Source organism: Corynebacterium sp. HMSC066C02 (genome assembly GCF_001814945.1).
GTDB classification, from domain to species: Bacteria; Actinomycetota; Actinomycetes; order Mycobacteriales; family Mycobacteriaceae; genus Corynebacterium; species Corynebacterium aurimucosum.
In genome coordinates this window covers 57,672-112,061 of sequence record NZ_KV818447.1, presented here as the reverse complement: position 1 = coordinate 112,061, position 54,390 = coordinate 57,672, and the positions used below count along the sequence as shown (strand labels likewise).

54 protein-coding genes are annotated in these 54,390 nt (G+C 61.3%); 16 read left to right on the top strand and 38 right to left on the bottom strand.

What is annotated here, in order from left to right; all coding sequences use genetic code 11:
- Nucleotides 1-103: 103 nt before the first annotated feature.
- The gene (gene gatA, locus HMPREF2996_RS05305; protein ID WP_070447757.1) at nt 104-1,588 is read right to left on the bottom strand and encodes an Asp-tRNA(Asn)/Glu-tRNA(Gln) amidotransferase subunit GatA; all 1,485 of its coding nucleotides are present in this window, start codon (nt 1,586-1,588) and stop codon (nt 104-106) included.
- A gap of 2 nt (nt 1,589-1,590) precedes the next feature.
- Entirely contained in the window at nt 1,591-1,893 is a 303-nt protein-coding gene (gatC, locus tag HMPREF2996_RS05300) for an Asp-tRNA(Asn)/Glu-tRNA(Gln) amidotransferase subunit GatC (protein WP_070447754.1), read from the bottom strand.
- Nucleotides 1,894-2,100: 207 nt separating this feature from the next.
- Between gatC and HMPREF2996_RS05295 the strand changes: the two genes are divergently transcribed.
- Complete coding sequence (locus HMPREF2996_RS05295; protein WP_070447752.1) at nt 2,101-2,760, top strand: ACT domain-containing protein; 660 nt, start codon at nt 2,101-2,103, stop codon at nt 2,758-2,760.
- A 6-nt stretch (nt 2,761-2,766) separates the two neighbouring features.
- Here the strand turns inward: HMPREF2996_RS05295 and HMPREF2996_RS05290 are convergent, their stop codons facing one another.
- Genes HMPREF2996_RS05290 through ligA form a run of 3 tightly spaced genes read right to left on the bottom strand, consistent with a single transcriptional unit; the run spans nt 2,767 to nt 6,313 of the window.
- Nucleotides 2,767-3,525, bottom strand: coding sequence for an HAD family hydrolase (locus HMPREF2996_RS05290; RefSeq protein ID WP_070447749.1), 759 nt, complete (start codon nt 3,523-3,525; stop codon nt 2,767-2,769).
- Nucleotides 3,522-4,292, bottom strand: coding sequence for an HAD family hydrolase (locus HMPREF2996_RS05285; RefSeq protein ID WP_070447746.1), 771 nt, complete (start codon nt 4,290-4,292; stop codon nt 3,522-3,524). Before HMPREF2996_RS05285 ends, HMPREF2996_RS05290 begins: the two co-directional genes overlap by 4 nt.
- The gene (gene ligA / locus HMPREF2996_RS05280) at nt 4,289-6,313 is read right to left on the bottom strand and encodes an NAD-dependent DNA ligase LigA (protein ID WP_070447743.1); all 2,025 of its coding nucleotides are present in this window, start codon (nt 6,311-6,313) and stop codon (nt 4,289-4,291) included. The genes HMPREF2996_RS05285 and ligA overlap by 4 nt, the downstream gene beginning before the upstream one ends.
- A 127-nt stretch (nt 6,314-6,440) precedes the next feature.
- On the opposite strand from ligA, the gene HMPREF2996_RS05275 reads away from it, so the two are divergent.
- The 6 genes from HMPREF2996_RS05275 (at nt 6,441) to HMPREF2996_RS05250 (ending at nt 10,470) form a co-directional block, all read left to right on the top strand.
- Nucleotides 6,441-7,112: a 3'-5' exonuclease gene (locus HMPREF2996_RS05275; protein ID WP_070447763.1), complete on the top strand. Its 672-nt coding sequence runs from the start codon at nt 6,441-6,443 to the stop codon at nt 7,110-7,112.
- Between the two features lie 46 nt (nt 7,113-7,158).
- Entirely contained in the window at nt 7,159-7,671 is a 513-nt protein-coding gene (locus tag HMPREF2996_RS05270; protein WP_070447741.1) for an ArsR/SmtB family transcription factor, read from the top strand.
- On the top strand, nt 7,671-8,669 hold the full coding sequence (locus tag HMPREF2996_RS05265; protein ID WP_070447739.1) for a serine hydrolase domain-containing protein: 999 nt from the start codon (nt 7,671-7,673) through the stop codon (nt 8,667-8,669). The genes HMPREF2996_RS05270 and HMPREF2996_RS05265 overlap by 1 nt, the downstream gene beginning before the upstream one ends.
- 9 nt (nt 8,670-8,678) lie before the next feature.
- Nucleotides 8,679-8,963, top strand: a complete 285-nt coding sequence (locus tag HMPREF2996_RS05260) for a hypothetical protein (protein ID WP_070447736.1) — start codon at nt 8,679-8,681, stop codon at nt 8,961-8,963.
- 4 nt (nt 8,964-8,967) lie between these two features.
- Nucleotides 8,968-9,231 (top strand): FitA-like ribbon-helix-helix domain-containing protein, encoded by a 264-nt coding sequence (locus HMPREF2996_RS05255; protein WP_070447732.1) that lies wholly within the window; start codon nt 8,968-8,970, stop codon nt 9,229-9,231.
- A gap of 108 nt (nt 9,232-9,339) precedes the next feature.
- Nucleotides 9,340-10,470 carry an ATP-binding protein gene (locus tag HMPREF2996_RS05250; protein WP_070447729.1) on the top strand — a complete coding sequence of 377 codons (1,131 nt, stop codon included), beginning with the start codon at nt 9,340-9,342 and terminating at the stop codon, nt 10,468-10,470.
- An 8-nt stretch (nt 10,471-10,478) separates the two neighbouring features.
- On the opposite strand, the gene HMPREF2996_RS05245 is transcribed toward HMPREF2996_RS05250, so the two are convergent.
- Nucleotides 10,479-11,387: a uroporphyrinogen decarboxylase/cobalamine-independent methonine synthase family protein gene (locus tag HMPREF2996_RS05245; protein ID WP_070447726.1), complete on the bottom strand. Its 909-nt coding sequence runs from the start codon at nt 11,385-11,387 to the stop codon at nt 10,479-10,481.
- A 110-nt stretch (nt 11,388-11,497) separates the two neighbouring features.
- Here HMPREF2996_RS05245 and HMPREF2996_RS05240 point away from each other — a divergent pair, with 110 nt between their 5' ends.
- Nucleotides 11,498-11,866, top strand: a complete 369-nt coding sequence (locus HMPREF2996_RS05240) for a PH domain-containing protein (RefSeq protein WP_046649328.1) — start codon at nt 11,498-11,500, stop codon at nt 11,864-11,866.
- 2 nt (nt 11,867-11,868) lie between these two features.
- Here HMPREF2996_RS05240 and mnmA read toward each other — a convergent pair whose 3' ends face one another.
- The gene (gene mnmA / locus HMPREF2996_RS05235) at nt 11,869-12,954 is read right to left on the bottom strand and encodes a tRNA 2-thiouridine(34) synthase MnmA (RefSeq protein WP_070447724.1); all 1,086 of its coding nucleotides are present in this window, start codon (nt 12,952-12,954) and stop codon (nt 11,869-11,871) included.
- A gap of 104 nt (nt 12,955-13,058) precedes the next feature.
- On the opposite strand from mnmA, the gene HMPREF2996_RS05230 reads away from it, so the two are divergent.
- Nucleotides 13,059-13,901, top strand: a complete 843-nt coding sequence (locus HMPREF2996_RS05230) for a spermidine synthase (protein ID WP_070717947.1) — start codon at nt 13,059-13,061, stop codon at nt 13,899-13,901.
- Nucleotides 13,902-13,924: 23 nt separating this feature from the next.
- Here HMPREF2996_RS05230 and HMPREF2996_RS05225 read toward each other — a convergent pair whose 3' ends face one another.
- From HMPREF2996_RS05225 to HMPREF2996_RS05190, 8 genes are all read right to left on the bottom strand, one after another.
- Entirely contained in the window at nt 13,925-15,079 is a 1,155-nt protein-coding gene (locus tag HMPREF2996_RS05225; RefSeq protein ID WP_070717950.1) for a glycoside hydrolase family 25 protein, read from the bottom strand.
- Nucleotides 15,080-15,461: 382 nt separating this feature from the next.
- Nucleotides 15,462-16,007, bottom strand: a complete 546-nt coding sequence (locus tag HMPREF2996_RS05220; RefSeq protein ID WP_070717953.1) for a hypothetical protein — start codon at nt 16,005-16,007, stop codon at nt 15,462-15,464.
- Between the two features lie 403 nt (nt 16,008-16,410).
- Complete coding sequence (locus HMPREF2996_RS05215; RefSeq protein WP_070717956.1) at nt 16,411-17,565, bottom strand: cysteine desulfurase family protein; 1,155 nt, start codon at nt 17,563-17,565, stop codon at nt 16,411-16,413.
- Nucleotides 17,565-18,524, bottom strand: coding sequence for an electron transfer flavoprotein subunit alpha/FixB family protein (locus HMPREF2996_RS05210; RefSeq protein ID WP_070717957.1), 960 nt, complete (start codon nt 18,522-18,524; stop codon nt 17,565-17,567). The genes HMPREF2996_RS05215 and HMPREF2996_RS05210 overlap by 1 nt, the downstream gene beginning before the upstream one ends.
- Nucleotides 18,525-18,535: 11 nt before the next feature.
- Complete coding sequence (locus tag HMPREF2996_RS05205) at nt 18,536-19,336, bottom strand: electron transfer flavoprotein subunit beta/FixA family protein (RefSeq protein WP_070717960.1); 801 nt, start codon at nt 19,334-19,336, stop codon at nt 18,536-18,538.
- A gap of 34 nt (nt 19,337-19,370) precedes the next feature.
- On the bottom strand, nt 19,371-20,522 hold the full coding sequence (locus tag HMPREF2996_RS05200) for a THUMP-like domain-containing protein (RefSeq protein ID WP_070730437.1): 1,152 nt from the start codon (nt 20,520-20,522) through the stop codon (nt 19,371-19,373).
- Nucleotides 20,523-20,563: 41 nt separating this feature from the next.
- The gene (locus tag HMPREF2996_RS05195) at nt 20,564-21,391 is read right to left on the bottom strand and encodes an NUDIX hydrolase (RefSeq protein WP_070447702.1); all 828 of its coding nucleotides are present in this window, start codon (nt 21,389-21,391) and stop codon (nt 20,564-20,566) included.
- 95 nt (nt 21,392-21,486) lie between these two features.
- On the bottom strand, nt 21,487-22,335 hold the full coding sequence (locus HMPREF2996_RS05190; RefSeq protein ID WP_070447698.1) for an ABC transporter ATP-binding protein: 849 nt from the start codon (nt 22,333-22,335) through the stop codon (nt 21,487-21,489).
- Between the two features lie 57 nt (nt 22,336-22,392).
- Between HMPREF2996_RS05190 and HMPREF2996_RS05185 the strand changes: the two genes are divergently transcribed.
- Nucleotides 22,393-24,399 carry a maltotransferase domain-containing protein gene (locus HMPREF2996_RS05185; protein ID WP_070730438.1) on the top strand — a complete coding sequence of 669 codons (2,007 nt, stop codon included), beginning with the start codon at nt 22,393-22,395 and terminating at the stop codon, nt 24,397-24,399.
- Nucleotides 24,400-24,505: 106 nt separating this feature from the next.
- A complete protein-coding gene (gene glgB / locus HMPREF2996_RS05180) occupies nt 24,506-26,626 on the top strand; it encodes a 1,4-alpha-glucan branching protein GlgB (protein ID WP_070730435.1) in 2,121 nt (706 codons plus the stop codon).
- Between the two features lie 149 nt (nt 26,627-26,775).
- Here the strand turns inward: glgB and HMPREF2996_RS05175 are convergent, their stop codons facing one another.
- The 21 genes from HMPREF2996_RS05175 to rho form a co-directional block, all read right to left on the bottom strand.
- Complete coding sequence (locus HMPREF2996_RS05175; protein WP_070710986.1) at nt 26,776-27,174, bottom strand: arsenate-mycothiol transferase ArsC; 399 nt, start codon at nt 27,172-27,174, stop codon at nt 26,776-26,778.
- A gap of 49 nt (nt 27,175-27,223) precedes the next feature.
- The gene (locus tag HMPREF2996_RS05170; protein WP_070710985.1) at nt 27,224-28,801 is read right to left on the bottom strand and encodes a peptide ABC transporter substrate-binding protein; all 1,578 of its coding nucleotides are present in this window, start codon (nt 28,799-28,801) and stop codon (nt 27,224-27,226) included.
- A 205-nt stretch (nt 28,802-29,006) separates the two neighbouring features.
- Nucleotides 29,007-29,930, bottom strand: a complete 924-nt coding sequence (locus tag HMPREF2996_RS05165) for a tetratricopeptide repeat protein (protein ID WP_070730433.1) — start codon at nt 29,928-29,930, stop codon at nt 29,007-29,009.
- Nucleotides 29,927-30,235 carry an MTH1187 family thiamine-binding protein gene (locus tag HMPREF2996_RS05160; RefSeq protein ID WP_070443826.1) on the bottom strand — a complete coding sequence of 103 codons (309 nt, stop codon included), beginning with the start codon at nt 30,233-30,235 and terminating at the stop codon, nt 29,927-29,929. The genes HMPREF2996_RS05165 and HMPREF2996_RS05160 overlap by 4 nt, the downstream gene beginning before the upstream one ends.
- 10 nt (nt 30,236-30,245) lie before the next feature.
- Nucleotides 30,246-30,530: a hypothetical protein gene (locus HMPREF2996_RS12965; protein WP_083313787.1), complete on the bottom strand. Its 285-nt coding sequence runs from the start codon at nt 30,528-30,530 to the stop codon at nt 30,246-30,248.
- Nucleotides 30,530-31,222: an endonuclease NucS gene (nucS, locus tag HMPREF2996_RS05155; protein ID WP_070730431.1), complete on the bottom strand. Its 693-nt coding sequence runs from the start codon at nt 31,220-31,222 to the stop codon at nt 30,530-30,532. The genes HMPREF2996_RS12965 and nucS overlap by 1 nt, the downstream gene beginning before the upstream one ends.
- 23 nt (nt 31,223-31,245) lie before the next feature.
- Entirely contained in the window at nt 31,246-31,731 is a 486-nt protein-coding gene (locus tag HMPREF2996_RS05150) for a DUF2550 domain-containing protein (RefSeq protein WP_070645973.1), read from the bottom strand.
- A 186-nt stretch (nt 31,732-31,917) separates the two neighbouring features.
- Complete coding sequence (locus HMPREF2996_RS05145; protein ID WP_070443818.1) at nt 31,918-32,286, bottom strand: F0F1 ATP synthase subunit epsilon; 369 nt, start codon at nt 32,284-32,286, stop codon at nt 31,918-31,920.
- Between the two features lie 10 nt (nt 32,287-32,296).
- A complete protein-coding gene (gene atpD, locus HMPREF2996_RS05140) occupies nt 32,297-33,745 on the bottom strand; it encodes a F0F1 ATP synthase subunit beta (protein WP_010187062.1) in 1,449 nt (482 codons plus the stop codon).
- A 3-nt stretch (nt 33,746-33,748) separates the two neighbouring features.
- Nucleotides 33,749-34,732, bottom strand: coding sequence for a F0F1 ATP synthase subunit gamma (locus tag HMPREF2996_RS05135; RefSeq protein ID WP_070443815.1), 984 nt, complete (start codon nt 34,730-34,732; stop codon nt 33,749-33,751).
- A gap of 56 nt (nt 34,733-34,788) precedes the next feature.
- Nucleotides 34,789-36,429 carry a F0F1 ATP synthase subunit alpha gene (gene atpA / locus HMPREF2996_RS05130; protein WP_070443812.1) on the bottom strand — a complete coding sequence of 547 codons (1,641 nt, stop codon included), beginning with the start codon at nt 36,427-36,429 and terminating at the stop codon, nt 34,789-34,791.
- A gap of 60 nt (nt 36,430-36,489) precedes the next feature.
- A complete protein-coding gene (locus HMPREF2996_RS05125; protein WP_070443809.1) occupies nt 36,490-37,305 on the bottom strand; it encodes a F0F1 ATP synthase subunit delta in 816 nt (271 codons plus the stop codon).
- A gap of 6 nt (nt 37,306-37,311) precedes the next feature.
- On the bottom strand, nt 37,312-37,884 hold the full coding sequence (locus tag HMPREF2996_RS05120; protein WP_070645975.1) for a F0F1 ATP synthase subunit B: 573 nt from the start codon (nt 37,882-37,884) through the stop codon (nt 37,312-37,314).
- Between the two features lie 45 nt (nt 37,885-37,929).
- Nucleotides 37,930-38,172: an ATP synthase F0 subunit C gene (locus HMPREF2996_RS05115; RefSeq protein WP_010187073.1), complete on the bottom strand. Its 243-nt coding sequence runs from the start codon at nt 38,170-38,172 to the stop codon at nt 37,930-37,932.
- Nucleotides 38,173-38,270: 98 nt separating this feature from the next.
- A complete protein-coding gene (gene atpB / locus HMPREF2996_RS05110; protein ID WP_070645977.1) occupies nt 38,271-39,083 on the bottom strand; it encodes a F0F1 ATP synthase subunit A in 813 nt (270 codons plus the stop codon).
- A gap of 445 nt (nt 39,084-39,528) precedes the next feature.
- The gene (locus tag HMPREF2996_RS05105; RefSeq protein WP_070710982.1) at nt 39,529-39,963 is read right to left on the bottom strand and encodes a Cg1360 family ATP-synthase-associated protein; all 435 of its coding nucleotides are present in this window, start codon (nt 39,961-39,963) and stop codon (nt 39,529-39,531) included.
- Between the two features lie 16 nt (nt 39,964-39,979).
- On the bottom strand, nt 39,980-41,155 hold the full coding sequence (locus HMPREF2996_RS05100; protein WP_070443800.1) for an MraY family glycosyltransferase: 1,176 nt from the start codon (nt 41,153-41,155) through the stop codon (nt 39,980-39,982).
- 10 nt (nt 41,156-41,165) lie between these two features.
- The gene (locus HMPREF2996_RS05095; RefSeq protein ID WP_070443797.1) at nt 41,166-41,843 is read right to left on the bottom strand and encodes an L-threonylcarbamoyladenylate synthase; all 678 of its coding nucleotides are present in this window, start codon (nt 41,841-41,843) and stop codon (nt 41,166-41,168) included.
- Nucleotides 41,844-41,897: 54 nt separating this feature from the next.
- Entirely contained in the window at nt 41,898-42,827 is a 930-nt protein-coding gene (prmC, locus tag HMPREF2996_RS05090; protein WP_070730428.1) for a peptide chain release factor N(5)-glutamine methyltransferase, read from the bottom strand.
- Nucleotides 42,828-42,851: 24 nt separating this feature from the next.
- Entirely contained in the window at nt 42,852-43,928 is a 1,077-nt protein-coding gene (gene prfA / locus HMPREF2996_RS05085; RefSeq protein WP_070443792.1) for a peptide chain release factor 1, read from the bottom strand.
- A complete protein-coding gene (rho, locus tag HMPREF2996_RS05080) occupies nt 43,928-45,847 on the bottom strand; it encodes a transcription termination factor Rho (RefSeq protein ID WP_070730426.1) in 1,920 nt (639 codons plus the stop codon). Before rho ends, prfA begins: the two co-directional genes overlap by 1 nt.
- Nucleotides 45,848-46,314: 467 nt before the next feature.
- Between rho and HMPREF2996_RS05075 the strand changes: the two genes are divergently transcribed.
- From HMPREF2996_RS05075 to HMPREF2996_RS05055, 5 genes are all read left to right on the top strand, one after another.
- Complete coding sequence (locus HMPREF2996_RS05075; RefSeq protein WP_070730424.1) at nt 46,315-48,069, top strand: long-chain fatty-acid--CoA ligase; 1,755 nt, start codon at nt 46,315-46,317, stop codon at nt 48,067-48,069.
- A gap of 45 nt (nt 48,070-48,114) precedes the next feature.
- Complete coding sequence (gene moaA, locus HMPREF2996_RS05070) at nt 48,115-49,254, top strand: GTP 3',8-cyclase MoaA (protein WP_070730422.1); 1,140 nt, start codon at nt 48,115-48,117, stop codon at nt 49,252-49,254.
- Between the two features lie 10 nt (nt 49,255-49,264).
- Nucleotides 49,265-50,482, top strand: a complete 1,218-nt coding sequence (locus HMPREF2996_RS05065) for a molybdopterin molybdotransferase MoeA (RefSeq protein ID WP_070730420.1) — start codon at nt 49,265-49,267, stop codon at nt 50,480-50,482.
- Nucleotides 50,483-50,610: 128 nt separating this feature from the next.
- Complete coding sequence (gene moaC / locus HMPREF2996_RS05060) at nt 50,611-51,096, top strand: cyclic pyranopterin monophosphate synthase MoaC (protein WP_070730418.1); 486 nt, start codon at nt 50,611-50,613, stop codon at nt 51,094-51,096.
- A 6-nt stretch (nt 51,097-51,102) separates the two neighbouring features.
- Nucleotides 51,103-51,660: a molybdenum cofactor guanylyltransferase gene (locus tag HMPREF2996_RS05055; RefSeq protein ID WP_070730416.1), complete on the top strand. Its 558-nt coding sequence runs from the start codon at nt 51,103-51,105 to the stop codon at nt 51,658-51,660.
- Here HMPREF2996_RS05055 and HMPREF2996_RS05050 read toward each other — a convergent pair.
- Both HMPREF2996_RS05050 and HMPREF2996_RS05045 read right to left on the bottom strand, forming a co-directional pair.
- The gene (locus HMPREF2996_RS05050) at nt 51,647-53,026 is read right to left on the bottom strand and encodes a multicopper oxidase domain-containing protein (RefSeq protein WP_070730414.1); all 1,380 of its coding nucleotides are present in this window, start codon (nt 53,024-53,026) and stop codon (nt 51,647-51,649) included. The two genes, HMPREF2996_RS05055 and HMPREF2996_RS05050, sit on opposite strands and share 14 nt — an antisense overlap.
- Complete coding sequence (locus HMPREF2996_RS05045) at nt 53,007-54,206, bottom strand: beta-carotene 15,15'-monooxygenase (protein WP_070711002.1); 1,200 nt, start codon at nt 54,204-54,206, stop codon at nt 53,007-53,009. The genes HMPREF2996_RS05050 and HMPREF2996_RS05045 overlap by 20 nt, the downstream gene beginning before the upstream one ends.
- Nucleotides 54,207-54,390: the final 184 nt, after the last annotated feature.

Sequence of the window (54,390 nt, the reverse complement as noted above, 5' to 3'; positions counted from 1 at the left end):
CTTCTAAACCTCACCGTCGAATAAAACGACGAGGGCCGGTGGCCTCCCACGTTTCCGTGAAAAGTCACCGGCTCAGATTTACTACCGAATACGGTTCTGCGGGCTACTTGCGTCCTGCCTCGTAGGCGGCGCCGACCTTGTACAGGCGGTCGTCCTGGAATGCGGGGGCCATGATCTGCAGGCCGGTCGGCAAGTTGGTGTCGGAGGCCATGCCGGAAGGGACAGACATGCCACACACGCCAGCGAGGTTCAGCGGCAGGGTGCACAGGTCAAAGTTGTACATCTCCATCGGATCCTCAACCTTCTCCCCCAGCTTGAAGGCCGTGGTCGGGGTGGTCGGGGATACGAGGACATCGACCTGCTCGAAAGCACGCTCAAAGTCCTGGGCGATGAGGGTACGCACGCGCTGTGCCTGCAAATAGTAGGCGTCGTAGTAGCCGACGGACAGCGCGTAGGTACCCAGCATGATGCGGCGTTTAACCTCGGGGCCGAAACCAGCCGCGCGGGACAGGGACATAACCTCTTCCGCAGAGTGGGTTCCATCATCGCCGACACGCAGACCGTAGCGCATGCCGTCGAAGCGGGCCAGGTTGGAGGAGACCTCACACGGCATGATGAGGTAGTACGCCGCGAGAGCATCGTCGAAGTGCGGGCAGTCAACCTCGACGATCTCTGCGCCCTGAGACTTCAGCTGCTCAACCGCGGCGTGGTAGGCCTCCATCACGCCCGGCTGCCAGCCGTCGCGCTCGAATTGCTTGATCAGGCCGACCTTGACGCCGGAAAGATCTCCATTGGCGCCTTCCTTGGCGGCCGCGACTACCGGCGCGACCGGCTTATCCACTGAGGTGGCGTCGAAGGAGTCGTGGCCGGCAATGATTTCGTGCAGCAACGCGGTATCTAGGACCGTGCGCGCGGTCGGGCCTGCCTGGTCCAAAGAGCTTGCAGCAGCGATGAGGCCATAGCGAGAAACGGTGCCGTACGTCGGCTTCACGCCCACGGTGTTGGTCAAAGCGGCAGGCTGGCGAATGGAGCCGCCGGTGTCAGTACCGATACCCAGCGGGGCTTGACCGGAGGCAAGAGCCGCAGCGGTACCACCACCGGAACCACCCGGGGTGCGCTCGGTGTCATACGGATTGTGAGCCGGACCGTAGGCAGAATTCTCGTTAGAGGAGCCCATCGCAAACTCATCGAGGTTCGTCTTACCCAAGATCGGAATGCCGGCCTCGCGCAGCTTGGTCACCAGCGTAGCGTCATAAGGTGACACCCAACCCTCCAGCATCTTGGAGGCGGCGGTCGTGGGGGCGTCGGTAGTCACCAGCAGATCCTTGAGGGCTAGCGGCACACCGGCCAACGCGGAAGCGGGCGCTTCGCCAGCGTCGAGGGACTTATCGACGGCGTCGGCAGCCGCCAGTGCTTCCTCAGCACCAACATGCAGGAAGGCGTTGAGTTCGCCGTTGGTCTCCGCGATGCGGTCCAGGAAGGCCTGAGTAACTTCGCGGGAGGTGAGCTCGCGAGAGTGAATCTTCTCAGCCAGCTCGGCGGCGGTCAGCGCGGTAATGCCCTCGGTGGGCGCAATGAATTGTGCCATTCTTATTCGTCTCCTCCACCCAGAATCTGCGGAACCATGAAGCGATCTTCATCAGCTGCGGGGGCCTGGTCCAAGGCCTGCTCAGCAGTGAGGGTTCGCACGACAACGTCCTCACGCATGGGGGCGTTAACGGAGTGCGGGTGCGACATCGGCTCCACACCTTCAGCCTCGACCTTGCCAACCGCGGACACGGAATCCACGATTTCGTCGATCTGCGCGGCGAACTGTTTCAGTTCTTCCTCGCTCAGGGCCAATCGCGACAGCTTTGCCAAGTGCGCGACCTCGTCACGCGAAATATCAGACACGCGAACTCCATCCTTTTATTCATTGAGACGGTTGATAGCTAAGCACCCATGGTACTGCACGGCTGATGCCACGCCACCACCGCTCCTCCCCTAAACGCAACACGAGCTATTGAATAGTATTCGATACGTTGGGTACCATCGATCAAGTTCTATAAACTTTTCATATCAAGAATTCCCTACCTAGTCATCTTCCCCAGAAAGAACGATATGTCGTACCTCGTCCGTGTCCTCCTCCCTGACACTCCCGGCAGCCTTGGCCTCCTCGCCAACGCGATGGGCAACATCGAGGCCGATATTCGCTCCGTCGACATCGTAGAAAACTTCCCTGACGGGACGGTCATGGATGACATCGTGCTCGATCTCCCCCAGTCCACCATGGCAGATGAGATCATCACGGCAGCCCAGGCCGTGGAAGGCGTAGAAATTGATTCCATCCGTCCGTTCAGCGGCCGCGTTGACCGCCGCGGGCAGATCCATGTACTGGCGAAGGTTGCCTCGCAGCGCAACGTAACCGCCGCGATGAAGGAAGTCTGCGCGGCAATTCCCAAGGCACTGACCTCCAATTGGGCCATCGTCATTGCGAACGATGAGAAGATCAGCCGCATTGCCGCCTCTGACGCCGCACCTGCCGACGACGGCTCGATCCCCACCGACCTCAACATCACCTCCGCCCGCGTGCTCAATCCGGAGAAGGACACGTGGATCCCGGAATCGTGGACCCTCATCGAATCCGCACTGGCGGCCGCTCCCCTCGTAGGCACGAACTATGTCGTGGTGATGGGCCGCGTTGGCGGGCCCGATTATCTCGCTTCCGAGGTCGAGCACCTGGGTGACTTGGGCGCCATCCTGGGCGCCTTCCTCACCTAGTTCGACCTAGCGGTCGAGCAATATGCTGAGGCCCGCGGCGACGTCAGGAACCACGTGGTCTACCTCGTCGGTGATGTGTGTTCCCGGGAACGTGAAGGACTCGGTGGCGATGGAATGCATCGAGAGATCGTTGAAGCTATCGCCGAAGGTGTAGAGTTCAGCCTCTTCGTGGCCGAGGTGACCAAGCAGTCGTGTCAAGCCCTCGCCCTTGTTGTGTCCGGGTGGCATGATGTCGTAGAAATCGCAGTTGAACGAGGACTCAACATCGCAATTCGCACGCACCCACTCGTCGACTTCGCGGCGTAGCTCGGCGTCGCCCGGAATCCACAGGGACATGAGAACGGTGCTGCGCTTGGCGACGTCCCCCAGATCCACCACTTCCGTATTCGCCACCATCGAAGATTCACGGCCAGCCAGGCCGTCCCACGCCACTTGGTCAGCCCCAGTCAAGCCCGTCAGGTAGATATTTAATGGCAGCCCAGTGAAACGGTCGATGACGGCTTGGACGACATCACTAGGCAAGTGCTCCTCGTGCAGGATGGAGAAATCGCCGTCCGTGATGACGGTGCCGTTGTAGAGCACGTGATAATCCAACTCCACCCCGAATGGCTCGAGTGTGTTCCGGGCGTTGGCAATGGACTTGCCCGTCGCAGAGATAGCGAGGTTGCCAGCGGCCCGCCATGCGGCGATGGCTTCCTTTACTGCCTCAGTTATGTCTTCGTTGACGTAAACAGTGCCATCCATGTCCAAAGCCGCAATCTTCATGAGCCGTAGTCTATTAGGCCTTTCACGGCCGAGTCCACCACCGCGGTGCACGCCTCTTGGATTTCGGGTTGCGCCCAGGGGAAGGTAAGGGAGATATCGGCAAGCGCGTGCATGGGCAGGTCATTATGTCCGTCGCCTAAGGTGATCAGCTCAATCTCGGAACGCTTGACTCCCAAGTGACGTAGCAGCCAGGTCAAGGCACAGCCCTTGTCGTGGCCAGGTGGAGTGATGTCGAAGAAGTTGCGGTTCATCGCGGTGCCGACGGGAAAGCGCTCAGTAACCCATTGCGCGATCTCTTTCTGCAGGCTTGGATCGTCCGGCGTCCAGGCGGCGACGAGAGGGAAGACTTCTTCCTCGATGCGCTCGGGCGCGACCGGTACAGGCTCGCTGATGATGGGGTTGTGCACCCCGGCCACGTTGCGGACGAGGTGCCCGTCCGGACCTTCCAGGCGCGTGCAATACAGGTCGAGCTTCGGGATATCACGAACCCGCTCATACACAGCGCGGACTACCCCGGGCGGCACATGGCTTTCATAGAGCAGCTCATAGGAACTATTCATGATGAGGGTGCCGTTGCAGAGCAGGTAATAGTCGAATTCGACGCCAAAGGGCTCAAGAGCACGCCGCGCCGAGTGCGGCGACTTACCGGTGGCCACAACGGCGAGGTTGCCCGCAGCACGCCACCGGGCAATCGCCTCCGGTACCTCGTCGGGCATATGCCCGTCAAAGTAGATGGTGCCGTCTAAGTCGAAAGCGGCTAGCTTCATGCCTCGCCCGTTTCAAGAAGCCGGTTAAAGCCCTCCTCATCCAAGATGGTCAGCCCCAGATCGCGGGCCTTCTGTTCCTTCGAGCCAGCATTCTCTCCAACTACGACGTAATTCGTTTTCTTCGATACAGAGCCGGATGCTTTTCCACCACGGGTGATGATGGCCTCCTTGGCGGAATCGCGGGTGAAGTTCTCCAAGGTTCCGGTCACCACGACGGTGATGCCTTCAAGTGTCTGCGCCGGCTTGTCGCTGGCTTCTTCCTCCATCGTGACCCCAGCAGCGGCCCACTTCTGCACGATATTGTCGTGCCATTCCACCTCGAACCACTGCTTGAAGGATTCCGCGATGATGCTGCCCACACCATCGGTATCCGCTAGCTCCTCCACCGAGGCCGCGCGCAGCGTCTCCATGGAACCAAAGCGGGTGGCTAGCGCACGCGCCGCGATGGGGCCAACGTGGCGGATAGACAGCGCTACCAGCACTCGCCAGAATTCAGCCTGACGGGCCGTCTTGAGGTTCTCCAGCAGCTTCTTACCGGAGGCATTGAGCGCACCCTTCTGGGTAGTATAAACCGAGGACTTGAGGAGTGCTTCTTCATCAAGATCGAAGAGGTCCGCCTCATCCTTGAGCACTCCGGAGGAAATCAGATCTGCGGCCGCCTTCTCCCCCAGCTCGCCAATGTCGAGCGCCTTGCGGGAGGCCAAGTACTCTAGGCGCGCTGCCAGTTGCGCGGGGCAGCTGCGTGTATTCGGGCAGCGCCAGTCTTGGTCGCCTTCTTTCTGTGGCGCCAGCTTCGTACCGCAGGCAGGGCAATTCTCCGGGAAGACCCACTCGGTCTCGCTGCCATCACGTTTATCCAAAACGGGGCCGAGGACCTCGGGGATGATCTCTCCGGCCTTGCGGATGATGATGGTATCGCCGATAAGGACGTTCTTGTTCTTGACCTCGAATTGGTTGTGCAAGGTTGCCATGGACACCGTCGAACCAGAAACGAAGACCGGTTCCATAATGGCGAAAGGCGTCACGCGCCCTGTGCGCCCTACACCTACCTCGATGTTGAGGAGCTTGGTGGTGACCTCTTCCGGCGGGTACTTGTAGGCAATAGCCCAGCGAGGCGCGCGGGAGGTCGCGCCCAACGCGCGCTGGCTGGCCAGGTCATCGACCTTGATGACGAGCCCATCCATCTCAAAGTAGGCATCGTGGCGGTGCTCCTCCCAGTACCTCACCCGCTCTTGAACCTCCGTGGCGGTGGTCACGCGCTGGGTATAAGGAGAGACCGGGAATCCCCAAGACTCCAGGGCCTTGTAGGCATCGTGCTGCGAAGTGGGCTGGAAACCCTCGCGTGCGCCAATGCCGTGGCAAACCATGTGGAGCCGACGCTTCTTGACGTCCTCCGGGTCCTTCATGCGCAGCCCACCTGCCGCCGCGTTGCGGGGGTTGGCAAAAGTGGGCTTGCCGTCCTCACGTCGCGCTGCGTTGATCTCCTCGAACTCATCCGGGCGCATGTACACCTCGCCGCGGATCTCCACCAGGGAGGGAACCGGATACTCATCCGTGCCAGTGAGCTCGTGCGGAATGTCCGGGATAACGCGCGCATTGGCAGTAATGTCCTCTCCCACACGACCATCACCACGCGTGGCGGCCGTGGCAAGCTTGCCGTCGCGGTAGACCAAGTCAATGGACAGGCCATCAATCTTCAGCTCGGTCAAATAAGCCTCAGCCGGCGTGCGGTCCAGCCAGTCCTGCAGCTCATCCGCACTGAAGACGTTGTCCAAGCTGTACAGGCGCTCCAGGTGCTCGATATCTACAGCACCTTCCGGAGCAGCACCTACCTGCTGGGTAGGCGAATCCGGAGTCTGCAGCTCCGGGTGCTCTGCCTCCAGCGCTAACAAACGCTGGAAGAGCGCGTCAAAGTCCGCATCCGGAATCGACGGGTCACCGTTGTAGTACAACTCGCGGTGCTTGCGCACTTCCTGGGCAAGCTCGGACCATTCGCGTTGGATATCTACTGCATCACTCACGAGTCACTAGTGTAGCGGGACTGCCGGACATGCCTGTGACCTGCGGATGGTCATTCTGCAAAGGTTCGTCCGTCATTCTGCAGTACTTCCACAGTGCATGTCCGAGCCGGGCGCTAGAGTGTTGTCCATGAACTTCGACGCCACCCGCATGCTCTCCTTCGACCTTGAGACCACCTCCGTAAAGCCCAAAGAAGCCCGTATCGTCACCTCCGCCCTGGTGCGTATCGACGGGCGCGAAGTGGACAAGCGGGAAATGCTCGCTGACCCCGGCGTGGAAATCCCCGAGGAAGCCGCCAAGATCCACGGAATCACTACCGAGAAGGCCCGCGCGGAGGGTCGCCCGCACGAGGAGGTGCTCAAGGAAACGGTCGATTCCATCTATCAGGCCTGGGAGGAGGGGCTCACGCTCATTGTCTACAACGCCGCCTACGACCTATCCGTGCTACGCGCGCTGACCGGGGACTTCACGGTCAACGGTCCGGTGTTCGATCCTTTCGTCATCGATCGTGTTAAGGACAAGTGGCGCAAGGGAAAGCGCACCTTGGAAGAGGTCTCCGCCCACTACGGCGTGGAGTTGAGCAACGCGCATGAGGCGACTGCCGACGCTTTGGCGGCCGCCCGCGTGGCCTGGAAGCAGGTGCGCCAGCACTTCCCCGAGCTAGCACAGATGGATACCAACGAGCTCATGGAATACCAGGCCGTCGAGTGGTACAAGGACCGCGAATCCTTCAAGAAGTATCTGGAAGGCCGCGGGCGCGATGCCTCCGATGTCTCCACCGCATGGCCGATGATTTCTTAAGCCTGCCCCCTTGCCAGTTTTCTAGAGTTCTGGAATTCTAGAAAACATGAAAACGACAGTCGAAGCACGCCTCGCCGAACTTGAAACGCGCGTCGCCGCGCTTGAGGGGCGCACCACACCCACTGACGCCGACCCCGCATCCGCCACTGGAGAAAGCTCGGCCTACTGGCTGGTCGACGCCCTCGCACCCAACGAGCAGCTTCCCGACGGCTCCGTCATCTTTGGCGGCAACATAAACGTCGGCAAGCGCACCTATGCCTATCAATGGCAGCGCCCCACCAACTTCATCACTGACGAGGATTGGACAGAAAACCTCGAGCGCCTATCCGCGCTCGCACATCCGGTCCGCGGTGAAATCCTGCGCCGCCTCCTCGCCGCGCCCGCGACAGCCGCTGAGCTCGTCGAAGAGGACATCGTCTCCTCCACAGGCACCGCCTATCACCACTTGAGCGCACTGACCCATGCCAGTTGGACCACAAAGTCCGGTGGCGAATATGCCATCCGCCCCGCCCGAGTTATCCCCCTGCTGACCATCATCACTGCAAGCGAGGACCACTAATGCGTAGAATTTCCCTAGCCGTCATCGCTGCCATTGCCGTTGCAGCCATCCTGCTCATCACGGGGCCGCAAAGAATTGCTCTGGCAAAAGACAAAACTGGCGACGAAGCCTTAGCTGCCCAGTTGGAAGAGCACTCAGAGTCCGGCTTCCACAACATCACCGCTTTTACCCTCCAGGACGGCAAGGTCACCTTTGCAGGGCTGGGCAGCGACGAGCACACGGAGGTCGAAATCGGCTCCGTGACCAAGATGTTCACCGGCGAACTGGCCCACCAGCTCGTCGAAGAGGGAAAGCTGAGAACTGACACCACTGTGGGCGAGGTCCTCAATGTCGGCGATGCGCCCGTCGCTGACGTCACCGTAAGGGAGCTGCTCGACCACACCTCTGGACTACCCGCCGTCGCCAAAGCGAACGTCCTCAGCTTTTTCGCTTCAACGATCACCGGTTCGAATCCCTATGAAGGTGAGACCGTAGAGGACATCGTGGACGCTGCCACGAAGGCCGAGCTAAAGGACCGCGGCGAAGAATCCTATTCCAACCTTGGCTACGGGCTCTTGGGTCATATTGTAGAGACCGCCGCCGGGCAGCCCTATGAGCAGATGCTCAAAGAACGCATCTTTGAGCCAGCCGGCATGACCGAAACCTATCTCATGACGCCGGGCTCTGTGCCTGACGACGCCCCACGGGGACTTACCAATACCGGCCGCCACGCCGAGCCCTGGGAGATGGAAGGTTCCGCACCCGCGGGAGCGATCCGCTCCACGGCGAGTGACATGGCCAAGTTCGCCGAGTGGTTTATGGACAACGGCGATACCGACTACGGCTGGCAGCCTCCCAGCAAGGACAATGCTGGGTACTGGCACAACGGCGGCACCTACGGTTACTCCACCATGCTCATCATCGAACCAGAGACCAAGCGCGCCGCCTTCGCCAACAACGATTCCCTCGCCGGCACCGAAGACCTCGCCCAAGCTCTATTCGACGAGCTCGCATCTTAAGGAGTAAGCATGTTCCTCACCGTAGCGCTCGCCGTCATCACCGCTTCGGAGCTCTGGGCCGCATGGAAGGCTCTGCGAAAACCCCTTTCCACGGCAAATCACCTCGTCACCGCGGCGATTACGATTCTCGCCATACTCTTCATCGGCTACGCCATGTCGTGGCACACCTCAGTGTATTTTGGCTGGTGGTACGCTCTTGTGGCAGCCTGCTCGCTGCACATCGGCGCGGTAGCTTGGCAGGCCTTGCAGCCTTCTAGCGGCACAGACGCTGGTCAAGAAGCTCCCGTACGATAGCACTATGAGCTCCTCTCCTACCTGCACCGTTGAAATCCAAGACGTAGACAGTACAACCATCGCAACTCTTCAGCACCGCGCCGCTACCGCTGGTGTTTCCTTCGAAGACTACGTGCGCAACATCCTCACTATCGCCGCGTCATCCCCATCCACTGCCAACAGAAAGTCCATCGAAGCAAAGGCGGCCGAACTCTCCCGTCGTGCACCTATCGATATGAAGGGAGACTTCGACGTCGTCGCCGCAATCCGCGCCGGACGAGACGCATAGAGGACTAGGGAGATTATTGGTCTCCCTAGTCGACGTCCTCATAAAAGTCTCCCAAATCTCCACATTCTTAAAAGTCTCCCAAATCTCCCAATGCTCTAAGATGAGGCTATGTCCCCGCACGAGAATCCCTTCCGACCCACCTTCGGCGTTCCACCACTGTTCTGGGTCGGCCGCACAGCAGTCCTCGATACCTTCCGAGCTGCGCTTGACTCCCAGCCGGGTAGCCCGGGCCGCTCGCTCATCATTAGCGGCGCCCGCGGTATCGGCAAGACGGTCCTGCTCAACGAGATAGAAGATATCGCCTCGAGCCGCGGGTGGATTACCCTGCGAGCCTCGGGACGCAGCTCCATGGTTGACGAGCTCGTTGACACCACCATCCCGCGCATCATGGACAAGCTGGCCCCGGCGGACAAGCACAAGGTCAACCGCGTCGGCATTGGTGGTGTGGCAACCATTGGCATCCAGCACAACACTGAGGAAGCCTACAAACCCACGTTGAACACTCGCCTGCGCGAGCTTTTAGGCATGCTCAAAGGCACTGGCGTGCTGCTGACCATCGACGAGGTACAGGACGCCGACGCGGAGGATCTCACCTCCCTCGCCGTGACATATCAAGACCTAGTGCGCGATGAGCTCGACGTCGCCATTGTCGCCGCAGGACTTCCACAGGGAGTCAACCGCCTGCTAGACCTGCCTGGTGTAACCTTCCTGCGCCGCGCGCAGAAGTTCGTTCTGGGCCCGCTCTCCCCCGCAAACGCCGAGGTGGCCTTCACCGAAACCGCCTCACAGTCCGGGCTCGAGTTCACCGATGATGCGGTTGCGGCAGCGGTGAGGCTGTCGCGCGGCTACCCCTACATGGTGCAGCTGGTGGGCTCACTGGCTTGGGGGAAGGCGCAGCGTGATGGTGGAAGCAGTATCGAGGTGAGTGACGTCGCAGCAGTGTCGGCCGAGGCTATCTCAGTGCTGGGCGCCCAGGTCCACCAGCCCGCTACCCTGAAGCTTCCGCCGGCGCAGCGTCTCTTCCTCGAAGCGATGAGCGCGGTCATGGAGGACGGTACGGCAGAAATCAAGAACATCGCCGCGCACCAGGACCGGACGGTGCGCTCACTGTCGGCCACGCGCCAGCGGCTTATCGACGCCGACCTCATCGAACCCACCGCCCATGGCCAACTCCAGTTCGTCATCCCGTATATGGAGTCTTATTTCACCGCGACGGATAGCCTGGGGCGGGTTGATTAGAGGGTGAGCTAAAGGTCACCAGCATCGCGGGTGAGGATGCCGGCGGTCTCGGTTACCGAGCGCAGTGAACGAGCGGAGGCCTTGACTGGGTAGACGTCGAAATGATCGATGAGCAGCTCGCGTGGCATGCCGATGCGGTCAAGGTGACGGGCCAGCGTGATGGCCTCCGCGCGGGCATCGGAGCCTTCGATGCCCAGACCGATGCAGTGACCCGCACTCAAGTGCTCACCCAGGCCGTCGAGGTGACGCGGGGTGTCTAGGCCGCGGAAAGTCGTGAGCAAAGTTTTGGCAGCAGGTGCTATCGACCACAGCGGCGGGGCGTGCAGGTAATCTGCGTCGAAGGACTGCAGGAGATCGAGCGCGACCTCATCCGGGACCGCCGGGATGGTATCGAAATCTGTGGTGCCGGGGACGCGGCCGGCGATGATATCGGCAAGCAGGGGCTCGTCGAGCTGGACGACGACCTCCCCGTGGAAGCGACTAGCGACGTCCTGAGCGTGGGCGTGAAGGCCGTGGCGGAGGGCGTCGGCAAGCTCGTTAAAGGCGCTGCGGTCTGTGAGGACGCGGTGGCCATCGGAAAGCTCGATACTCGCCGCAAGCGACCAGGGGCCAAGTGCTTGCACCTTGACGTGCGGCACGCTCTCGCCCCAGACCTCTTGGACCTCGTCGAGGTCACGCTCCAAGCGGTCCCACGTGCGGCGGGTCAGCAGCTGCGGGCGCGCCGTCATGCGCCACGAGCGCGGGCCGCGGTCGATGGAGATAGCCTCCAGCATGCTGGCCGTGCGGCCCACCGCATCCGACCCCAGCCCACGCTCGGGCAGCTGCGGGATGGCAGGAAGTTCGGTCTCCCCCATGATGATGTCCGCGGCCTCCGCCATGGACGTGCCGGGCATGGGGCCAAGAGCGAATCCCGTCATCTCATCTCCTTCCGAATTCTTTTTCTTTTAATACCGAATCAAAGACAGTGCTGCGGCATCTATAATGCAATTCACAAACCACTAAGTCGCAGATAGTAAAGGATACTCCCGTGGCACTTGAACAGTTTTCTGGCTGGACCTTCTATTCTCCTTGCGAGATTCCGAGTGACATTCCGTCAATTCTCGCTGCCAACGAAAAGCCCATCTGCGCCTTCAAAACTGTCCGAGACGCAGCGGTCTTCACTAGCCACCGATTAATTATCCGAGATTCTCAAGGTCTCACTGGAAAGAAAGTCGAAATCTATTCGCTCCCTTATTCCTCCATTAACATGTGGTCGACGGAGAATGCCGGAAAGCTCCTAGACGTAAATGCTGAACTGGAGCTCTGGACACGGGCTGGCCACTTCAAAATCAACATCGGACCCAAAGTCGATATTCGGGCACTCGACCGACTCATCGCTGACTGCGTGCTTCGCTAAAGCTACTCAGTCCCGCAAATCGTGCCAGAGCCGAGCACAATATCACCCAGCTCATCCGGGCTCGGCAAGTAGAGCACCGCGGCCTGGCCGCGGGCTACACCGGAGAGTGGCTCGTTAAGCTCGAGCGTCATGCGGTCAGCCTCGCGGTCCACGTGGGCGCGGCAGGCAACGACGGAGCCGTGGGCACGTACCTGTACCTCGCAGTCGAAATCACCGTCCATCGCCGGGTGCAGATACTTTAGGCGATCGGCCTCAATGCGGGTCACGGCCAAGTCGGCGCGCGATCCCACGGTGACGGTACCGGTGGCCGCGTCGATATCGGTGACGTAGCGCGGGGAGCCGTCGGCAGTCGGCGTCTTGATGTCTAGGCCCTTGCGCTGGCCGATGGTGTAGTTCCACGCGCCATCGTGTTCCTTGAGCTCATTGCCCTCGGTATCCACGATCATTCCCGGACGCAGCCCGATGGAACGGCCCAGGAAGGCCTGGGTATTGCCGTCCGGGATGAAACAAATGTCATAAGAATCAGGCTTGGACGCCGTGGAGAATCCATGGCGCTTGGCCTCCTCGCGGATCTGCGGCTTCGGGGTATCGCCAATCGGGAAGAAACAGTGGTCCAGCTCCTCCTTGGTGATGACACCCAGCACATAGGACTGGTCCTTGTTCTCATCCAGGGAGCGGCGCATGTAGCCATCAGAGTCGATGGTGGCGTAGTGACCTGTGGCGACTGCATCGAAGCCCAGCGCCATGCCCTTGCGCAGCAAGGCTGCGAACTTGATCTTCTCATTACAGCGCAAGCACGGATTCGGGGTCTCACCGCGGGCATAGGAGTCCACGAAATCCCCGATGACGGCTTCCTTGAACTCCTCGGAGAAGTCCCATACATAGAAGGGAATGCCGAGTTTATCGCAGATGCGGCGGGCGTCGGCGGAATCCTCTAGGGAGCAGCATCCGCGTGCCTTCTCACGGGTCTGTTGCGCATCCTTGTGCAGGGCCAAGTGCACGCCAATGACGTCATGGCCTGCTTCCACTGCGCGTGCTGCAGCCACCGAGGAATCGACGCCGCCGGACATGGCTACCAATACTCGCATGCTCTCCCCTTCTCGTTGCTTTGTTGTCCACCAAGGCTAGTCGCGGTGTACCTCATACCCCAACACGCGAACCACGCAGCCTATTCCCTAAGCTAAGAGGCACTATGGGCAGAAAGCGCAACACCACCAACTCCATCGCGGGAACCTATGAGATATCCACTGGCGAGCTCGTCATCGAGCCGGATCCTTTCCGCGACGGCGCATTCATCCTCAACGTCAACGGCGTGCCCTCCTCACACCTCATCCCCGATGAGCCACGCACCCTGGAATTCGAGTACATGCGCTGGATCGCCGCCGCGGTAGAGAATCTCGCACCCGGCAAACGCCTACTCCACCTAGGCGGCGGTGGTTGCTCGCTACCACGCTACTTCGCTGACCTGTGGCCGGATTCCCACAACACTGTGGTCGAACTCGACGCGAAGCTTACCGAGCTCGTCCGTGAGCTGGCCGATATCCCGGCAGCACCCCGCGTGAAAATCCGTGCCGGCGAGGCACGCGCAGTCACTGAGGGCTTCCCGCCGAACCGCTTCGACGTCATCATCCGAGACGTCTTCGCCGGTGATACGACGCCGAAGCCACTGACCACCGTTGAATTTTTCCAACACACCCATGCAACGCTATGCCCCGGTGGCCTCTACGTGGCCAACTGCGGTGACCACTCCGATCTCCAGGGCGCAAAGGCGGAGCTGGCAGGGATGGCAGAAGTCTTCGCACACGTCGCGGTTATCGCCGATCCTCCCATGCTTAAAGGCCGGCGCTACGGCAACATCATCCTCATCGGCTCAGACACCGAGCTGCCAGTCGACGGCTCCCCCGAAGCCGCCGCCCTTGCTAAACCGTTACTCTCCGGTGCGGTGCCCGCACACTTCCGCGACGAGTCTTGGACCCGCCGCTTCTTTACCGGCGTGAGCCCACGCCACGACGCCCTAGACGACGCGGAGAGTTAAGGACACTCAAGCCCTAAAGAGACTTAGCGGAGGCTCTTGAGCAGGTCCGCCACCTGCTTGGAATCAAATGCCGGGATCTCCACACCCGCGGCGTGACCAGCACTGCGCGCGGCACGGCTGACATTCTCCACGTCCTGCTCGCTGACGTTGTTGGCATCAAAGTCCTGCAGGTGCTGTGCGTTATCCAAGAAGATGGCCAAGTCACCGATGCTGGCGTCGTTATTGGACATGTCCTTGAGGTCGTCGGTGCTAATAGCGCCAGTGTTGAGCAGCTTCTCCGCCTGCTTGATAAGCCCGGTCGGATCCACGTCCAAGCCCGCATCCTTCGCAGCATCCGCTACGGCAGGAACGGCTACCGCGCCCGCCGCTAGGGCCAGGATTCCGGCAATCAGCACGCCGGCGTCATCACCAAGGTCCACGCCTGGGATAACCAGGTCATTCAAGATGCCACCGAAGTCAATGTAGTTGCCTCCGGAGAAAGAGTGCAGCTGGGCTTCAGTTCCGTTGAAGAGGTTCATGTCGACATCGGTCTCAATACCGGCCACGCGACCAGAACCCGAGCGCTGCCAGAAGGCCAGCTTGTCCCAGCCACCGACGGGATCCGGTGCGGTGTCCTGGTAGGCAGCCAGCCACAGCGGGTACTCGCTGAAGCGAGTGGTGTTGCCCATCTGGCCCATCCAGAAGTACTTGTAGGTGTACAGCATCGGCGTGCGCCCGGTCAGGGACTTCACCTCCTTCATGAAGGTGTCAATCCACTCCTCAAGCTGCGCAGCACTCAGGCCCTCATCAACCTCGATGTCGAGCACCGGCGGCAGGGTCTGCGTCGGCACCAGCGCGATTTGGGAGGCAAAGCTGGCTGCCTGCTGCTTGGCATCGCCAGCCGGGCGCGCGTAGTGGTAAGCGCCGACCTTCAAGCCAGCCGCTGCAGCAGCATTGGCATCGCGTACGAAGTGGTTGTTAACAAACCCAACGCCCTCGGTGGCTTTGACAAAGGCATAGGACTGGCCGTCGGACTTCACGGCGTCCCAATCGATCCCACGCAGGGACATGTGGTTATTGCCGGAGACATCCACACCAGAAGGTGCGGTGGACGGGATAGCAACGGCGGTGGATACGGACAGTGCCACGGCCGCTACTGCGGTAACGGCGGCGGTAACAAGGCGACGTGCATGGCTCATGCGCGCCACACTACCGTTTCAACAACATCAGTCACAGATGCAACACGCGCAACATTCAACTCGTTTGTCACATTTCTTACGCAACGTGCCCTCACCGACACCACCACACCCACTTCCCAGGCAGGGGCCACTGGCTTGCGTTGTCGCGTGCTACAACTGCTAGTACTTGAGCAGTGCTTGGCGACGCCCCCACCGCTACTCTTTCGAGCTCACCCCCGACGACGTGTGGTCGCTCATTTCGCTTGACGCGTGACAAGAGGTGCTCGAGCGCAAGATCGGGTTCCCGCACTGGAACCATATGTTCGATGTCGGGTGAGGCAATAATTTCTTACGCTCTCGCTCGTCTCCACGAAGCGGGGCGCGGATCTGGAGAAAGGCGAGCCTAGAAGTACTGGTTCATGTAGTCGCGAGAACCCAGGCCGATCGCGTCAAAGCACTCTGCCATCTTGGCTTCTTCTTCAAAGTACTCGAGTTCGTCACCCTCGGCGCCCCCAGCTCGCTCTTCCTCGAGTTCCTCGAGAGCATCGGCAAGCGCGTACGGTTGCCATACGCTAAGCCCCAGTTTCTCGAAAGCATAAGACTCTGGAGCTTGATCATCGTCAAGCCGAGCCCCGTCGTTGAGCCTCTTCAACAGCTCGGCGCACTCGATCGCGTTCATGTGGGAAAGGTTATGGCCTTCCCATTCCACCGTGACACCGTCTTTTTCAGGGTTGGTTGCGAACTCAATGAACTCGACACCGTTGTCACCGATGTGAACCTGAATATTTGCTTGGGAGTAGTACAAGGGGCTTTCACTCGGGTGATTCTCCGGTTCCCCAAGGACCGCTACCACCTGCTCGGCACTGTCACCGAAACGAACGGTACCTTCGCCAAATGGTGAAGCGAACTGAGCACCTTCATACGAGGTCAACGTTATTGAGGAAGTCATCAGTATCTCCAGTAATTGCTGACTAGGCTCCGCGAGTCTGAACCAATCGTTGCGCCCAGAATAAGACGGGTTGCGTGAAAGCACAACAGGTAGTTTTCAACCAGCGTCGAATCGGAGTACGTCGCCCGAGCGTCGGGTACAACTTAGGCATGCTTATCGACGCCCCGCCGCGACCATGCCCTCCAAGCTGTAGGGCGACGGCCACGAGTCCACCGGATTCCTCCGCAAGAGATCGCGGTCGGTAGCGACGTCGGACAACGCTTTCGTACCGGATTAACCATCGACGAGGAGGAAGAAACCTGACGGCCTATTCACTCCGTGGCACAACGTCGAAGATTGCGAAATGTGCCTGTTCGCTTCGTGGTTGGTGATCGTTTTTTCCTAGGCCCAGACCTGTTGTGTCCTAGACCGAGCGTGCTCGGCGGATGATTTCAGGAAGCTCTGCCAACACGGCGTCAATGTCCTCGTCGGTGGTGAGGCGCCCCAGGCTGAAGCGCAGGCTGCCGCGGCCGTGTTTCTCGTCGATGCCCATGGCTTCTAACACGTGGGACATGCGGTTGACACCAGCGTGGCAGGCGGAGCCGGCGGAGGCTTCGATGCCGGCGGCGTCAAGAAGCATGATGAGGCTGTCGCCGTCCGTGCCTGGGAAAGACACGTGGAGGTGAGAGGCCAAGGTGGGCTCGGCGGAGTTGATGATGACGTTGTCGATGCTCGACTCGATGCCGGCCTTGAGCTTGTCGCGAAGTGCAGTCAGGCGGGTATCCTCCTGCTCCATTTCCGCGACGGATTCACACAGAGCTGCGGCGAGTGCGCTGGCGCTGGCCACGTCCACGGTACCGGGACGAATGCCGCGTTCTTGGCCGCCGCCGAAGGCGATGGGTTGGGGTGCCGGGGTGCGGCGTGCGAGCAGCAGGCCAATGCCGCGGGGCCCGCCGAACTTGTGGGCGCTGGCCGCCAATGTGGTGGCACCCAGCTCATGGAAGTTGATGGGCAGCTTGCCGGCGACCTGTACGGCATCGATGTGCACTGGGGTGTTCTGCGCGGCGGCGCGCTGGATAATGTCGTCGACCGGCTGGATGGCGCCAGTCTCGTTGTTGGCCCACATGCAGGTGGCCACCGCGGCCGGGGTATCCAGGGCGCTTAAAACGCTGACGTGGCCGGTGGAATCAACCGGGAGAAGCTCCACAGTGGCGCCGTGCTCAGCGTGGAGCTTCTCTACGGTTTCGAGCACGGCAGGGTGCTCGATGGGGGTCGAAACGATGCGTTTCGACGGTTCATCTGCTGCGCTCCCGCTGCGCGCTGCGTTCTGTGCTGCACGGAAGAGGCCCTGAATGGCGATGTTGTCCGCCTCCGTGCCGGAGGAGGTGAAGATGACCTCGATAGGTTCGCAGCCGAGCAGCTCGGCAACGGTCTCGCGGGCGTCATCCAGCACGGAGCGTGCCTTGCGCCCGGAGGCATAGGACGCGCCCGGGTTGAGGGAACTGGCTGCCTGTGTCCATGCGTCGATAGCGCACTGGCGCATGGGCTGGGTGGCTGCGTAATCGAGGTAGAGCGGCATTAGTTGCCAGCCTCCTTGCGCTTGGTCAGCTCCGCGGCAAGTGCCGGGGCGATCTCGTGGAGGTCACCCACCACGCCGAGGTCAGCGATCTGGAAGAAGGGCTCGTCCTGGTCCTGGTTGACCACGACGATGGTCTCCGAGGTCTGCATGCCGGAGGTGTGCTGGATGGCACCGGAAATGCCGAGACCGATGTAGAGCTTCGGGGAGACGGTCGCACCGGTCTGGCCAATCTGGTGGGCCGGATCGTAGAAGCCCTCGTCCACAGCGTCGCGGGTGGCACCGACGGCGGCACCGAGGGCGTCGGCAAGCGGCTCCACCACGTCGGCGAACTTATCGCCCACGCCGCGGCCGCCGGCCACGACGACCTTGGCGGAGGTCAGCTCCGGACGAGCGGTCTTCTCCGCCGGGGTGAAGGAGGTGACGGTGACATCCTTCGCGGTGGCGGCAGGCAGCTCGAAGGGCGCGGGTGCTGCGGTGACCGGCTGCGGCTCAGTGGCCACGGAGCCCGGCCGCAGGGTGTAGACCACAGAACCGGTGGCCGTAGAGGAAGTCTCGTAGGAACCGCCGAAGATAGTGTGGTGAGCGGAGCCATCGGCATTAATGCCGTCGACGTTGACCAAGGCACCCGAGCCCAAGCGCGCAGCAAGGCGGCCGGCGATCTCATTGTTAGTCGGGGTGGAGGCCAGCACGATGGGCGCCGGGTTATTGGCGGCCAAGGCATGAAGGGCGTCAACCTCCGGGGTGACGATGCGCTGCTCATAGTCCGCAGCCGTGGCTTGGACCACCTGAGCGGCACCGAAGTTGCCTAACTCTGCGTCGAAGGAGGCGGCGGTGGCGGCATCCTTGGCCACGACGACGGCGGAGACGGTGCCGAGCGCGCGGGCGGCGGTGATGAGCTCGCCGGTAACGGGGCTGAGCTGGCCTGCTTCGTGCTCAACTAGGACATAAACGTGAGACATATCTTTTCTCCTTAACCCTCGATGAGATTCTTGGCGGCCAGGAAGTCCGCGACCTTGGCGGCAGCCACGGTCGGATCAGTTTCAACGATGACCTCACCGGCGGTGCGGGCCGGGCGCTGCGCGGAGGCGGTCACAGTGGTGGTGGACGGCACGCCATCAATGCCCAGGTCCGCCACGGCGAGGGTGGTGACCTCAGCCTTCTTGGCGGCCATTAGCCCCTTGAAGTTCGGGAAGCGCGGCTTATCGGCCTTGTCAGTGAAGGACAGGATGGCTGGCAGGTTGGCGGATAGCTCCCAGTGGCCGTGGGCATCTTCGCGGGTACCGGTGGCGGTAGCACCAGCCAGGGAGGCGGCCTTGAGCTCCGTGAGCGCGGTCAGCTGGCGGTACTCCGCTAGCAAGCCGGCGATAAGCCCAGTAGAGGCATCCGAGGAGTTGTTGCCCAGGGTGATGACCTGGACCTCGCCGAACTTCTCAGCCACCTTGTTGATGGCGGCGTTGAGAACCCAGGCGGTAGCCAGGGCGTCGGCGCCGGCCAGGGCGTCGTCCGTCACGTGCACGGCGTGGTCCGCGCCCATGGCCAGCGCCTTGCGCAGAGCCTCATCGGCAGCGGCCGGGCCCATCGTAAGCGCCACGACCTCATAGCCGGCGTCGGCGTTATCGTCGCGCAAGCGCAGTGCCTGCTCGACGGAGTACTCGTTGACCTCATCGATGACGTTATCCACCGAGGTACGGTCCAACGTGTGGTCCGCCTCGAGGGTCTTGGTTGACCACGTATCCGGTACGTGCTTGACCAGAGCCACAATGACTGGCATGTGGGCACTTCCCCTTCCGTAAATTTTGAAACTATTAGGGTGCGTAATTACCTTCGGTCGATACTACTCGCGGTCCGCACAACACCGCGACTCCCTTCGTTCCAATGCGCGTGACCACGAGTGTCTTGGCAGTGGAGCCTTTGAGCTTGAGCTTCTTACGCAGCTGGTCCGGGTTCACGTCTTGCCCGCGTACCAGGATTTCCAGCGAGCCGACGTCGTGGGCCGCCATGGCCGCTTTTAGCTTCTTCATGGGGACCATCTCGATGAATTCAAATCCGGACATGCCTTGCGGAAGGCGGTCGCCGGTGAGGTAGGCAATGCGCGGGTCCAGCTGATGCAAGCCTTCCCGCGCGGCGTAGTGGCGCACCAGCCCGGCGCGCACGATGGCGCCGTCGGGGTCGATGAGGAAGCGCCCCATGGGCCCAGCCTCAGGTAGTTCGTTTTCGTCGAGGTCATCCTCGATGACGTCAGTATGTATTCCTTCGGGCGTGGTGTTGAGGACCACTGCCCTCTTACCCATTCCCAGGCCCGGGGTATACAGGCAGGTTTCCTTCACCCCGCCATCGAGGCTCACCACGCAAGCCAGGCCTTCCCATTCGGAATGATCAATGCCGGGGGCGCACTTGATGGCCATCTCGCCGTGGGTGGCCAGCAGATCTGCTGGCGGTGGTAGGAGTTGGTCTAGGCGCGTAATACGGTTGCCACCCTGTCGCCGCGCAGGGTCGGCGATGCAGACCTGGGCTGTGGTTGTGGTGGTTAGTGCATCGGCACGAAAAACTGGGTGCTCAATGTTGTGGTGCGCCATGGCCACGCGCGAGGCGTCGAGGTCACTGCCCACATAAGCGCCGGGGCGATAGGTCTGGCCTTCGGTGCCGATGGAGCAGGTGAGGTCGTGGACGAAGTCCACGTTGCGTTCCTGAAGGAAGTGCGCGCGATAAGCCGCCACTGCGGGTGGGGTGGCCTGTTGGGCGGAGTCGTGGTCCATGAGCCACTGCCCCGGTAGCTTGCCGGAGCTGCGGGCCTGGATCAGCTCGGCTACGGCGCGGCCATAATTACCGAATTGGGCCTGCAGCTTGGCGACGTCCCGCAAGTGCGCCTTCTTGGCCCCTTCCAGGTCTGCTGCGGCGGCATCGATCGTAGCGGCGTTCTCGCGTAGGAAGGCAACTTCGTCCAGGGTGTAGCTCATGCAGGTTTCTTCTGTATCGGTTGATGCCGGGCGAGGCCGACTTAAATGCGGTCGACAGGGAAAGTGGTGAAGTATTCACGGTAGCGCTCATCATCGCGCGGGTCGCCGATAATCGGACGCAGGTCGGAGAAGGAGGCATCATCTAAGACCTCTTTGACCGTGGCGTAGGAGGTCAAACGCTTGAGCTGCGCCCACGTCGGGATAGCTAGGCGCACCAACCCGGCGCGCCAGCCATCGAGGACCAGTTGTGGGTCGAACCAGCCGGCGTCGTCGGCTTCGCCTGTATCTCCATCGGGTTCTTGGCCTTCGGGTAGTACACCGATGAAGAAGAAGGTGTCGAACCAGTGGTTGTTGTCTTCCCCGGCCCAGCGGGACCAAGGCAAGAGCATGTCGGCGTCGACACGCATGCCGTTGTGCTCAAGGAACTCGGTGAAGGAAATCTCGTGGGTTTCTAACAGCTCGCGCTCACGGTGGTAGCGAGAGGCGTCGGAAACCAAGCCGTCCTCGCGGATGGCCAGCAGCGTGCCGGCCTCCTCGAAAAGCTCCCGGGCGGCCGCGAAGACAAGGGCGTGTGCCTTGTACTTGGTTACGCCCATGCGCCGTGCCATGGAGACCACCGAGCTGCCCGCCCATAGTTCGCCGGAGTCCCAAGAACGCGGTGGGAAGTCACGCGGGTCTACACCGCCGCCGGGAAAGACAACGTGGCCGGGGTAATTACGCATGGTGTGCACGCGTTCTTGGATCCACACGCGCAAGCCCTCCGCGGTATCGCGTAACAAGAGGACAGTAGCGGCCAGGCGTGCCCCGTTAAAGCCCGTGGTTTCGCCAGGGTCGATGGCATCAAGGCTGTCGTGGATGGACTGGCTCATGCAACTTTCCGTGTCTGCAAGCTAGGAGCAGAATTCGAGAGGTATACGTCGAGAAGGCGTACTGAGGTTATGTACTAGGGGTTATGTGCTAGGGGTTAGCGGACTCGTCGGGCGAAGTACCTCTCCCCAATGCGGTCCACCTGGATGGGTTGGTGGAAAGCCTTGGAGAGGTTTTCCGACGTCAGGACAGAGTTAATGAGTCCTTTGGCCACGACCTTACCCTCATCTAGGAGCATCGCATGGGTAAATCCATAAGGGATTTCCTCGACGTGGTGGGTAATCATGACAATTGCCGGGGCATCCGCATCGAGTGCTAGGTCCCCCAAGTAGCCCACGAGGTCCTCACGGCCACCCAAGTCCATACCGGCGGAAGGCTCATCCAGGATGAGCAGCTCCGGGTTGGCCATCAGCGCGCGGGCGAGGATGACGCGCTTCTTCTCGCCTTCAGAAAGCGTGCCCCAGGTCCGCTCTGCCAGGTGCGCTGCACCCACTTGTTCCAAGATGTCATCGGCACGGGAGAAGTCCATGTCTTGGTAGTCCTCACGCCAGCGGCCGAGGACCGCATAACCGGCAGACACAACGAGATCATCCACGCGTTCTCTATCCGGGATGCGGTGTTGGACGGCGGCGGAGGAAATACCGATGGCGGCGCGCAGATCGCGCATATCCGTCTTGCCCAGGCGCTCACCCATGAGGAAAGCCACACCAGCGGACGGGAACTCTTCGGCGGCAGCCATTCGGACCAAGGAGGTCTTGCCCGCGCCGTTGGGGCCGATGATGACCCAGCGTTCATCGAGCTCCACCTGCCAGTCGATGGGCCCCACCAGTGTGCGCCCACCGCGCCGGAGCTCGACGCCGCGGAAGTCAATCAACCAATCCTCGTCGGTTTCCATCAGTTCAGGGTCTTGCTGGCTCAATTGCTCTGGAGTGTTCACAGCCACCATTGTGGCTGAAATCCTTCTTCCCCGGTGAAACTGACACAGCTGCATTATTCTATGGGCATGACTCAACGCCTTGGTATCGACGATGTCCGCCCCTCCCTCTCCGGTAATGCCGCCTCGAAGGCTGTGGTCGGAGAGGTTATCCCTGTCACTGCGCTGGTGTGGCGCGAGGGCCACGATGCCGTCGCCGCAACGCTCTCGGTATGGAACACCGAATCCCCATCTACCTCCGCCGTTACTATGACGGTGGACCCGGAGAATCCAGACCGAGTCCACGGCGTATTTAGCCCAGCCACCACTGGGCGTTGGTTCTTCCGCATCGATGCCTGGTCGGATCCGATGTCCACCTGGCGCAACGCAGTGGTCAAGAAGATGGAGGCCGGTCAATCCACCCAAGAACTCAGCAACGACCTTCTACACGGTGCCGAGCTCTTCGAGGAAGCGGCAATCCAATGCCCGAGTGACAAGGCGGAGCTGCTCTTTCAGGCGGCGAAGGAGCTGAAGGATGAGTCGGTGGACGTCGATAAGCGCGTGCGAACCGCCCTGTCTGACCAGGTCGCAGACGTCCTCCACCACCACCCGCTGCGCCACCTACTGGTGGAAGGTGACATCCACGAGGTCCTGGTAGAGCGTCCTGAAGCTCTCTACAACTCGTGGTACGAGCTCTTCCCGCGTTCCACCGGCGGCTGGGATGACGAGGGAAACCCCGTGCACGGCACGTTTAAGACCACGGAGCAGGCACTGGAGCGCGTGGCCGCCATGGGTTTCGATACCGTCTACTTCCCGCCCATCCACCCCATTGGCAAGGTCCACCGCAAGGGCCGCAACAACTCCGTGGTGGCTGAACCCGGTGATGTGGGTTCACCCTGGGCCATTCAGGACCACTCCACCACGCACCCGGAACTGGGCACCATGGAGGACTTCAAGCAGCTGGTCAAGAAGGCCACCGACTTGGGCCTGGAGGTAGCACTGGACCTAGCCCTACAGGCCTCCCCGGATCACCCGTGGGCCAAGACCAACCCAGAGTTTTTCACGGTGTTGGCCGATGGCACCATTGCCTACGCCGAGAACCCGCCGAAGAAGTACCAGGACATCTACCCGCTCAACTTCGATAACGACCCGGATGCCATCTACGCGGAGATCTACCGCATCGTCATGATCTGGGTGGAGGCCGGTGTCACCACCTTCCGCGTGGACAACCCGCACACCAAGCCCGCCAATTTCTGGAATTGGCTGATTTCCAAGGTGCACGTGACCCACCCAGAAGTCATCTTCCTCTCCGAGGCCTTCACCCGCGCCCCGCGCCTGTTCGGATTGGCCAAGGCTGGCTTCACGCAGTCTTATACCTACTTCACGTGGCAGACCTCCAAGCACGAGCTCACCGAGTTCGCGCAAATGCACGTGGAGCAGGCCGATATCTGCCGCCCCAACCTCTTTGTCAATACCCCGGATATCCTCCACGAATCCCTGCAGACCGGCGGGCGCGCCATGTTCGCCATCCGCGCCACTTTGGCCGCTACGCTCTCCCCGCTGTGGGGCGTGTACTCCGGATTCGAACTCTACGAGCACCAAGCAGTCAAGCCGGGCAGCGAGGAATACCTCGACTCGGAAAAGTACGAGCTGCGCCCGCGCGACTTTCAGGCCGCTGTCAAGTCTGGCGACTCCCTGGAATCCTATATCCGCCTGCTCAACCTCATCCGCCGCGAGAACCCGGCCCTCCAGCAGCTGCGCACGCTGCGCTTCCACAACACCGATAACGAGGCCATCATTGCCTACTCCAAGGCTGATCCCACCACCGGCAACGTGGTGCTCGTGGTGGTCAACCTGGATCCGCGCAATGCACAGGAGGCCACAATCTTCCTGGATCTTGCCGCCGTGGGCCGCCACCCGGGCGATCACTTCACGGTGCAGGACACCATCAGTGGAGCTGCCTACGAGTGGTCCGACCGTAACTTCGTGCGCCTGGAGCCGCTGCGTGACGTCGCCCACATCTTCGTCCTCCCGCCGGCCCACCATGACCTGCAGGAACGCATAGCGTGGCGCCGTGTGAACGACTACCGCCCCTAGGCTTTTAAAACCCTCACCACCCCGCGCTGATTCCGTCCCCCTTTCCGGGTAGCGCGGGGTTTCTTTTCTGCCCCGCGAGCGGGCGTTGTTCGGTAATTTGGTCAGTATGAACATCCCGGCCTCAGACCTCGAACGCCTTAACCACTGCCGCCACCACGCGCCCCATGATTTCTATGGGTGGCACGACGGTACCGTCCGCACTCGCCGCCCCGGTGCCGAAGCCGTCGAGCTCGTCACCGCAACCGACACGATTGCTATGCGCGCGGTTGGGGATGATATCTGGGAGGCCCCGCTCGCCGAAGAAGCCGACTACCGCCTGCGCATCACCTACCCGGGCCAGCCCGCTACCGAAGTAGCGGACGGCTACCACTTCCTACCCACCCTGGGCACCTTGGATCAGCACCTCATCGGCGAGGGCCGCCACGAACGCTTGTGGGAAGTGCTCGGTGCCAACCTCAAGAGCTATACCACCGACATGGGCGTAGTCGAAGGCACGGCGTTTGCCGTATGGGCACCCAACGCGGAGGGTGTGGCCGTGGTCGGTGACTTCTGCGGCTGGAACCCAACCCAATACCCCATGCGATGCCTCGGTTCCACGGGCATTTGGGAGGTCTTCATCCCCGGAGTGGGCGAAGGCGAGCGCTATAAGTTTGCCGTCCACGGCAAGAACTCCCCGCGCATTGACAAGGCCGATCCCCTGGCCAAGCGCACCATTGCCCCGCCGGAAACCGCCTCCGTGGTGGCTCGCTCCAGCTTCGAGTGGAGCGATGAGGAGTGGATGAGCAAGCGGAACGCGGACCTCGACGTCCCGATGAGCGTCTATGAGCTCCACGTGGGTTCCTGGAAGGTGGGCGCCGATTACAACACCTTGCGTGAAGAGCTGATCCCCTACCTTCTGGAGCACGGCTTTACCCACGTGGAGCTGCTGCCCGTGGCCGAGCACCCCTTCGGCGGCTCCTGGGGCTACCAGGTCTCCGGCTACTACGCGCCTACCGCGCGCTGGGGCACACCGGACGAGCTGCGCGCCCTCATCAACGATCTGCACAAGGCAGGCATCGGCGTCTTCGTCGACTGGGTACCAGCTCACTTCCCCAAGGATGAGTGGGCGCTGGGCCGGTTTGATGGCCAGGCACTCTACGAGCACCCGGATCCGCGCCGCGGCGAGCAGGCTGACTGGGGAACTTATGTCTTCGACTTCGGGCGCAACGAGGTGCGCAACTTCCTAGTAGCCAATGCCCTCTACTGGGCGGAGGAGTTCCACATCGACGGCCTGCGCGTCGACGCCGTAGCCTCCATGCTCTATTTGGACTACTCCCGCGAGGAGTGGCTGCCCAACATCCACGGCGGGCGCGAAAATCTTGAGGCCGTCCAATTCCTTCAGGAGACCAACGCCACCCTGAACCGCACCCACCCGGGTGTGCTGACCATCGCCGAAGAATCCACCTCCTGGCCAGGCGTGACCGCTCCGACGCATGAAGGCGGTTTGGGCTTTAGCCTGAAGTGGAACATGGGCTGGATGAACGACACCCTGGAGTACTTCAAGCACGAGCCGATTCACCGCCGGTACCACCACGGTGAGCTCACCTTCTCCATGGTCTACGCCTACTCGGAGCGCTATGTGTTGCCGTTTAGCCACGACGAAGTAGTCCATGGCAAGGGCTCCCTGTGGGAGCGCATGCCGGGCGATGACTGGAACAAGGCCGCGGGCCTGCGTGCGCTGTATGGCTACATGTTCTCCCACCCGGGCAAGCAGCTGATGTTCATGGGCCAGGAGTTTGGCCAGACCACCGAGTGGGCCGAAGGCCACTCCGTGGACTGGTCCAACTTGGAAGGCTGGGGCAACGAGTGGCACCACGGCATTAAGCGCCTAGTGCGCGACCTCAACGCGGTGTACATGCAGCACCCGGCACTCTGGACACAGGACTTTACCCAGGACGGCTTCCAGTGGGTCAAGGCTGATGACTCGAACAACAACATGCTCGGCTACGTGCGCTACGGAAAGGATGGCTCCGCAGTGTTGGCGGTGTGCAACCTCTCCGGCAGCTCGGTGCCAAACTATGACCTCTGGGTGCCGCGCGACGGCGAATGGGAGCTAGTCATCAACACCGACGACGCCGTCTACCAGGGTGCTGGCAACGACCTTGCCCACCGCGTGCGCTCCGAAGGCAACCACGTACAGCTGCACCTGCCGGCCAACTCGGTGCAGTGGTACGCCTTCCGTGGCTAAGCTGCGCGGCCTAGCGCCGAGCCTGGCTCGGCGCGTGCTCACGCTCGTCGCAAGCAAGGCCTGAGAGACACAACTGCCCCAGTTGCCAAAGTTCTGGCCAGATCTTGAATCTCGGCGGGGAACTTTGGCAACTCGGGCAGTTTTAGTTTTCAGTCCTGCGCGTGAACATCAAGGAAAGCTCGTACGCGAGCATCGATGTCATCGCGAAGCGCATCCATTCGCTCATCTCCCTCTAGGCCGCGTACGGACGGGTCCTCGATCTCCCAACGCTCAGCCACTCCGTCATAGTCGGCATCACCGACGATGATGACGTGGTCGACCGACGATGCGAGGTCGGAATCAATCAAGGTCGGCGTACCTGCCGTGTCGGCGCCGACCTTTGCCAGAGAGGCCTGCGCCTCAGCATTAACGCCCTGCGCACGATGCTGTTCAGTGGTCTTTACTCCTGCAGAATGAATCTCCCAATCGGGCGCATGCTTCTTAGCTAGGGCAGCCGCCATCTGAGACTTGCCGCGGTTGGTATTGCAAAGAAATAGTACGGAGGTCATGCCACCCTACTGTAATCGTGTTGCGGTGTGCCAGTAGGAGACCAGAGCGCTAGTTCTTCTTCACCGCGTAATACACCGGCAGGGACTTCCAGTTGAAGGTCACGTCCTGGACGTTCTCCGACCACCCGCCGACCACGTTCGGGTAGAACAGCGGGATCGAAGGAAGGTCACGCAGCAGAAGCTCTTGCGCCTGGTTGTAGAGCTTCGCGGCTTCCTCCTCATTTGCGGCGCCGTTGGCCTTCACGATCAGCTCATCGAATTCCGGGTTGGAGTACTTCGAGTCGTTGGAAGCTACACCCGTGGTGAAGTTTGGCCCGAGGAAGTTGCCCATGGAGGGATAGTCGGCGAACCACGCCGTGCGGTAGGCACCGTCCATACGCTCGCTGCGGTAGGCATCGCGGAAGGACTTGAAGTCCGGGTAGGGGTTCCCCACGGCTTGAATTCCCAGCGTGTTGCTGATGTTGTTGGCTACGGCATCGGCCCAATCTTTGTTGTCGCCGTCGGTGTTGTAGTTAATGGGGAACGAGCCTTCAAAAGCACCGTACTTCTTATCGGCCTCCGCCCAGAGCTTCTTCGCCTCCTCCGGGTTATAGTCCAGGTTCTCCGAACCGGGCAGGCTGTCGTTGTAGCCATTCAGGACCGGGGAGGTGAACTCGCGGGCCGGTGTGCGGGTGCCGTGGAAGATGGTCTCCGCGATTTCCTCGCGGTTGATAGCCATCGAGATTGCCTTGCGGCGCAGCGCGCCTTCTTCCCCACTAAAGTGCGGGGTCTCCATGTGGATGGACATCTCCAGGTAGGTGGCAGCAGGCTTGGTTTCTTGGCGGTCCCCCAAGTCCTGTTCATAGCTTCCGAAGGCAGAGGACGGGATGGCTTCGAGGACATCGAGGTTATTCGCCAACAGGTCCATGTAGGCCGCGCTGGAATCAGCGTAGAAGGTGAACTCGATGCCGTCGTTCTGCGCGGCACGGTCACCCTTGTACTCTGGGTTCGGCTCGATGATCAGGTTCTGGTTGTGATTCCATTCCTTGATCTTGTAGGGACCGTTCGACACTGGGGATTCGCCAAAGCCCTGCGGGTCCTCCAGTGCGGCTGCGGGGACTGGGAAGTAAGCGTTGTAGCCCAAGCGGCTCGGAAAGTCGCTCTCCGGCTGGGTGAGCTCGATAGTGAAGGTGCGCTCATCGATGACCTTAAGGCCCTCCATCTCCTTGACGCCTTCCCCGTAGCCCTTGATGGAGGAGAAAAAGCTCTCGTTGAGCTGTTCGTTGGCCACCGCGTAATTCCACGTATCGACGAAGGTATCCGCAGTTACGGCAGAACCGTCGGAAAATTTCAGGTCGGGCTTGAGCGTGACCTTGTAGGTCTTCTCCCCTTCCTTGTCGATGGACTCCGCCATCTCGTTGTGCACGTTACCCTCGGCGTCGTAGTACACCAACCCGGAATACAGCATGTCGACGATGCGTCCGCCGCCGTTCTCATTCGTCATTGCGGGGATCAGGCCCTGCTGCGGCTCGGTGCCCAGAACTCGGACATAGTTGGAACCACCGGCGCTATCGGAGCTATCGCTTCCGCAGGCGGTCAGGGTAAAAGCGAGAGAGGCGGCGCCGATGACGCCGAGGAGCTTGCGCATGAGAGTCCTCCTGAAAGAGTCGACCAATTATTGTGTTACATAACACTAGAAGGAATTTAACATGAGGTGCTTCACATAATTGCTTGAACACAAAAAGAACCTCAGGAGAGGACTCATCTGAGCCATCCTGAGGGTTCAGCCCGCGATCGTCCGGAAAGGCCGCTCTAGGGCCCAGCACAAGCTGGGCCCTATTACGACGCCCTCCTTAGTACAACGCGCTGGCCAGCTTCGTGCGTGCGGCGAGCACGCGCGAATCACCGGAATCAAAGAGCCCAAAAAGCTCCAAGAGTCGGGTCTTAAGCTGTTCTTTCTCATCCCCGGCGGTACGCTTCATGGCCTCGATGAGGCGCTCGAAGGCGCGGTCGGGAGCACCGGCAACCACCTCCGCGTCGGCGGCATCGAGCTGCTTGGACACGTCCTCCGGGGCAGCATCCGCCGCAGCGATAGGATCCTCGCTGCGGTTAGCCGGGTCCAGGCGCTTGAGTAATAGCGTGGTGTCGCGGGCCTGCTTAATCTCCACGTTGTCTGGCTCGGCAGCCAGGATCTCCTCGTAGGTAGCAATAGCGGAATCGAAATCGCCGCGGTTGAGTGCGTCCTCAGCCAGGCTCAGGCGCGGATCCGCTGCTTCTTCCTCGGGGGTCTCCCCCGCCACATCTTGGTCAGGCAAGCCCTTGAGCTGGGGGCCGAGCTTGTCGACGATCGCCGCAACCCACTGCTCCAAGTTCTCACGTGGCTGCCCGCCCTCAAAGTTGGTGACGGGCTGGCCGGCGGCGATGGCGACGGTGGTAGGCAGATTCTGCACGCCGAAGACCTGCGCCACCTGGGGCACGACATCGGCATTGATGTAGCCCACGATGAACTTCAGCCCACCGGCGGCGGCCATCTCCTCGAAGTCCTTTTTGAGCTGCTCAGAGGCAGGCGAGCGCGGCGAGCCGATCAGGGCGATGACGGGTACCTCCGCAGAGCGGCGCACCAGATCATTTTCGAAGTTCTGCTCGGTGACCTCAAAGAAGGGCCGCACACCTGCCGAGGCACCAGTAGTGCCCTGTTCCTGTGCTTTCGCCTTGGCCTCTGCCTGCTGCTTGATAGCACCCAGGTCGAGGGCTCCCCCTACGTACGGTCCAGTCACTTGTTCTCCTCCAGGTAACGGTTAACGGAATCTACTTTTTGGGTTATCTGCCCGCTCACGCCTTCGCGGATATCGGCCTTAATCACCAAGCTCGTGCGCGGCGACACGGCGCGTACGGCATCGGTGGCCTCCTTGATGACCGCGAAGACCTCGTCCCACTCACCTTCAATGATGGTGAACATGGAGTTGGTCTCATTAGGCAGGCCGGAGGCCCGGACAACACGCACGGCTTCGGCCACGGCCTCGGACATTTCAGCGCTTTCATCACCCACAACAGTGGGGGCTACGGAAAAGGCAACAATCATGCCCGCTATCCTACCGCCGGTCCCAGCAGTGCCGGTGCCAGTGGCGGCGGTCCTCACCGCGCCCACCGGTATCCCGTGGCCACGCCACGATATGCGCCACCCCGGGAGGGATGTTCTGATTGCAACCCGGGCACACGTAGTACTTCTGAGCAGCCGCGCTGCCGACGTGCCGCATAACGAAAGGCTCTCCATTAGTCCACCGCGGCCCGGGTACAGTCTGCGATCCGAGGAAAGCACGTCCATCGCGGGGCAATGAACGCGGCTCTTCGCGGATTCTACGATTGCGGCGTGGCACTAGAACAACCGCAGCTCGTTGGATTCGATGCCGCGCAGCTCCTGGTAATCCAGGACGACGCAACGGATGCCGCGGTCCTCCGCCAAGGTCCGTGCTTGGGGCTTGATTTCCTGCGCGGCGAAGACGCCATGCACGGGTGCTAGCAGGTCATCGCGATTCAGCAACTCGAGGTAGCGCGAAAGCTGCTCGACTCCATCAATGCCCCCGCGGCGCTTGACCTCAACGGCGACAAACTCGTTCTTGGCATTCTTGGCCATGATGTCCACCGGCCCGATAGCCGTGGGGTACTCGCGACGCACTAGCGAGTACTTCTCTCCCAACGTTTCAATATGCTCGGCCAAGAGCTCCTGCAGGTGCGCTTCCACGCCATCCTTGACTAGGCCGGGATCTTCCCCCAGCTCCATAGTGATCTCCTGGTGGATCTCAGCAATGGTGATGCGTAGCTGCTCACCCTTCGGGTTCTCCACCAGCCACAGCTTTTCTCCTGTGTCTTCGCCATCGATATCCTCAATCGCCGACTCTTCAAAGGTGCATGGTGGTGTCATCCAGTTCAAAGGCTTGTAGGCGCGGTCATCCGCATGGATGGACACCGAACCATCGGCCTTGATAAGGATGAGCCGATCCGCCATCGGAAGGTGGGCGTCGAGGCGGCCGACGTAGTCTACGGAGCATTGGGCGATGACAAGACGCATGTCCTCTACCCTATCGTTGAGCGCTACTTCTTAGGTAAACGGGTAGCTCGCTGGCGCATCTGGTGATAGTCCAACTTTTCTTGGCGCTTCGAAGGGGCTGATTCGACCCACGCATTCAGGGCCATGATGCCCTGCGCATCCGAGGCAATCTCATAGTCCCTACCATCGATGCGAAGCTGGATGATTTGGTGATCCGAGGGCATAAAAGAAGCCTCGTCACCATCCATCGGGCGAGTCTTGCCCAATTCGATGTCGAGGCGATTGAAGCGCTTGTTGGCGCGCGGCATGACGGAGCGGAGCTTGAAGTAGTCCATATACTCGCCGTCATAGCGCACGAGACCATGACGCCAAGAATGAGAGTCCTTCGACGGTAGTTGGCGCAAAAGGATGCTCGTGCCGCGGGAGCGCACGGTGAAAAAGCGCACCGCCGCTAGGATGAGGAAAACCAGAACGACCAGTGCACACAGACCTAAAAGAATTGTTAGCCCCTGAAGCACCTGAGAATTCATGGAATGATGTCCTTCACAGCGAGTACGAAACGATGGATTGATTGTACCGCCGTTGACGGAAGCAACGCTAGTCCTTACCCAAGAACACGAAAGAACCCCACCCCCTCTTATCGAGGTTGTGGGGTTCCTAAGTGAGAGTGGGAAGGGCGGTCATTGCTGCCCGTCGTTTCCCTCTCCGCTCATCCGTTAGCTGTTGAGGCGGCGGGCGGCGCGCAACGCGGCGTCGCCACGAGACCTCGTCAGCTCGCGCTCAGACTTCAGGTCTTCCTGTGCCTGTGCTTCATCGACCTCAGAGGCCCAGATGGACCAATCAGCGAGGACGGTGATCTTGTTCTCGGACACGGAGAGGAAGCCACCCTGGACGGCAGCGACGAGACGATCGCCGTCCACCGGGTGGATGGTCACAACACCATTGTCGATCAACTGACCAACCATGGGCTCATGTCCAGGAAGCACGCCGATCTCACCCTCGGTGGTCTCAGCCGTCACCATGGTGGCCTTTCCGGTCCACAGCAGGCGCTCAACCGAAACCAATTCGGCGGTGATGTCAGCCATGTGCCTCTCCCTACTTCTTCTCGGTCAGCTTCTTGTACGCAGCCTCGACGTCGTCCAAGCCACCCAGGCCGTTGAAAGCCTGCTCCGGGTAGTGGTCGAATTCGCCGTTGCAGATGCGCTCGAAAGCGTCGATGGTATCGGCCAGCGGCACGTAGGAACCCGGCAGGCCGGTGAACTTCTCTGCGACGAAGAAGTTCTGGCCCAGGAAGCGCTCGATACGACGAGCACGCTGAACGGTGATCTTGTCTTCCTCAGACAGCTCGTCCATACCAAGGATGGCGATGATGTCCTGGAGCTCCTTGTTCTTCTGCAGAATACCGATGACACGCTGTGCCACCTCGTAGTGGCGCTCGCCCACGATGGACGGCTCCAGAATGCGAGAGGTAGAGGTCAGCGGGTTCACTGCCGGGTAAATACCCTTCGAAGCAATACCACGGTCCAACTCGGTAGTGGCATCGAGGTGGGCGAAGGTGGTCGCCGGAGCCGGGTCGGTGTAGTCATCGGCCGGCACGTACACGGCCTGCAGGGAGGTAATGGACTTACCCTTGGTAGAGGTAATACGCTCCTGCAGCACACCCATCTCATCAGCCAGAGTCGGCTGGTAACCCACGGCGGAAGGCATGCGGCCCAGCAGGGTCGAGACCTCAGAACCGGCCTGGGTGAAACGGAAGATGTTGTCGATGAACAGCAGCACGTCCTGGTTCTGCACATCGCGGAAGTACTCCGCCATGGTCAGACCGGACAGAGCCACGCGCATACGGACTCCTGGCGGCTCGTCCATCTGGCCGAAGACAAGCGCGGTGTCCTGGAGAACGCCCATCTCTTCCATCTCGAGGAAGAGGTCGGTGCCCTCACGGGTGCGCTCGCCGACGCCGGCGAAGACGGAGGTACCGGAGAACTCGCGTGCGATACGAGTAATCATCTCCTGGATAAGAACGGTCTTACCCACACCTGCACCACCGAACAGGCCGATCTTGCCGCCCTTGACGTACGGGGTCAGCAGGTCGATAACCTTAATGCCGGTCTCCAGGATCTCGGTCTTACCCTCCAACTGGTCGAATGCCGGCGGCTCGCGGTGGATACCCCACTGCTCGCCGTCGCGGCCCAGACCCGGCTGGTCAAGGCAGTCACCGAGGGCGTTGAAGACGTGGCCCTTGACCACATCGCCCACCGGGACGGAAATCGGCTTGCCGGTGTCGGTCACTGCGGCACCGCGGACAAGGCCGTCGGTCGGAGCCATGGACACGGCACGGACGAGGTTGTCACCGAGGTGCTGAGCGACCTCAAGGGTGACGGTCTTTGCAACAGCCTCGAGGGTCACCTCGACGGTCAGTGCGTTGTACAGTGCCGGCAGCCCGCCACGCGGAAACTCCACGTCGACGACCGGACCGATGACACGCACCACACGGCCGGCGGTAGCCGACGACTGTGTGTTCTGCTCTTGCAGAGCTGTAGTCATAATCTAGTCACTTTCTGCGCTTTCGGCGAGCGCCCCAGCGCCACCGACGATCTCTGTGATTTCTTGGGTAATCTGCGCCTGACGAGCCTGGTTGGCCACGCGCGAGAGGTCCTTGACCAGCTCGGTAGCGTTGTCGGTTGCAGACTTCATTGCGGTACGGCGTGCGGCGGACTCGGAGGCCGAGGACTCCAAGAACATCGCAAACAGGAGGCGAGAAACGTACTGCGGAAGCAACGCTTCCATCAGGGTGTCCGCATCCGGCTCGAAGTCGTAATCAGGAGTGATCTGATTATTCGGCTCGGCGTCGGAAAGCGCGGACTCACCCAGATTGTAGTCCTCTTCCTCGATAACCGGTACCACCGGCAGCAGCTGCTGCACACGCGCGGTCTGGGTCAGCATGGACTCGAACTCGGTGTACACAACGTGTACTTGGTCGAAACCGCGAACGGTCTCGCCCTCCACGTGAATACCCTCGCGGGTCTTGGCCTGGCCATTCGAACCGGCAACGAAGCCGTCGATAATGTGGCGGCGCACATCGTGCGTCTTTTCCCAGGTCGGATCCTGCGAGAATCCAGTCCAGCTGCCAGCGACCTCGGCCTCACGGAACTTGTAGAAGCCAACGCCCTTATTACCGGTGACGTAGCGGACGGTCTCGAAACCCTCGCTCTTCAGCAGGGCTTCCAGCTCGGCCGCCTTCTTGAAGATGTTGTTGTTGTAGCCACCGCACATACCGCGGTCAGAAGAGACCACGAGAATGGCGGCTACCTTGGCATCTTCGCGTTCCCGGAGCATCGGGTGATCCAGGGACGTGTGCGCCGCCAGCTTGTTGAGCACGCTGGACAGTTCACGTGCATAAGGCTGCGCCGCTTCTACCCTGGCCTGAGCCTTGGTAATGCGCGAGGTAGCAATGAGCTCCTGTGCCTTGGTGATCTTCTTGGTGGAATTGACGGACCGGATACGGTCACGCAGTTCACGAAGATTAGCCATGGTGTTCGCTCCTCCCTTCTTTTTCTAGACGGTTAATTCTTAGAGCGTGCGAAACTCTATTTGGCCGTCTTGCGGGAGACGTTGAGCTCGGTCTTGTTCACGTCATCCGCGGCGAGCGGGTCAACCGGCGCCTCGGTGCCGAGGTTGTGGCCCTCGGTGGTGCGGAAGGACGGAGTGAAGTCCTTAGCTGCTGCAACAAGTGCATCCTTGGACTCGTCGGTCAGAGCGGTGCCGCCCTGGATCTGCTCGAACACCTGCGGGGTTGCAGAGTTGAGGTGATCGTGCAGCTCCTTCTCGAAGCGGCGTACGTCCTCGACGGGAACGACGTCGAAGATGCCCTGGTCTGCGAGGAAGATGGATACCATCTGGTACTCGACAGGCTGCGGGGAGGACTCGGCCTGCTTGAGCAGCTCGACGAGGCGCTCACCGCGCTCCAGCTGAGCCTTGGAGGCCGGATCCAGGTCGGATGCGAAGGCCGCGAAGGCCTGCAGGTCACGGTAGGCAGCCAGCTCAAGACGCAGGTTACCGGCAACCTTCTTCATACCCTTGGTCTGTGCAGCACCACCAACACGGGAGACGGACACACCGACGTTAATTGCCGGACGGACGCCCTGGTTGAACAGGTCGGACTCCAGGAAGACCTGGCCGTCGGTAATAGAAATAACGTTGGTCGGAATGAAGGCGGAGACGTCGTTCGCCTTGGTCTCAATGATCGGCAGTGCGGTCATGGAACCTGCACCCATGTCGTCGGAGAGCTTTGCAGCACGCTCCAGCAGACGGGAGTGGAGGTAGAAGACGTCGCCCGGGTAAGCCTCGCGGCCCGGCGGACGGCGCAGCAGAAGGGAAATCGCACGGTAGGCCTCAGCCTGCTTGGTCAGATCATCGTAAATGATCAGGACGTGGTTGCCCTGGTACATCCAGTGCTGACCCAGAGCGGCACCGGAGAACGGTGCCAGCCACTTGAAGCCGGCGGCGTCGGATGCCGGAGCAGCCACGATGGTGGTGTACTCCAGAGCGCCGTGCTGCTCCAGGGTGTGGCGCACACCAGCGATGGTGGAGCCCTTCTGGCCGATGGCGACGTAGATGCAGCGAACCTGCTTGTTCTTGTCGCCAGATTCCCAGTTAGCCTTCTGGTTCAGGATGGTGTCGATACAGACAGCCGTCTTACCCGTCTTACGGTCACCAATGATCAACTGACGCTGACCGCGACCAATCGGGGTCATCGCGTCAATAGCCTTGATGCCGGTCTGCATCGGCTCTTCCACCGGCTGACGCTGCAGCACGGACGGTGCCTGCAGCTCGAGGACGCGGTCCTCTTCAGCGGTGATCGGGCCCATGCCGTCAATCGGCTGGCCCAGGGGGTTAATTACGCGGCCGAGGAATTCCTCGCCCACAGGGATGGAGAGAACCTCGCCGGTCCTCTTGACCTCGTCGCCTTCTTTCAGCGACTCGAAGTTGCCCAGGACCACGACACCGATGGAGTTGGTGTCAAGGTTCTGTGCGACGCCAATCACGCCGCCCGGGAACTCGAGCAGCTCATTCGCCATGACGGACGGCAGGCCCGAAACCTGCGCAATACCGTCAGCTGCCGAAATGACCACGCCGACCTCCTCACGGGAGGCCTCCGCGGAGTAGCTCGAGGTGTAGTTCGCAATCGCGCTACGGATCTCGTCGGAGGAGATCGTCAGCTCCGCCATGTTCTTCCTGCTCTCGGTAGTATCTTCCAGCAATTACTTAATCGTTTCTGTCGTTTCGGCTTATGCCATCTGCGCGCGAAGGCGGGCGATCTTGCCTGCCGTCGAGCCATCGATGACTTCATCGCCGACGCGGATGGTCATACCACCGAGGAGGCTGGTGTCAACCTCAGAGTGGATGGACATCGCACGACCATAAATTTTGCCCAGCTTTTCAGCGAGTGCTGCCCGCTGGCTATCGTTCAGCTCACCCGCAGTGGTCACGCGCGCGATGGTACGGCCCTGCAGCTTGGCTGCGGTGTCCGCCAAACCGGCGAGATCATCAATCGGGTTCTGCTCCGGGCGGCCAATGGCCTGCAGCGCGAGCGCCTCAGTAACCATCGTGACCTTGCCGTAGAGCACGCTTGCCAGCAGCCCGACCTTACGATCGGACGTAGCAGTACGGTCTGAAAGCAGCTGGGTCAGTTCGCCTTCTCGGTCAAGCACGCGCGACAGGGAGAAGAGCTCGTCTTCTACCTGGCCCAGCTTGCCCTCAAACTCAGCGCCACGCAGCAGTGCGCGGCGGCCGAGGATGATGAGGCCACGGGCGATATCACGCGGGCTCGACCACTGTGCGGCGGCGGCCTCCTGCAGCACCTGGAGTGCTACCGGGGTGACCTTCCCGCCGAAAAGGGTCTGGACCAGGGACTTGCGCTCCTCTGCGGTGGCGGCGTCGTCGGTCAGAGCGACGCGCAGTTCGCGGTCGCCGTCGAGGACGCGGACTACCTCGAAGAGGTCCTGGCCTGCCTGGGTAGCAGTCGCTACCGAGCGGTCGCTGGAGAGGAACTCATCCAGCTTGGACTCAGTGGTAGCGAGTGCTTCGCGGCTAGCTGCCTTCATCGTTGCCTACTTTCCGGCCGGTGCCACAGTGTCGAGCTCGGACAGGAAGTTATCAATCGTGGAGGACTGCTTGGTGGCGTCCGAAAGTTCGCCGCCGAGCAGCTTCTCTGCCAGGTTGATGGAGTTCTGCCCGATGTCGGAACGCAGCTCAGACACGACCTGTGCACGGGAAGCTTCAAGCTGCTTCTCGCCGGCGGTCAGGATGCGACGAGACTCTTCCTCTGCAGCTTCCTTAGCCTCTGCCTCGATCAGCTTGCCGCGCTCACGCGCCTGCTCACGAATCTCCGCAGCCTCTGCTCGAGCGTCAGCGAGCTGAGCATTGTACTTTTCCAGGGCGGCCTTTGCTTCGGCCTGCTGAGCCTCCGCACGCTTAAGGCCACCTTCGATCCGGTCTTCACGCTCCTGCAGCATCTTGTTGTATGCCGGAAGAACGAGCTTCCAGAACACAAGCAGGATGATGGCGAACGGAATGAGGGACCAGACCAAGTCGTACATCTTGGGCAGAAGGATGGAGTTACCGCTCTCCAGCGGCAGGTGCTCACTTCCCTCTGCTGCAAGGTAGTAAATGACGTTGTTCATGGGGCTCCGTTCTTAAAGTTCGATTTACTTTGTGTAAAGCGCTCTTTAGAACAGGAAGCCTGCAACGAGGCCAATCAGGGCGAGGGCCTCAACGAAGGCGATACCCAGGAACATGGTGGTACGCAGCTGACCAGCCATCTCCGGCTGGCGAGCCATGCCCTCGACGGTCTTGCCGACGAGGATACCGATGCCCAGACCCGGGCCGATGGTTGCGATGCCGTAGCCGATAGCACCGAGACCCTTGAGGGTGGACTCGTCAGCGGCCTGAGCAAGAATGATTTCGTTCATGATGAAAGTCGTTCCCTTTCAATGTTTTCCCACGGATTTGTCCGCGGGGGATGTGGTGGTTTTGGGGTATTTAGTTAACCGCGAGGTTCGCGTTGTTGTTAGTGCGAATCTGCATGCAGCGATAGTTCGATGTATACCGCCGTCAGCAGGGCAAAGATATATGCCTGCAGGAAAATGACGATAATTTCGTAAATCGTGAACAGAACCGCTGCGACCAGCGTCAGGCCACTCATGGCAGTCCAGCCGTTGAACTGGAAGAAGAAGAAGTTCGTTGCCGAGTACAACAGGACCAAAATGAGGTGGCCAGCCAGGAAGTTCGCCATCAGACGAAGAGCCAGCGTGACTGGACGCATGACAAACGTAGAGAAAGCCTCAATCGGCACAACAAGCACGTGCAGCAACGGCGGCAGGTTAGGAATAACCACCGAAGACTTGATGAACTTGCCGAAGCCAAAGCGCTTAGCACCGGCGTAGATCATGGCGATGTACGCGACGGCTGCCAGCACGATTGGCATACCAATACGAGCGTTCGGAGAGATGTTTAGAGCTGGAACAATAGTTGCTACGTTCCAGAACAAAACACCGAAGAAGATCGTGGCCAAGATCGGAAGGAATCGACGTCCTTCCTTACGGCCCAAGATGTCTTCTGCGATGTGAATTCGTACGAAGTCAATCGCATGCTCCGCTACGTTTTGCAATCCTTTAGGAACCAGCTTCGGGTTCCTAAAGGCGACAACAAAAAGGAGCACCAGAATGGCCGCCATGAACAGGCGAACCAGCATGATGCGATCCAAAGCGAACCAACCGTTGGCGAAATCGGCGAACAAGAGATCGACGACTTCACCATCATCGGTTACGTGCCCCGGGAAAAATTCTGGATCCAGTTCGGGTGCGTGAAACTCACCCTTCATGGCCAATGTCGTAACGCTCAGCGTTCTCTCCCGTGTTCGGGCCACACAGCTTGTCGAAGGCTATGTGGTGCGATGGACGTCTCAAGCTCTTTGCCCTGTCCACGGACTCCGTCGCACATCAGCGTAAACAGGGCAAGGATAAACCGTACTTTTTCGGGATAGCATGACGCTAACCCGCGGTAACCCGAAGAGAATGCTATCAGTTCGCCCTCAAGTTTTCGCACGTGGGGGCACCGTTGCGGACCTAAAGCCACAGCCCAGCACCAGAAAGCCTCATAAAAGGCCCGCATTCTGCCAAAACCCTGCTGAGTGTATTTGGTCACATACCCACGTTTTCCCACCTTGACGGGGGTAATGAGCAGGTTGAAAGACGTGTCTTACTACACAAAAAGCCACCCTCCCGGGGTCACCGGAAGCAGTGGCCTGTGATGGAGATCGAGGCACGCTAGGACACGTAGGTCACGTTGGAAGTAATCACACCCCAGACCTCGGTTCCCAGCGTCACCGCCAGCGCTAGCAACACAGTCACAAACAGCGCCATCGTGTCATAGAAGTCCAAGTCCTTAATCAGCAACAGCACCATGATGAGGATGACCACCTTGAGCAACCAGCCGCCGAGAACCACAGCCATCGTGGTCGAGGGAGTAGTCCGCGCGGTAAGGAGCACCGAAGCTGCGGTAAAGAGCACGAAGCCGCCTCCGATAGCAGCGCCGACGAGCACTCCCCAGATGCCGGGCAACCCACGAACGCCACCCCAGAGGGCCAGGGATGCGATGGTCACTACGACGAGGCCAATGGCTCCGAGGCGCAGGGCGCGCTTAAGGGGACGACGATGATCGTCATAGGGCGATAGCTCTTCGGAAGTCGTTGAATCAGTCACAGCCCCATACCCTACCTCAGGAGGGATCCGTTTCCAGCACCACGCTAGTCGAGCGCGGCCGGCGTCCAATCTTGCCCTGGCGCAGCGGAATCAAGGTCACGCCAAAGGCTACGAGGAGCGCAAAAACAGCGAGCACCACCGCGACAGGGGCTGGAACGATGGAGAAGGAAACCGCCCCGAAAGCCACCGCGGAGACCCACAGATAGAGCACCAGCACGGTGCGGCGGTGCGTATGCCCCAGAGACAGCAGCCGGTGGTGGATATGCGCCTTATCGGCAGCGAAGGGCGAGCGCCCCTGCGAAACACGCCGAATGACCGCCCAGACAAGGTCCAGGACTGGAATAAAGACCGCGGCAACGACGACGATGACGGGTGACATCAGCGCCACGATGTCCACGGTGCCGTAGAGGGACATGTTGATCTTGCCGGAGGCTGAGGTCGACGCCGCGGCGAGCAACAAACCAATCAGCATCGCTCCGCTATCCCCCATGAAAATGCGGGAGGGCTCAAAATTATGCGGAAGGAATCCGGCACACACACCAACAAGTGCCGCCGCGATAATCGCCGGCGGATAGGCCGATACGGTACCGCCTTGGTCATGCAGAACAGTCAAGGAGAAGACCAGGATGGCCCCGCCGGCAATCATGCCCAGCCCAGCCGCCAAGCCGTCGAGGCCGTCGACGAAGTTGATGGCATTAATGAGCAGTACGGTAAAGAATGTGGTCAAGAGTGTTCCCTGGACCTGGTCCAGAATGACCGTGGTTCCATCACCAAAAGGCAGAAAGAGAAGCGTCCAGGTCAAGCCCAATCCGCTCATAATGGCTGCGGCAACGAGCTGCCCGATGAGTTTGACCAAAGCACTCAGTTCCAACAGGTCATCCACCACACCGACAACCACGATGGCGGCAGCGGACCAGAGCACAGCGTTCATCTCTGGCGTGACGGGCATAAACCCGCGAGTCAAGGCTGGAAGCTGGCCGGCGAGGTACACTGCGGCGGCAAACCCCGTAAACATCGCCACTCCGCCAAGCTGCGGGGTGGGCTGGGAGTGACTATCGCGCAGGCGGATCTCCGCCACCTGGCCACTGCGCACCAGAAAGGTGCGCACCAGTCCGGTGGTGAGGTAGGTAAACGCCGCGGCGACGAAGATCACCAACGCCAGCTCACGCAGCGGCACTCCGGTTCCAGCCACTGATGTCTCCTTAAGAGGATTGGGAGCCCGGGCGTGTACGCAGGGACTCTGCAGACACTCCGATGACCTCGCCGATCTGCTCGGCGCTCAAAGCACCTTCGCGCAGCAGATACGGGTGTGAGCCGGACAGATCAATGATGGTGGAGGGCTTGCCCACCTCAGCTTCTCCCCCGTCGAGGTAGACCGTGACGGCCTTACCCAGCTGCTGCTTGGCAGCAATCGCAGTGGTCGGCGGAGTCTGTCCAGAGATATTCGCTGAGGACACCGCCATCGGGCCGACCTCGCGGAGGAGCTCGATTGCAATGGGGTGCAGGGGCATGCGCAGCATCACCGTGCCGCGGGTATCGCCCAGGTTCCACGGAAGCGAAGGCGCTTGCGGGACCACGATGGACAAACCACCCGGCCAGAAGGCCTCGATAAGCGTTTGTGCGGTGTCATCCAAAGTGGCGACAAGGCCTTTTACGGTGTCCCAGGATCCCACGAGCACCGGCACCGGCATGTCGGGGCCGCGGTGCTTGGTGGCCAGCAGGCTCGCAACGGCGTCATTATCGAAGGCGTCGCAGCCCAACCCGTAGAGCGTATCGGTGGGCATGACGACGAGCCGCCCTGACTTGGCTGCCTTGACGGCAAGGGCCATTCCTTCTTCGCGTTCTGCCGCGTCCGCACAGTTATAAATCTGTCCCTGCATTGGTCTCTCCTTTAATTCCGTTCCTATCGGCTTGTCGACCAATCTTCGACCAATCTACTGTACTCCCCGTTCGGCCGTGACAAAGCGGGCGGTGCCAGTCAGATCCTTAAGTACCTCGATGTGCGTGAACCCGCCATCCGCACGCAGGGCTTCTTGCACCTGTTCAGACGTGTCATCATCGTGTTCAATGCCCACCTTTCCGCCGGGGCGAAGCAGTGCGGCGATGGTCGGAATCATCGCTGTGATGGTCTCCATGCCGTCTGCTCCCCCAAACACCGCCTCGTAGGGGTCTTGGTAGACCTCCGGATCCAGGTCCGGGGTCTCGGGGACATAGGGCGGGTTGGTCAGCACGAGGTCGACGGTGCCGTGCAGCTCCGAAAGCACATATGGATCCGTCACGTCGCCCTGGATCAGCTGCACATCACGGTCATGACGTGCAACGTTGCGGCGGGTGTAGGCCAAGGCGGCGTCGGCAAGCTCCACTGCCCACACCTCGGCCTGCGGCACGTAGTGGGCGACGTACAACGCCAGTGCACCGGATCCGGCGCACAAATCCACGACGCGGGGAGGGTGCGCGTTAGTCTTCGTCTCCCATGAGTTAAGTTTCTTCGTCTCCCACGAGTTAAGTTTCTTCGTCTCCCATGAGTTAAGTTTCTTCAGAAACTTAACTCCCCAGTCGGCGAGCACCTCCGTCTCTGGGCGCGGGATGAACACACCGGGGCCGACCTCGAGTTCGAGGGGGCCAAACCACGCCGCTCCTAGGATGTGCTGGAGGGGCTCGCGCGCTTCACGACGCCCCACCAACGCCCCATATGCCACGTCAAAGCCGGGGATCGGAGCTTCGTTTAGCGGGATATCCATGTGGCCGCAGTGAATGAGGTGGGCAGCCAACAGGCGCGCATCCCACTCGGGTGAGGGTACCCCGGCAGCGCGAAGGCGCTCCGTGGCATCACGAAGCGCCTCCTTATAGGTGTGAAAAGTCACCGTATCTAACCGTGCCTTAGCCTTCTAGCCTTCGGCCTCAAGGCGCTCCGCGCGCTCCTGGGCTTGCAGAGCTTCGATGAGATCCTGCATATCGCCGTCGAGCACGGAGTCAAGATTATTGGCCTTGTAACCAATGCGGTGATCGGTGATGCGGTTCTCCGGCCAGTTATAGGTGCGGATGCGCTCGGAGCGGTCCATGGTGCGCACCTGGGAGGCGCGCTGCTCGCCGGCCTCGGCCTCGCGGGCCTCGCGCTCCATCTGGTCCAGGCGAGCCTGCAGCACCTGCAGGGCACGCGCCTTGTTCTGAATCTGCGAGCGCTCCTTCTGACAGGTCACCACCAGGCCAGTGGGCAGGTGGGTAATACGCACAGCGGAGTCAGTGGTGTTCACGCCCTGACCACCCTTACCGGAGGAACGGTAAACGTCGACACGGATGTCCTTGTCATCGATATTGACGGAGTCGATCTCCTCCGGCTCCGGGTAGACCAGCACACCAGCAGCAGAGGTCTGGATGCGGCCCTGGGACTCGGTCACCGGCACGCGCTGTACACGGTGGACGCCGCCTTCAAACTTGAACACGCTCCACGCGCCATCGCGCGAGGGGGTCTTGGACTTGAAGGAGATGGACATATCCTTCACTCCGCCAAGGTCAGACTCGTTGAGGCCCAGGACCTCCCACTGGAAGCCTGCCTTGTCGGCGAAGCGCTCGTACATGCGGGCCAAGTCACCGGCGAAGAGCGCTGCCTCTTCGCCACCAGCACCGGCCTTGATCTCCATGATGATGTCCTCGGAGTCATGCTCATCGCGCGGGGCTAGGAGGTCCGCAAGTTGCTCCTCCAGCTGCACGACGAGCGGCTCGAGGCGGTCAACCTCAGACTGGAACTCGTGATCCTCGTAGGCCATCTCCTTGGCGTCGGCCAAATCCTGGCGGGCCTGCACCAGCTCTTCGTTGACGGCGACGATGGGGCGCAGCTCAGCGTAGCGCTTGGACAGCTTGCGGAATTGCGACTGATCCCCGGCTACGTCTGGGTCAGCCATCTGCATTTCGATGCCTTGGTACTCGGAGATGATGTCATCAACGAGGGAAACCTGGTTAGACATTACTTGTAGTCCTCCTCGTCCGTGTCTGCCGCCATGGGCGCGGACGAAGCGACCTGCATGAGGAACTCGCCATTAGAGCGGGTCTTCTTGAGCTGCTTGATGAGCAGGTCAATGGCGGCGAAGGAGTCCAAGCCGGAGAGGATGCGGCGCAGCTTGGTCATGATGCGTGCCTCCTCCGGAACGAGCAGGAGCTCGTCCTTGCGGGTACCGGAGGGGTTGACGTCCACGGCCGGGAAGATGCGGCGCTCGGAGATAGCGCGGTCGAGCTTGAGCTCGGCGTTGCCGGTGCCCTTGAACTCCTCGAAGATGACAGTGTCACCGGTGGATCCGGTCTCCACCATCGCGGTGGCGATGATGGTCAGCGAGCCGCCGTTTTCGATGTTGCGGGCAGCGCCCAAGAAGCGCTTCGGCGGGTACAGGGCGTTGGAGTCCACACCACCGGACAGGATGCGGCCCGACGCCGGGGAGGAGTTGTTGTACGCACGGCCTAGGCGGGTGATGGAGTCGAGCAGAACGACGACGTCCTTGCCCTGCTCCACCAAGCGCTTGGCGCGCTCGATAGCCAGCTCTGCTACCGAGGTGTGCTCTGACGGAGGGCGGTCGAAGGTGGAGGCAATGACCTCACCGTTGACGCTGCGCTGCATGTCCGTGACCTCTTCGGGGCGCTCGTCCACGAGGACCACCATGAGGTAACACTCCGGGTTATTCGTGGCGATGGCGTTGGCGATGTTCTGCAGGATCGTCGTCTTACCGGCCTTCGGCGGGGAGACGATGAGCGCGCGCTGGCCCTTACCAATCGGCATGATGAGGTCGATGACGCGAGTAGTGAGGATCTTCGGGTCCGTCTCCAAGCGCAGGCGCTGGTTCGGGTACAGCGGGGTGAGCTTGGCGAAGTCCGGGCGCTCCTTCGCGGTGGACGGATCCAAGCCGTTGACGGTGTCGACCTCCACCAGCTGGTTGTACTTGCGGCGGTTGCGGCCGTTGCCGTGGGTGTGGGTCGGGCCGGAAACTTTGACCTTGCCGGTCAGGGCGTCGCCTGAGCGCAGGCCAAGGCGGCGCACGAGGTTGTTGTTGACAAAGACATCGGAGCTCGCCGCGCGGTAGCCGGTGGTGCGCAGGAAGGCCACGTTGTTGTCCACGACCTCGAGGATGCCGCCGACTACCTGCACTTCATCGCCCTCGCGGATCTGCAGGTCATTGCCACCGTTGCCGCCGCCATCGCGGTCACGCCCGCGGCGGTTGCGACGGTTACGGCGGTTGCGGCGGCCTCCGCCGCCGTTGTTGTCATCATCGTTGCGGTGGTTATCGCGGCGGTTGTTGTTCTGGCCACCGCCGTTATTGCCGCCGTTATGACCGTTGCCACCGTTGCCGTGGTCACCGTTGTCGGAGTTCTTTCCGCCACGGGACTGGCTGTCCTCGGACTTGCCGTTGTTGTCCTCGGCACCATTGTCATTCCCGTTGCCCTTGGACTCTCCGCGGGCCTCGCGCTCCTGACGGCGCGCACGGTTGCGGCGCGCACGGCGGGCCTGAGAGCGGGACTCGTAGCGCTGCTCGTCGTGGCCGTCCTTGTGCTCGGACTCCTGAGCACCGTCCTCACCCTTCTGGGAGTTCTCGGATTCCTGCTGTGGCTGGTCCTGTTTCTTCTTGTCCTGCTCCGGCTGCTCGGAGGCCTGGTCAGCAGCACCGGCGGGGCGCGAGGCCTTGCGGGCAGCGCGACGCGGCTGTGCGTCCTTAGCCTCGCCCTCGGCAGCAGCCTTTGCGCCGCGTGCCGGAACCTGGCCGGTGGTCAGTGCAGTGATGAGGTCCCCCTTGCGCAGTCCGGAGACGCCGCGAAGTCCGCGCTCCGCAGCCAGCTTGCGCAATTCCGGCAGCTTCAGGGATGCGAGATCCTGTGCTGCGGTCTTGTCCGTATCGCTCACGGATATCCTTTCGTCGCTTCACCAACGCGCGCTGTTTCTTGTGCTGCACCTGCACTGTGCGCGGTGCCGCTCCGAATGGGCGTTGGAAGCCAGTGTGTAATTGAGATGGTCCACCGCCACCAGCGAGTTCACGCGACCGCGATCCCCGTGGGCGGTGGTTTTCTTTGGCTCTCCCCCCTCTCCGGCCCTGCGGTACGGAACATGAAGAACTCCTTGCAAAACTCCTGAAAAGTTCTCAAGGAAGCGGCCGCGGGTCAATCGCGGGGAGATATTTTAAGAAGGCGACTGCGAGCGTGTCTCTCCCCTCTCACCGTCGCGCACACCGTTGGACTGCCATGAGTTTTCACCACAGGTGTGTGCGCCGTAGAGGGAGCTCGGAGGTGCGGGGAAGGCCTTCCCCGCCAGTCGCCGACAACTATACCGCATCCTTCCACCGCGCTCACACTGACACGGCTAAAGTAGTGCGCATGCTCTCCACAATGCAGGATATCCCGCTGTCCCTCACTCGCATCCTGGAGTACGGTTCCACTGTCCACGGCCAAACCCAGGTGGTTACGTGGCACAGCGCCAATCCCGGCAATGAACGCGAAGAAACCACCTTCGCCGATATCGGCGCGCGCGCCGCTGCCTTCGCCCACGCCCTGCATGACACGCTCGGCATCACTGGCGATGAACGTGTGGGCTCCCTAATGTGGAACTGCGCCGAACACCTCGAAGTGCTTTTTGGCACCGCTTGCAAGGGGGCAGTATTTACCCCGCTCAACAAGCAGCTCATGAATGATCAGATCCGGCACATCATCAACCACGCTGAGGTCCGCGTCATCGTCGCGGATTGTCGCCTCGCCGAGCAACTGGCCCAGGTTCTAGAAGGCGCGGACTGCGTGCGTGCGGTGGTGTTCACGGGCGTCGACAAGCCCAGCACCGCTCTGCCGGGCAGCGTCGAGGTATATAGCTATGAACAACTGCTGGATGGGCGCTCCACCGTGTATGACTGGCCGGTTCTGGATGAGCACACCGCCGCCGCACTGTGCTACTCCACCGGCACCACCGGTGCACCCAAGGGCGTGCTCTACTCCCACCGCGCCCTGTACTTGGAAGGTATGCAGCTGCGCTCCTCCGATTCCTTGTGCGTCACCCACGGGGAGACATTTCTGTGCTGCATCCCCATCTATCACGTGCTGAGCTGGGGAGTTCCCTTCGCGGCGTGGATGACGGGCACGCCGCTGGTGCTTCCCGACGCCGACGTCTCCCCCGCCACCCTGGCCAAGGTCATCGCCGCCACCTCCCCGCGCGTGGCGCACGGTGTGCCCACCATTTGGATTCAGCTCTTCGTGCACTACCTCAAGAACCCACCGGAGCGCATGACCCTGACGGAGATCTTCGCTGGCGGCTCTCCTGTGCCGCCGCAGCTCATCAAGAGCTGGGAAGAGCGCTACGGCGTGGACGTGGTCCACGTGTGGGGCATGGCGGAAACCACCACGGTGGGCACCGTGGCTCGCCCGCCTTCAGGCGCCTCGGGTGAGGCCCGCTGGGCCTACCGTATTTCCCAAGGGCGCTTCCCTGCCGCCCTGGAATACCGCGTGGTTAACGACGGCCACGTAGTCAACACGACGGACCGCAACGCCGGTGAGATTCAGGTCCGCGGCAACCTGGTTACTGGCGCCTACTACCATTCGCCCGCCTCGGAGGATGGCGGCGCTGCTCACGAGTTCCGCGGGAAAGACGTCGAGGACGCGGCTTCCAAGTTCACGGCGGACGGCTGGCTACGCACCGGCGACGTCGGCTTCGTCACCGAGGACGGCTTCCTTACCGTGGAAGACCGAGCACGCGATGTCATTCGCTCCGGTGGTGAGTGGATTTATTCCGTGCAGTTGGAGAACCTCATCATGGCCAACCCGGTGGTACTCGAATGCGCCGTCATTGGCTATCCCGACAAACAGTGGGTCGAGCGCCCGCTGGCTGTCACCGTGCTCGCCGCAGATATCAGCCCCACAATTGAGACCGCCGAGCGCCTGCGCAACGGTATGCGCTCTGAGCTGCCCTCCTGGATGCTGCCGGAGTACTGGACCTTCGTGAAATCCATCGATAAAACCTCGGTGGGCAAGTTCGATAAGAAGGACCTGCGCGCCCACCTTGCGGAGGGCGAATACAACATCATCCGTCTCAAGGGCCCGGGTGAGGCGCAGCGCCTCGATGCCGAAGAAGGCGACGGGGAAGCTTAGTCCCCTCCTATTCATTTGGCGCGCTTCGATCTAGACTTGCCAGCAATGTCCGCCCAGCCATCCCAGCCTTCGCCACGCACCTCCGTCCCGCTGACTCTGCCATTGCCGCGTGTACGGGGAGCGGGGACGCTGCCCACGGACCTGCCGGCACCAGGGACCGAGGGCCGCCGTGCACTCGTGGATCGCTACGGCCGCCAGGCCCGCGACCTGCGCGTTTCTCTGACGGATCGCTGCAACCTGCGCTGCACCTACTGCATGCCCGCCGAAGGTTATGAGTGGCTGCCCACCGAACACACGCTCAGCGATGAAGAGACCATCCGGCTGATCCGCCTCGCAGTGGACAAGCTCGGCATCCAGCAGGTGCGCTTCACCGGTGGCGAGCCCCTTCTTCGCGGCTCCTTAGAGAAAATCATCGCCGCCACAAAAGCGCTCACTACCGATGAGGGCCGCTCTCCTACTGTTGCTCTCACCACCAACGGGCTAGGCCTGGATAAACGCCTGCCGGGGCTGCAGCGCGCCGGGCTGGACCGCGTCAATATCTCCCTGGACACGCTCGATCCGGAGCTCTATGCCCAGCTCACCCGACGCGACCGCCTGGCAGATGTGCTCACATCCATCGATGCCGCGCTGGCCGCCGACATGGATACGGTCAAGGTCAATGCTGTCATCATGCCAGGCGTCAACGAATCCGCCATCCTGCCGTTGGCCCGTTTTTGTTTAGAGCGCGGCGCGCAGCTTCGTTTCATTGAGCAGATGCCGCTGGGCCCACGAGAGAAGTGGACGCGTTCCCAGATGGTCACCGCGGAGGACATCTTGGCACGCTTGGCCGAAGACTTCGAGCTCACCCCGGCTAAGAAACCCCGCGGCTCCGCGCCGGCTGCACTGTGGTCCGCGGTCTCGCGCGATGGCTCCCTCCCCACAGGACACATCGGGGTGATCGCCTCCGTGACGCGGCCCTTCTGCGGGGATTGCGACCGCACGCGCCTGACCGCAGACGGCGCGGTGCGCAATTGCCTCTTCGGCAACTCGGAAACCTCCTTGCGCGACCTCATGCGGGCCGGTGCCAGCGATGCGGAGCTCGCCACCGCGTGGGCGGGTGAAATGTGGAGGAAATTACCGGGCCATGGGGTGGATGATGAAGGTTTCCTCCAACCAGATCGCCCGATGTCCGCCATCGGCGGCTAGATTGGGTGCAATGACAAGCACTGGGACTGACTTAAGTATCGAGGAGTATTTCGACCGCCTCCACGCGCTGGTCCGCGCCCTGCCTGCGGAGCATGTCCCACTCTCGCAGGGTCACGTATTGGCTGAGCCCCTCGTCGCCCGCCTGCCCCTGCCAGCGCAAGATAATTCCGCGATGGATGGTTTCCTCATTTCGCAGCCCTCCTCACCCGGCAGCCTCACCGTTCCTTTCACTCTGCCCGTCGTGGGTGATGTGCCTGCCGGCGCGTCTGCCCAGGCCCCGCAGCCCGGCACTGCGCTGCGCATCATGACCGGTGGTGCAGTACCCGCGGGCTTTGATGGTCTGGTCATCCCTGTGGAGGACACCGATATTCCGCCAGGCCCCGGGCCGCTGCCCGAGACCGTTACGGTGCACCGACTTCCCGAGCGCAACCACATCCGGCGGCGCGGCTCCCACATCGAGGCCGGGCACCAACTAGCCGGTGCCGCCACGCTGGTCGACGCCTCCCTCATCGCCGCCGCCATTTCTGCCGGGGTCAGCACCGCCGTGGTCCACCGCATCCCGCGAGTGAGCATTATCGCCACGGGCGAGGAGCTGCGCAACGGCCAGCTCCCGGATTCCAATGGGCCGATGCTCGAAGCACTCATGAGTGCCACCGGGCCCGTTGACATCACTCGCACGGTATGTGGCGATTCACCCGTTGAGCTGCGGCGCTGCTTCGACGCGGCTGCTGCTGATTCCGATCTCATCGTCACCACAGGCGGGGTATCCGCAGGAGCCTTTGACGTGGTTCGCGCGGTCATTGAGGATACTGTGGAGCGCGGCTCTTATTGGTTCGGGCACGTCAACCAACGCCCCGGCGCGCCACAGGGCCACGCGCTGTGGAACGGCGTTCCCGTGGTGTGTTTGCCGGGCAACCCGGTGGCGGCGTTCGTCTCCGCACACCTTTACCTCACCCCGCTTCTGTGTTCCTTGCGCGGCCTTCCCCGCCCCACCGGAGTTTTAGACCGGCCGCATCTGACGGCCGTCGCCGGGGCCGACTTCCCGGATCCGCACCGCCCGCTGATCCAGCCGTGCTCAATTGCTCTGGGAGGAAGCATTACCGCCTCTCCGCCGCCTGGTCCACGCATGCGCAGCCACCACGTTGCAGCACTGCCGGGCACGCAAGGTTTCGCGCTGCTGACGAGCTCCGTCACCGCAGGGGAGCAACTTACCGTCTACCCCTACTAGATTCAGGGTCTCCCCTTCTACAGCCCCCACCCCTCCGTTGCTGCCAAAGATCGCGCCTCAGAAACGCGGATCGGCCCACTCTTCGTCAGCTAGGCTAGGTCCACCGGAGGAAAGGACCCGCTGCAACAATGAAGTTCACTCATCTTAATGAGGCCGGCTCCGCCTACATGGTGGACGTGACCGATAAGAAGCCCACTGTGCGCACCGCCACCGCCCAAGGCGAGGTGGCGTGTTCACCAGAGGTCCTCACCGCACTGCGGGAGGGAGCCGTGCCGAAGGGCGACGTGCTTGCGGTTGCTCGAGTGGCCGGTATTGCGGCGGCGAAGAAGGTCCCGGATCTCTTGCCTCTGGCCCACACCATTGGTGTGCACGGGTGCGCGGTCGACATCGAGCTGCGCGAAGATCACGTTTTTATCGAGGCCACCGTGCGCACCGCCGACCGCACCGGCGTAGAAATGGAGGCGCTGACCGCTGTGAACGTCGCCGTCCTAGCGCTCATCGACATGGTGAAAGGCGTTGACCGCTCCGCTTATATCCGACGCTGCGGCATCACCGCAAAATCCGGCGGTCGCTCGGGTGATTGGTCCCGCGAACTGCCCGGCGCGGAAGGATAGAGAACAATGCCAGGTGTCATTGTTGTGGCAGGCGGACGCGGAACGCGCATGGGAGGCGTGGACAAAGCAAGTATCACTCTCGCCGGTGAGCGCCTTATCGACCGTCTCCTGCGCCAGTTGCCTTATGATGCGCCGGTGGCGGTTGTCTCACCCTATCCCCTAGGGATGCCCCAAGTATGTGAAAGGCCTCTTTTCGGCGGGCCAGCCGCGGGAATCGCCGCGGGCCACGCCGCGCTGGTTGGTGCCGCAGAGTCCACGACCGCCATCTTTGCCGTCGATGCCCCGGATTCCCCGCGTATGCTGCCTGTACTCGAACAGGCCTTAGAAAGCTCCGGCGCTGATGCCGCGGTGGCCACCTTCGATGGGCGCCTTCAACCGCTGTGTGCACTGTGGCGCACCGAGGCCATTACCCGCGCTCTGCACGAGCTCGGCAATCCCCGCAATAAGTCAGTCATGCGCTTACTGAGACTCGCGAAGAACATCACAGAGGTCGAAGGCACCGCCGCAGTACGCGATATAGATACCTTGGACGAACTCCGCGAGCGGCGAGCTACTCAACGATGATCTGCCCGTGCTGGCCCTTCTCTGCGTTCGTCATGAGGTGGTTCACAAAGGAGTAGGTCCCCGGCTCGTTGAAGGTCATCTCCACGAATCCGCCCTGGGCGGGCAAGAGGTCCAGCGCCTGGGATCCGGAATCCTTCGCGTCCTTAATCAGGTAGGCGCCTTCCTTGTACACGGTGTCGAATTGCTCCCCCACAACGTGGAAGCTCAGAGGCAAATCCGGGCCGAGGTTAACCAGCCAGATACGCACGGTATCGCCCACCTTGGCGCGCAGCGGTGCTAAGCCCTTGTCGTATTGATTGGGATAGTAGTTGAAGGCGGTGAGGTCATAGTCGCCATTGCTGACTCGCTGTGCATCCGCACCTTCACTTTCCCTGCCCGCGGTGGCGAGGAAGATTTCGCTTGCCGCCATGACGTACTCCGCATCGACGTCCCCCAGTGCATCCTCACCACGCGGATCGATAATGACTGCTCCTGCCATGCCGTTGGCAATGTGTAGACTCATCGGCATGGTTGAGCAGTGATACATCCAGATGCCTGCCCGGTGCGCGACAAATTCGTATGTCAGCGACTCGCCCGGCTGAATCGTCTTCATGTTCTTATCTGGGTTGACTTCACCAGCGTGAAAATCCACCGAGTGCCCCATCGAGCCCTCGTTCTTGATAGTGATACGAAATCGGTCCCCGACCTTGCCGCGCAGGGTTGGTCCGGGTGCCTGCCCGTTGAAGAGCCACCGGGTTTGGCGCACTCCTGGGGCGACCTCAGCCTCCTCTTCTGTCATCACCCAGGTCTCCTCGTGAAGGTCGCCTTCCGCGGGAGCAAGGGAGGCACCGACGGCGTCGAAGCCCTCGCGTGCCGCCATGCGCTCGGCTGCTGAGGGCACCGTCGCCGGGGCACCAGCAGAGCCCGTGCTTGCCGACGCCCCCGCATGCTCATGGTCCCCAGATGCTGGCTCGTCGACGTTGACCATAAACGTCATCCCCTGCATTTTGTGCCCGGCGATCGTGCAATAGCCTTCCACGGATTCATCGATGATCCCGGCATCCAGCTGCACGGTCTCACCTGGTTCTACCCTTCCGGTTTCCTCACGTCCGATCTTCAAGTCATGGACCTGGTCGCCCGTGTTATGAAAATTCACCACCAGGTGGCTGCCCGCAGCCACGTTAATAGAGGACGGAACAAAGGCCATGCCGTCGACAGAGACATCCACAGTGACGGCATCGGCGGAAGCTACCAGCGCCGGATCTTGTTTCCCCATCCGCGAATTGGTCACTGCCAGTGCAATGACCGCCACCAAGGCAACAATGATGATGAGCCAGGATGCCCACTGCTTCTCAAATTGCTCCTTTTTAACGGGCACGCTTGACATGAACTTCTCCTTGAGATGACGAGACGGCCCACACTAGGGCCGCACAATTGGCGATGAGGCCTAGCCCCATCATGATAAGCCCGGCGAAGGACACGCTAGTAATGCCAGTGAGGCTCAGCACGCCGCCAAGGTTGATGAGCGCTACGCGCACGAACCCTGGAAGGTGGCCTCGCGCGGGATGAGCAGCCCCGGCCAGGATGGGCAGCATGTGGTGGAGTACCCCGGTCACGAGCTGCAGGAGGCCGGCGCCGACGAATGTGGGCATCAGGAGTAACGTCACCGCGCGCGGGTAGGCCCCGGCGAGAGTGGCCGCCGCGTCACCGGCACACAGTGCCAGCATCCATACCAGTCCCGCCATCGCGGACACGCTTGCCGTGGTCTTCACGCCACCAAGCGCACCGGCAAGTACTGGCTGAATGATGAACACAGCGGCAAGGACGGTGAGTAGCTGCGCCATGCCGGCGGCGCGGGTGAGCCCGGAGGCGTCGGCAAGCATGGCCACCCCCAGCCCCACGCAATGCACGGTCAATGCTCGACCACACCGGGCCCGGGCGACCGATGAAATTGGCGTTCGGGTCAACGTGGGCAGCAGCGTGACTACGGTGCCCACAATGGTAAGCAGTGCAAACCCCCACACCATGCCGCGTGAGTGCGCCGCCACCAACAGCGAGTAGTTACCCACCCCGTGCGCAGCCAGGATGGCCAATAACACAGAGACCACCATGAAGCACGCCGCGGCCAGATAAAAGGGCACGGTGACTGCAAAAGAGCCAGAAAGAGAGCCTCGAAGCTTAGACCACAACGCCCACAGGTGCCACGTGACTGCGACGATGACGAGTGAGGAGCCAATATCCGCGAGCATTCCCCAGTCGTAGCCTGCGCGGTCGACGAGCAACAGGACCAGACCTACCTGCACTAGGCCCACCCGTGTGCCCACCCCGCGGAAGCCGACGGCTGGGGTGCGGGTCAGCGCCTCCGTGAAGTGGGTGCTGAATACGAGGATGGCGGTGGTCAGCGCTCCGAGGGTAAACGGATGGATGAGATCCCACCACACGACGGGTGCTCCCAGATAACTCGCCACGGTGATTCCCACGCCCACCGCGATCCACAAGGCCACGAGGCTAAAGGCAATGGTGTGCCAACGCCGGCGCGACGTCAACGAGACATCCCGCACAGATATACCTGACTTAGTTATTTGCACGGATATAATCGTAGTAAATTAAAGACGCGGGCAGCAACGCCAGCTCCCCCTAGAAAATCGAAACGGAAAAGATCAATGAACTTGCCGCTTATCGACGCCTCCAAGGGCCACGACATCCCCACCCTCAACGCCTCCGAAATCCCTCACGCAGTAAACATCAAAT

What these genes read in the sequence shown, in the direction of transcription:
- HMPREF2996_RS05125 (WP_070443809.1), bottom strand. Translation starts at nt 37,305, where the DNA reads ATGAAGGCAGCTAGCCGCGAAGCACTCGCTACCACTGAGTCCAAGCTG.
- atpA (WP_070443812.1), bottom strand. Translation starts at nt 36,429, where the DNA reads ATGGCGGAGCTGACGATCTCCTCCGACGAGATCCGTAGCGCGATTGCG.
- HMPREF2996_RS05210 (WP_070717957.1), bottom strand. Translation starts at nt 18,524, where the DNA reads ATGTCTCACGTTTATGTCCTAGTTGAGCACGAAGCAGGCCAGCTCAGC.
- HMPREF2996_RS05225 (WP_070717950.1), bottom strand. Translation starts at nt 15,079, where the DNA reads ATGAGCCATGCACGTCGCCTTGTTACCGCCGCCGTTACCGCAGTAGCG.
- HMPREF2996_RS05215 (WP_070717956.1), bottom strand. Translation starts at nt 17,565, where the DNA reads ATGCCGCTCTACCTCGATTACGCAGCCACCCAGCCCATGCGCCAGTGC.
- HMPREF2996_RS05275 (WP_070447763.1), top strand. Translation starts at nt 6,441, where the DNA reads ATGAACTTCGACGCCACCCGCATGCTCTCCTTCGACCTTGAGACCACC.
- HMPREF2996_RS05075 (WP_070730424.1), top strand. Translation starts at nt 46,315, where the DNA reads ATGCTCTCCACAATGCAGGATATCCCGCTGTCCCTCACTCGCATCCTG.
- HMPREF2996_RS05115 (WP_010187073.1), bottom strand. Translation starts at nt 38,172, where the DNA reads ATGAACGAAATCATTCTTGCTCAGGCCGCTGACGAGTCCACCCTCAAG.
- HMPREF2996_RS05270 (WP_070447741.1), top strand. Translation starts at nt 7,159, where the DNA reads ATGAAAACGACAGTCGAAGCACGCCTCGCCGAACTTGAAACGCGCGTC.
- HMPREF2996_RS05195 (WP_070447702.1), bottom strand. Translation starts at nt 21,391, where the DNA reads ATGAGCCAGTCCATCCACGACAGCCTTGATGCCATCGACCCTGGCGAA.
- HMPREF2996_RS05220 (WP_070717953.1), bottom strand. Translation starts at nt 16,007, where the DNA reads ATGACTTCCTCAATAACGTTGACCTCGTATGAAGGTGCTCAGTTCGCT.
- HMPREF2996_RS05255 (WP_070447732.1), top strand. Translation starts at nt 8,968, where the DNA reads ATGAGCTCCTCTCCTACCTGCACCGTTGAAATCCAAGACGTAGACAGT.
- HMPREF2996_RS05145 (WP_070443818.1), bottom strand. Translation starts at nt 32,286, where the DNA reads ATGGCTGACATCACCGCCGAATTGGTTTCGGTTGAGCGCCTGCTGTGG.
- HMPREF2996_RS05170 (WP_070710985.1), bottom strand. Translation starts at nt 28,801, where the DNA reads ATGCGCAAGCTCCTCGGCGTCATCGGCGCCGCCTCTCTCGCTTTTACC.
- HMPREF2996_RS05290 (WP_070447749.1), bottom strand. Translation starts at nt 3,525, where the DNA reads ATGAAGATTGCGGCTTTGGACATGGATGGCACTGTTTACGTCAACGAA.
- HMPREF2996_RS05190 (WP_070447698.1), bottom strand. Translation starts at nt 22,335, where the DNA reads ATGGTGGCTGTGAACACTCCAGAGCAATTGAGCCAGCAAGACCCTGAA.
- gatA (WP_070447757.1), bottom strand. Translation starts at nt 1,588, where the DNA reads ATGGCACAATTCATTGCGCCCACCGAGGGCATTACCGCGCTGACCGCC.
- HMPREF2996_RS05150 (WP_070645973.1), bottom strand. Translation starts at nt 31,731, where the DNA reads ATGAATTCTCAGGTGCTTCAGGGGCTAACAATTCTTTTAGGTCTGTGT.
- HMPREF2996_RS05250 (WP_070447729.1), top strand. Translation starts at nt 9,340, where the DNA reads ATGTCCCCGCACGAGAATCCCTTCCGACCCACCTTCGGCGTTCCACCA.
- HMPREF2996_RS05050 (WP_070730414.1), bottom strand. Translation starts at nt 53,026, where the DNA reads ATGTCAAGCGTGCCCGTTAAAAAGGAGCAATTTGAGAAGCAGTGGGCA.
- moaA (WP_070730422.1), top strand. Translation starts at nt 48,115, where the DNA reads ATGTCCGCCCAGCCATCCCAGCCTTCGCCACGCACCTCCGTCCCGCTG.
- atpD (WP_010187062.1), bottom strand. Translation starts at nt 33,745, where the DNA reads ATGACTACAGCTCTGCAAGAGCAGAACACACAGTCGTCGGCTACCGCC.
- HMPREF2996_RS05260 (WP_070447736.1), top strand. Translation starts at nt 8,679, where the DNA reads ATGTTCCTCACCGTAGCGCTCGCCGTCATCACCGCTTCGGAGCTCTGG.
- HMPREF2996_RS05265 (WP_070447739.1), top strand. Translation starts at nt 7,671, where the DNA reads ATGCGTAGAATTTCCCTAGCCGTCATCGCTGCCATTGCCGTTGCAGCC.
- HMPREF2996_RS05135 (WP_070443815.1), bottom strand. Translation starts at nt 34,732, where the DNA reads ATGGCTAATCTTCGTGAACTGCGTGACCGTATCCGGTCCGTCAATTCC.
- HMPREF2996_RS05185 (WP_070730438.1), top strand. Translation starts at nt 22,393, where the DNA reads ATGACTCAACGCCTTGGTATCGACGATGTCCGCCCCTCCCTCTCCGGT.
- HMPREF2996_RS05245 (WP_070447726.1), bottom strand. Translation starts at nt 11,387, where the DNA reads ATGACGGGATTCGCTCTTGGCCCCATGCCCGGCACGTCCATGGCGGAG.
- mnmA (WP_070447724.1), bottom strand. Translation starts at nt 12,954, where the DNA reads ATGCGAGTATTGGTAGCCATGTCCGGCGGCGTCGATTCCTCGGTGGCT.
- atpB (WP_070645977.1), bottom strand. Translation starts at nt 39,083, where the DNA reads ATGAAGGGTGAGTTTCACGCACCCGAACTGGATCCAGAATTTTTCCCG.
- glgB (WP_070730435.1), top strand. Translation starts at nt 24,506, where the DNA reads ATGAACATCCCGGCCTCAGACCTCGAACGCCTTAACCACTGCCGCCAC.
- moaC (WP_070730418.1), top strand. Translation starts at nt 50,611, where the DNA reads ATGAAGTTCACTCATCTTAATGAGGCCGGCTCCGCCTACATGGTGGAC.
- HMPREF2996_RS05285 (WP_070447746.1), bottom strand. Translation starts at nt 4,292, where the DNA reads ATGAAGCTAGCCGCTTTCGACTTAGACGGCACCATCTACTTTGACGGG.
- HMPREF2996_RS05205 (WP_070717960.1), bottom strand. Translation starts at nt 19,336, where the DNA reads ATGCCAGTCATTGTGGCTCTGGTCAAGCACGTACCGGATACGTGGTCA.
- HMPREF2996_RS05295 (WP_070447752.1), top strand. Translation starts at nt 2,101, where the DNA reads ATGTCGTACCTCGTCCGTGTCCTCCTCCCTGACACTCCCGGCAGCCTT.
- HMPREF2996_RS05200 (WP_070730437.1), bottom strand. Translation starts at nt 20,522, where the DNA reads ATGAGCTACACCCTGGACGAAGTTGCCTTCCTACGCGAGAACGCCGCT.
- HMPREF2996_RS05065 (WP_070730420.1), top strand. Translation starts at nt 49,265, where the DNA reads ATGACAAGCACTGGGACTGACTTAAGTATCGAGGAGTATTTCGACCGC.
- HMPREF2996_RS05175 (WP_070710986.1), bottom strand. Translation starts at nt 27,174, where the DNA reads ATGACCTCCGTACTATTTCTTTGCAATACCAACCGCGGCAAGTCTCAG.
- HMPREF2996_RS05160 (WP_070443826.1), bottom strand. Translation starts at nt 30,235, where the DNA reads ATGATTGTTGCCTTTTCCGTAGCCCCCACTGTTGTGGGTGATGAAAGC.
- HMPREF2996_RS05120 (WP_070645975.1), bottom strand. Translation starts at nt 37,884, where the DNA reads ATGAACAACGTCATTTACTACCTTGCAGCAGAGGGAAGTGAGCACCTG.
- nucS (WP_070730431.1), bottom strand. Translation starts at nt 31,222, where the DNA reads ATGCGTCTTGTCATCGCCCAATGCTCCGTAGACTACGTCGGCCGCCTC.
- HMPREF2996_RS05095 (WP_070443797.1), bottom strand. Translation starts at nt 41,843, where the DNA reads ATGCAGGGACAGATTTATAACTGTGCGGACGCGGCAGAACGCGAAGAA.
- prfA (WP_070443792.1), bottom strand. Translation starts at nt 43,928, where the DNA reads ATGTCTAACCAGGTTTCCCTCGTTGATGACATCATCTCCGAGTACCAA.
- HMPREF2996_RS05230 (WP_070717947.1), top strand. Translation starts at nt 13,059, where the DNA reads ATGGGCAGAAAGCGCAACACCACCAACTCCATCGCGGGAACCTATGAG.
- HMPREF2996_RS05055 (WP_070730416.1), top strand. Translation starts at nt 51,103, where the DNA reads ATGCCAGGTGTCATTGTTGTGGCAGGCGGACGCGGAACGCGCATGGGA.